Source organism: Candidatus Omnitrophota bacterium (genome assembly GCA_030688425.1).
Classification (GTDB): Bacteria; Omnitrophota; Gorgyraeia; order Zapsychrales; family JANLHA01; genus JAUYIB01.
Genome location: JAUYIB010000018.1, coordinates 56644 through 112892, shown reverse-complemented (window position 1 = coordinate 112892; position 56249 = coordinate 56644). Strand labels below are relative to the sequence as shown.

General features: G+C 57.0%; 60 protein-coding genes, 2 tRNA genes, 2 pseudogenes and 1 riboswitch (2 of these 65 only partly in view). All 64 genes and pseudogenes read right to left on the bottom strand.

Translation table 11 applies throughout. The features are described 5' to 3' along the window. Nucleotides 1-1229, bottom strand: the 5' portion of a protein-coding gene (gene secY / locus Q8Q08_07425; protein ID MDP2653844.1) for a preprotein translocase subunit SecY. 118 nt of this gene lie to the left of the window's left edge; the window shows 1229 of its 1347 coding nt (coding positions 1-1229); its start codon is at nucleotides 1227-1229; its stop codon lies off the left edge, out of view. A gap of 43 nt (nucleotides 1230-1272) precedes the next feature. Continuing rightward, nucleotides 1273-1758 carry a 50S ribosomal protein L15 gene (gene rplO, locus Q8Q08_07420; GenBank protein ID MDP2653843.1) on the bottom strand — a complete coding sequence of 162 codons (486 nt, stop codon included), beginning with the start codon at nucleotides 1756-1758 and terminating at the stop codon, nucleotides 1273-1275. Beyond that, nucleotides 1730-2221, bottom strand: a pseudogene (gene rpsE / locus Q8Q08_07415) (30S ribosomal protein S5). The gene rplO and the pseudogene rpsE overlap by 29 nt, the downstream one beginning before the upstream one ends. A gap of 314 nt (nucleotides 2222-2535) precedes the next feature. Next, nucleotides 2536-2907 carry a 50S ribosomal protein L18 gene (gene rplR / locus Q8Q08_07410; protein MDP2653842.1) on the bottom strand — a complete coding sequence of 124 codons (372 nt, stop codon included), beginning with the start codon at nucleotides 2905-2907 and terminating at the stop codon, nucleotides 2536-2538. 31 nt (nucleotides 2908-2938) lie between these two features. Then, nucleotides 2939-3478, bottom strand: coding sequence for a 50S ribosomal protein L6 (gene rplF, locus Q8Q08_07405; GenBank protein ID MDP2653841.1), 540 nt, complete (start codon nucleotides 3476-3478; stop codon nucleotides 2939-2941). 44 nt (nucleotides 3479-3522) lie between these two features. Further along, nucleotides 3523-3915: a 30S ribosomal protein S8 gene (gene rpsH / locus Q8Q08_07400; protein ID MDP2653840.1), complete on the bottom strand. Its 393-nt coding sequence runs from the start codon at nucleotides 3913-3915 to the stop codon at nucleotides 3523-3525. A gap of 133 nt (nucleotides 3916-4048) precedes the next feature. After that, nucleotides 4049-4234 carry a type Z 30S ribosomal protein S14 gene (locus tag Q8Q08_07395; GenBank protein MDP2653839.1) on the bottom strand — a complete coding sequence of 62 codons (186 nt, stop codon included), beginning with the start codon at nucleotides 4232-4234 and terminating at the stop codon, nucleotides 4049-4051. A 33-nt stretch (nucleotides 4235-4267) separates the two neighbouring features. Next, nucleotides 4268-4813, bottom strand: a complete 546-nt coding sequence (gene rplE / locus Q8Q08_07390) for a 50S ribosomal protein L5 (protein MDP2653838.1) — start codon at nucleotides 4811-4813, stop codon at nucleotides 4268-4270. Nucleotides 4814-4853: 40 nt separating this feature from the next. Then, entirely contained in the window at nucleotides 4854-5162 is a 309-nt protein-coding gene (gene rplX / locus Q8Q08_07385) for a 50S ribosomal protein L24 (protein ID MDP2653837.1), read from the bottom strand. A 4-nt stretch (nucleotides 5163-5166) separates the two neighbouring features. Next, nucleotides 5167-5535: a 50S ribosomal protein L14 gene (gene rplN / locus Q8Q08_07380; protein MDP2653836.1), complete on the bottom strand. Its 369-nt coding sequence runs from the start codon at nucleotides 5533-5535 to the stop codon at nucleotides 5167-5169. Between the two features lie 45 nt (nucleotides 5536-5580). Then, nucleotides 5581-5844, bottom strand: coding sequence for a 30S ribosomal protein S17 (gene rpsQ / locus Q8Q08_07375; protein ID MDP2653835.1), 264 nt, complete (start codon nucleotides 5842-5844; stop codon nucleotides 5581-5583). After that, entirely contained in the window at nucleotides 5841-6038 is a 198-nt protein-coding gene (gene rpmC / locus Q8Q08_07370; protein MDP2653834.1) for a 50S ribosomal protein L29, read from the bottom strand. Before rpmC ends, rpsQ begins: the two co-directional genes overlap by 4 nt. Before the next feature lie 124 nt (nucleotides 6039-6162). Continuing rightward, nucleotides 6163-6579 carry a 50S ribosomal protein L16 gene (gene rplP, locus Q8Q08_07365; GenBank protein MDP2653833.1) on the bottom strand — a complete coding sequence of 139 codons (417 nt, stop codon included), beginning with the start codon at nucleotides 6577-6579 and terminating at the stop codon, nucleotides 6163-6165. Between the two features lie 48 nt (nucleotides 6580-6627). Then, entirely contained in the window at nucleotides 6628-7287 is a 660-nt protein-coding gene (rpsC, locus tag Q8Q08_07360) for a 30S ribosomal protein S3 (protein ID MDP2653832.1), read from the bottom strand. Nucleotides 7288-7297: 10 nt separating this feature from the next. Next, nucleotides 7298-7633 (bottom strand): 50S ribosomal protein L22, encoded by a 336-nt coding sequence (rplV, locus tag Q8Q08_07355; protein ID MDP2653831.1) that lies wholly within the window; start codon nucleotides 7631-7633, stop codon nucleotides 7298-7300. Between the two features lie 26 nt (nucleotides 7634-7659). After that, nucleotides 7660-7947 carry a 30S ribosomal protein S19 gene (rpsS, locus tag Q8Q08_07350; GenBank protein ID MDP2653830.1) on the bottom strand — a complete coding sequence of 96 codons (288 nt, stop codon included), beginning with the start codon at nucleotides 7945-7947 and terminating at the stop codon, nucleotides 7660-7662. 2 nt (nucleotides 7948-7949) lie between these two features. Further along, nucleotides 7950-8786 carry a 50S ribosomal protein L2 gene (gene rplB, locus Q8Q08_07345; GenBank protein MDP2653829.1) on the bottom strand — a complete coding sequence of 279 codons (837 nt, stop codon included), beginning with the start codon at nucleotides 8784-8786 and terminating at the stop codon, nucleotides 7950-7952. Between the two features lie 122 nt (nucleotides 8787-8908). Further along, the gene (rplW, locus tag Q8Q08_07340; protein ID MDP2653828.1) at nucleotides 8909-9187 is read right to left on the bottom strand and encodes a 50S ribosomal protein L23; all 279 of its coding nucleotides are present in this window, start codon (nucleotides 9185-9187) and stop codon (nucleotides 8909-8911) included. Between the two features lie 6 nt (nucleotides 9188-9193). Continuing rightward, nucleotides 9194-9820: a 50S ribosomal protein L4 gene (rplD, locus tag Q8Q08_07335; protein MDP2653827.1), complete on the bottom strand. Its 627-nt coding sequence runs from the start codon at nucleotides 9818-9820 to the stop codon at nucleotides 9194-9196. A 139-nt stretch (nucleotides 9821-9959) separates the two neighbouring features. After that, nucleotides 9960-10556: pseudogene (rplC, locus tag Q8Q08_07330) on the bottom strand (50S ribosomal protein L3). Nucleotides 10557-10565: 9 nt separating this feature from the next. Then, entirely contained in the window at nucleotides 10566-10868 is a 303-nt protein-coding gene (rpsJ, locus tag Q8Q08_07325) for a 30S ribosomal protein S10 (GenBank protein MDP2653826.1), read from the bottom strand. A 66-nt stretch (nucleotides 10869-10934) separates the two neighbouring features. Beyond that, a complete protein-coding gene (gene tuf, locus Q8Q08_07320) occupies nucleotides 10935-12128 on the bottom strand; it encodes an elongation factor Tu (GenBank protein ID MDP2653825.1) in 1194 nt (397 codons plus the stop codon). Nucleotides 12129-12187: 59 nt separating this feature from the next. After that, complete coding sequence (gene fusA, locus Q8Q08_07315; GenBank protein MDP2653824.1) at nucleotides 12188-14281, bottom strand: elongation factor G; 2094 nt, start codon at nucleotides 14279-14281, stop codon at nucleotides 12188-12190. A 5-nt stretch (nucleotides 14282-14286) separates the two neighbouring features. Continuing rightward, nucleotides 14287-14757 (bottom strand): 30S ribosomal protein S7, encoded by a 471-nt coding sequence (gene rpsG, locus Q8Q08_07310; GenBank protein MDP2653823.1) that lies wholly within the window; start codon nucleotides 14755-14757, stop codon nucleotides 14287-14289. 110 nt (nucleotides 14758-14867) lie between these two features. Next, on the bottom strand, nucleotides 14868-15239 hold the full coding sequence (gene rpsL / locus Q8Q08_07305; protein ID MDP2653822.1) for a 30S ribosomal protein S12: 372 nt from the start codon (nucleotides 15237-15239) through the stop codon (nucleotides 14868-14870). Continuing rightward, nucleotides 15181-19311 carry a DNA-directed RNA polymerase subunit beta' gene (gene rpoC / locus Q8Q08_07300; GenBank protein ID MDP2653821.1) on the bottom strand — a complete coding sequence of 1377 codons (4131 nt, stop codon included), beginning with the start codon at nucleotides 19309-19311 and terminating at the stop codon, nucleotides 15181-15183. Before rpoC ends, rpsL begins: the two co-directional genes overlap by 59 nt. A 58-nt stretch (nucleotides 19312-19369) precedes the next feature. After that, the gene (gene rpoB / locus Q8Q08_07295; protein ID MDP2653820.1) at nucleotides 19370-22861 is read right to left on the bottom strand and encodes a DNA-directed RNA polymerase subunit beta; all 3492 of its coding nucleotides are present in this window, start codon (nucleotides 22859-22861) and stop codon (nucleotides 19370-19372) included. 217 nt (nucleotides 22862-23078) lie between these two features. Continuing rightward, a complete protein-coding gene (gene rplL / locus Q8Q08_07290; protein MDP2653819.1) occupies nucleotides 23079-23513 on the bottom strand; it encodes a 50S ribosomal protein L7/L12 in 435 nt (144 codons plus the stop codon). After that, nucleotides 23506-24045, bottom strand: coding sequence for a 50S ribosomal protein L10 (gene rplJ / locus Q8Q08_07285; GenBank protein MDP2653818.1), 540 nt, complete (start codon nucleotides 24043-24045; stop codon nucleotides 23506-23508). Before rplJ ends, rplL begins: the two co-directional genes overlap by 8 nt. Before the next feature lie 15 nt (nucleotides 24046-24060). After that, nucleotides 24061-24741, bottom strand: coding sequence for a 50S ribosomal protein L1 (rplA, locus tag Q8Q08_07280; protein ID MDP2653817.1), 681 nt, complete (start codon nucleotides 24739-24741; stop codon nucleotides 24061-24063). 39 nt (nucleotides 24742-24780) lie between these two features. After that, a complete protein-coding gene (gene rplK, locus Q8Q08_07275; GenBank protein ID MDP2653816.1) occupies nucleotides 24781-25206 on the bottom strand; it encodes a 50S ribosomal protein L11 in 426 nt (141 codons plus the stop codon). Nucleotides 25207-25373: 167 nt separating this feature from the next. Then, nucleotides 25374-25910, bottom strand: a complete 537-nt coding sequence (nusG, locus tag Q8Q08_07270; GenBank protein ID MDP2653815.1) for a transcription termination/antitermination protein NusG — start codon at nucleotides 25908-25910, stop codon at nucleotides 25374-25376. A 1-nt stretch (nucleotide 25911) separates the two neighbouring features. Then, on the bottom strand, nucleotides 25912-26169 hold the full coding sequence (gene secE, locus Q8Q08_07265; protein MDP2653814.1) for a preprotein translocase subunit SecE: 258 nt from the start codon (nucleotides 26167-26169) through the stop codon (nucleotides 25912-25914). 20 nt (nucleotides 26170-26189) lie between these two features. Continuing rightward, nucleotides 26190-26263: transfer RNA gene (locus Q8Q08_07260), tRNA-Trp, on the bottom strand. Nucleotides 26264-26334: 71 nt separating this feature from the next. Beyond that, nucleotides 26335-26487, bottom strand: coding sequence for a 50S ribosomal protein L33 (rpmG, locus tag Q8Q08_07255; GenBank protein MDP2653813.1), 153 nt, complete (start codon nucleotides 26485-26487; stop codon nucleotides 26335-26337). A gap of 121 nt (nucleotides 26488-26608) precedes the next feature. After that, nucleotides 26609-26681, bottom strand: a tRNA-Thr gene (locus Q8Q08_07250). A 155-nt stretch (nucleotides 26682-26836) separates the two neighbouring features. Further along, nucleotides 26837-28012: a tyrosine--tRNA ligase gene (gene tyrS / locus Q8Q08_07245; GenBank protein ID MDP2653812.1), complete on the bottom strand. Its 1176-nt coding sequence runs from the start codon at nucleotides 28010-28012 to the stop codon at nucleotides 26837-26839. A gap of 132 nt (nucleotides 28013-28144) precedes the next feature. Next, nucleotides 28145-29695 (bottom strand): 30S ribosomal protein S1, encoded by a 1551-nt coding sequence (locus tag Q8Q08_07240; GenBank protein ID MDP2653811.1) that lies wholly within the window; start codon nucleotides 29693-29695, stop codon nucleotides 28145-28147. 277 nt (nucleotides 29696-29972) lie between these two features. Next, nucleotides 29973-30566 carry a lysophospholipid acyltransferase family protein gene (locus Q8Q08_07235; GenBank protein MDP2653810.1) on the bottom strand — a complete coding sequence of 198 codons (594 nt, stop codon included), beginning with the start codon at nucleotides 30564-30566 and terminating at the stop codon, nucleotides 29973-29975. Between the two features lie 10 nt (nucleotides 30567-30576). After that, complete coding sequence (locus tag Q8Q08_07230) at nucleotides 30577-32004, bottom strand: phosphoglucomutase/phosphomannomutase family protein (protein ID MDP2653809.1); 1428 nt, start codon at nucleotides 32002-32004, stop codon at nucleotides 30577-30579. A gap of 128 nt (nucleotides 32005-32132) precedes the next feature. Beyond that, nucleotides 32133-32717: a nicotinate-nucleotide adenylyltransferase gene (nadD, locus tag Q8Q08_07225; protein ID MDP2653808.1), complete on the bottom strand. Its 585-nt coding sequence runs from the start codon at nucleotides 32715-32717 to the stop codon at nucleotides 32133-32135. Next, nucleotides 32714-33973 (bottom strand): glutamate-5-semialdehyde dehydrogenase, encoded by a 1260-nt coding sequence (locus tag Q8Q08_07220; protein MDP2653807.1) that lies wholly within the window; start codon nucleotides 33971-33973, stop codon nucleotides 32714-32716. Before Q8Q08_07220 ends, nadD begins: the two co-directional genes overlap by 4 nt. Before the next feature lie 8 nt (nucleotides 33974-33981). Then, entirely contained in the window at nucleotides 33982-35070 is a 1089-nt protein-coding gene (gene proB / locus Q8Q08_07215; protein MDP2653806.1) for a glutamate 5-kinase, read from the bottom strand. A gap of 56 nt (nucleotides 35071-35126) precedes the next feature. After that, entirely contained in the window at nucleotides 35127-36113 is a 987-nt protein-coding gene (gene obgE, locus Q8Q08_07210) for a GTPase ObgE (protein MDP2653805.1), read from the bottom strand. Between the two features lie 151 nt (nucleotides 36114-36264). Next, the gene (gene rplU / locus Q8Q08_07205; protein ID MDP2653804.1) at nucleotides 36265-36579 is read right to left on the bottom strand and encodes a 50S ribosomal protein L21; all 315 of its coding nucleotides are present in this window, start codon (nucleotides 36577-36579) and stop codon (nucleotides 36265-36267) included. Between the two features lie 269 nt (nucleotides 36580-36848). Continuing rightward, nucleotides 36849-38267: an Rne/Rng family ribonuclease gene (locus tag Q8Q08_07200; protein MDP2653803.1), complete on the bottom strand. Its 1419-nt coding sequence runs from the start codon at nucleotides 38265-38267 to the stop codon at nucleotides 36849-36851. A gap of 84 nt (nucleotides 38268-38351) precedes the next feature. Then, the gene (gene pilQ / locus Q8Q08_07195; GenBank protein MDP2653802.1) at nucleotides 38352-39725 is read right to left on the bottom strand and encodes a type IV pilus secretin PilQ; all 1374 of its coding nucleotides are present in this window, start codon (nucleotides 39723-39725) and stop codon (nucleotides 38352-38354) included. Between the two features lies 1 nt (nucleotide 39726). Then, complete coding sequence (locus Q8Q08_07190; protein MDP2653801.1) at nucleotides 39727-40083, bottom strand: hypothetical protein; 357 nt, start codon at nucleotides 40081-40083, stop codon at nucleotides 39727-39729. A 4-nt stretch (nucleotides 40084-40087) separates the two neighbouring features. Next, a complete protein-coding gene (gene pilO, locus Q8Q08_07185) occupies nucleotides 40088-40690 on the bottom strand; it encodes a type 4a pilus biogenesis protein PilO (protein ID MDP2653800.1) in 603 nt (200 codons plus the stop codon). 107 nt (nucleotides 40691-40797) lie between these two features. Continuing rightward, on the bottom strand, nucleotides 40798-41385 hold the full coding sequence (locus Q8Q08_07180; GenBank protein MDP2653799.1) for a PilN domain-containing protein: 588 nt from the start codon (nucleotides 41383-41385) through the stop codon (nucleotides 40798-40800). A gap of 18 nt (nucleotides 41386-41403) precedes the next feature. Continuing rightward, complete coding sequence (pilM, locus tag Q8Q08_07175; protein MDP2653798.1) at nucleotides 41404-42396, bottom strand: type IV pilus assembly protein PilM; 993 nt, start codon at nucleotides 42394-42396, stop codon at nucleotides 41404-41406. Between the two features lie 203 nt (nucleotides 42397-42599). Beyond that, a complete protein-coding gene (locus tag Q8Q08_07170) occupies nucleotides 42600-42884 on the bottom strand; it encodes a hypothetical protein (GenBank protein ID MDP2653797.1) in 285 nt (94 codons plus the stop codon). A gap of 69 nt (nucleotides 42885-42953) precedes the next feature. Then, nucleotides 42954-44678, bottom strand: coding sequence for a DUF4900 domain-containing protein (locus Q8Q08_07165; protein ID MDP2653796.1), 1725 nt, complete (start codon nucleotides 44676-44678; stop codon nucleotides 42954-42956). Between the two features lie 16 nt (nucleotides 44679-44694). Beyond that, entirely contained in the window at nucleotides 44695-45321 is a 627-nt protein-coding gene (locus Q8Q08_07160) for a prepilin-type N-terminal cleavage/methylation domain-containing protein (protein ID MDP2653795.1), read from the bottom strand. A gap of 7 nt (nucleotides 45322-45328) precedes the next feature. After that, complete coding sequence (locus Q8Q08_07155; protein ID MDP2653794.1) at nucleotides 45329-45802, bottom strand: prepilin-type N-terminal cleavage/methylation domain-containing protein; 474 nt, start codon at nucleotides 45800-45802, stop codon at nucleotides 45329-45331. A 302-nt stretch (nucleotides 45803-46104) separates the two neighbouring features. After that, nucleotides 46105-46194: riboswitch (cyclic di-GMP riboswitch) on the bottom strand. Between the two features lie 311 nt (nucleotides 46195-46505). Beyond that, nucleotides 46506-47984 (bottom strand): pilus assembly PilX N-terminal domain-containing protein, encoded by a 1479-nt coding sequence (locus tag Q8Q08_07150; GenBank protein MDP2653793.1) that lies wholly within the window; start codon nucleotides 47982-47984, stop codon nucleotides 46506-46508. A gap of 23 nt (nucleotides 47985-48007) precedes the next feature. Then, entirely contained in the window at nucleotides 48008-48556 is a 549-nt protein-coding gene (locus tag Q8Q08_07145; GenBank protein MDP2653792.1) for a prepilin-type N-terminal cleavage/methylation domain-containing protein, read from the bottom strand. Nucleotides 48557-48563: 7 nt separating this feature from the next. After that, nucleotides 48564-49040, bottom strand: coding sequence for a prepilin-type N-terminal cleavage/methylation domain-containing protein (locus Q8Q08_07140; protein MDP2653791.1), 477 nt, complete (start codon nucleotides 49038-49040; stop codon nucleotides 48564-48566). Nucleotides 49041-49054: 14 nt separating this feature from the next. Continuing rightward, complete coding sequence (locus tag Q8Q08_07135; GenBank protein MDP2653790.1) at nucleotides 49055-49744, bottom strand: hypothetical protein; 690 nt, start codon at nucleotides 49742-49744, stop codon at nucleotides 49055-49057. 112 nt (nucleotides 49745-49856) lie between these two features. Further along, nucleotides 49857-50258, bottom strand: a complete 402-nt coding sequence (locus tag Q8Q08_07130; protein MDP2653789.1) for a prepilin-type N-terminal cleavage/methylation domain-containing protein — start codon at nucleotides 50256-50258, stop codon at nucleotides 49857-49859. Between the two features lie 572 nt (nucleotides 50259-50830). After that, nucleotides 50831-52591, bottom strand: coding sequence for a hypothetical protein (locus tag Q8Q08_07125; protein ID MDP2653788.1), 1761 nt, complete (start codon nucleotides 52589-52591; stop codon nucleotides 50831-50833). Nucleotides 52592-52602: 11 nt separating this feature from the next. Next, on the bottom strand, nucleotides 52603-53808 hold the full coding sequence (locus Q8Q08_07120) for a type II secretion system F family protein (GenBank protein ID MDP2653787.1): 1206 nt from the start codon (nucleotides 53806-53808) through the stop codon (nucleotides 52603-52605). Between the two features lie 61 nt (nucleotides 53809-53869). Continuing rightward, entirely contained in the window at nucleotides 53870-54304 is a 435-nt protein-coding gene (locus tag Q8Q08_07115) for a hypothetical protein (protein MDP2653786.1), read from the bottom strand. Nucleotides 54305-54656: 352 nt separating this feature from the next. Beyond that, a protein-coding gene (locus tag Q8Q08_07110; protein MDP2653785.1) for a GspE/PulE family protein crosses the window boundary here: on the bottom strand, nucleotides 54657-56249 show its 3' portion. The gene runs 117 nt beyond the window's last position; only the last 1593 of its 1710 coding nucleotides appear in the window; the start codon falls outside the window, past its right edge — the gene reads right to left on this strand; its stop codon occupies nucleotides 54657-54659.

Below are 56249 nucleotides of genomic sequence, written 5' to 3'. Positions count from 1 at the left end.
GTCCCTCCGAAAAAGGAGGCCACCAGATACGGGACCTTGAACGACGCCATGATCGCGTCCGGCATGACCGCGATCGCGCAGATGAACAGCGCGCCGGCCAGCGTGATCCGGGTCAAAACGAAATCGAGATAGTCCGCGGTCTGCGCGCCGGGCCGCACGCCGGGGATGAACCCGCCGTGCTTCTTCATGTTCTCCGCGACATCAACGGGATTGAAAACGATCGCCGTATAGAAATAACAAAAAAAGACGATTAAAAATCCGTACAACAGGTAATACGACCATCCGCCGCGCGTCAGGACCGAGCCCAGCCACTGGAAAAAGGGATGCAGGATGAAACTCGCCAGCGTGGCCGGGAACAGGATGATCGACTGGGCGAAAATGATCGCGATAACGCCCGACGTGTCAACCTTCAGGGGGATATAGGTGCTCTGCCCGCCGTAAACCTTTCGGCCGACGATCCTCCGGGCATACTGCACGGGAATCTTGCGCTGGGCCTGGGTGATCAACGTGACCAGGATGATCACGCCGATCAAGAACGCAATCATGATGATCAGATGAAAAAGCTGAAGCTGAGCGGCCCCGGCCGTCTTGGCCGACATGAGCATCATCAGCATCTGCATGGCCTGCGGCCCGGAGGCGATGATCCCGGCGGTGATGATCAGGGAAATCCCGTTCCCGATCCCGCGCTCCTGGATCTGTTCACCCAGCCACATCAGCAAAAGCGTGCCGGCGGTCAGAGACAGGACGGTCACAAAACGAAATCCCCAGCCCGGGTCATTGACGACCTGCATGCCCTCAAAGGCCTGCTTCTCCAGCCAGAGCGCGATGAAAAAGGACTGCACCAGCGCCAGTCCCAGAGTCCCGTAACGGGTGTACTGGTTGATCTTCTGGTATCCGGCCTGGCCTTCCTTGGCCAGCTTCTCCAGGGACGGGATAATGGCCGTCAGAAGCTGAAGGATGATCGAACTTGAGATGTACGGCATGATCCCCAAGGCAAAAACGGTCATCTTTTCGACCGCCCCGCCGGAGAACATGTTCATCATGCCAAAGATCGTTCCTGTGTCGGTCGAGTTGAGCTTCTGAAACGCCGAGGCCAGCACCGAACCGTTCACGCCCGGCGTTGGGATAAAACACCCTACCCGGTAAACGGCGATGATCCCCAGCGTGAACAGGATTTTATTTTTCAGTTCCGGGATTCTAAAACAATTGGAAAAGGCTGACAATATCATGGAACGAATATCCCGTCCGCCCCCTCAAAGGGGCGCGAGAGGCCTACGATGGAGAGGCCGTCTCTTCCTGCTTCTTAAGGATCTCGGCCGTGACCGTTTCCAGTTTGCCGCCGGCCTTTTGGATTTTTTCCGCCGCCGTTTTCGAAAAACTGTAGGCGTGCACCGTCAACGCGTTCTTCAAATCCCCGTCGCCCAGGATCTTAAAAGGCTTGAAAATATTTTTGATGAGCCCCTTCGCCTTCAGGGTCCTGGCGTCGACGACGGATCCAGCCTTGAATTTCGTAAGCTCTTCCAGATTGACTTCCTGATAAACGAGCGGACGCTTGCTGCGAAAGCCCACTTTCGGCAGGCGCCGGATGAGCGGCATCTGGCCGCCTTCCAGCTGGCCAAGGATCCCGCGGCCCTTGCGCGCGTTCTGCCCTTTGTGTCCCTTGCAGCTCGTCTTGCCGTGGCCGGACCCGCGGCCGCGGCCCACGATCTTCCGTCTTTTGGTCGCCCCTTTAGGAGCCAGTAACTGATGGAGTTGCATTGTCTTCCTTACCCGTCGTTGGAATGTTGGAGACCGCTTTCAGGCGGTTCAATCCGTCGAACGTCGCTTTGACAACGTTGATCGGGTTGTTCGATTTATGGCATTTGGTCAAAATGTTTCTGATCCCGGCCCCGTCACAGACGGCGCGCACCGGACCTGCGGCGATGACGCCGGTACCTTCGGCGGCGGGCTTCAAAAGAACGGACGCGGCCCCGCACGTCCCGATGATCTCATGCGGGATCGTCGTGCCCTTGAGTGAAATGCGGACCAGGCGCTTCTTGGCCGCCGTGAGCGATTTCTTGATCGCCAAGGCCACTTCGCCGGCCTTTTCCAATCCATATCCCACGCGCCCCTTGCCGTCCCCGACGACCACCAGGGCGCTGAAATTCAAACGCTTGTTCCCCTTGGTGACTTTCGTGACGCGCTTGATCGTGATCACCTTTTCGACAAACTCCGACGGCGCGGCATCCCGCCTCGGCGCTGACGGTCTGCGGCGGGACTGGGAACGGGGTTCCCTTTCCCGGGTTGGTTCACGGGTTTCCGTGGGTTCGGCCGGAGCAACAACGGCATCCGGTTCAACGTCCGCAACTTCCGGGACCTTGACACCATCGATTTCCTGTGCCTTCGGCTTGATTTTCGCCGCTTTCTTGAGATTGTCTTCGCTCATTCCGTCTCCCTGTTCTATTCGAAAATTCTAATCCTTGACCCCGCGTGATCTGCTCGTCGAAAACCACACCTGCGGGGCTAATTCCTGCCTACCGGCAGGCGCGCAGATCATTAGAAAACAAGACCGCCTTCGCGGGCGCCGTCAGCCAGGGCCTTGATCCGGCCGTGATAGAGATACCCGCCCCGGTCAAAAGCGACCTCTTTGATGCCTTTTTTCTGCGCCAAAGCGGCGACGGCCCCGCCGAGGACCTTCGCGGCCTCGACATTGCCGCCGGCCTTGATCTTGCCGCGGACATCCTTGTTGAGCGTGGACATGCCGAAAAGGACCTTCTGGCTCACGTCGTCCACGACCTGCACATAAATGTTGCCCAGACTGCGGTGCACGCACAGCCGCGGACGCTGCGGGGTCCCCACGAGCTTCCTTCGAATGCGGTAATGGCGCGCCTTCCGCTTGATTTCACGTATTTTTGATTGGCTTTTCATAGCAACGGCCCCTGATTCAATTCCTTCAAGATTACTTGGTAACCGATTTCCCCTGCTTGCGTCTCACGTATTCTCCGGAATAGCGGATCCCCTTGCCCTTATACGGCTCCGGCGGCTTGATGCGCCGGATCTTGGCGGCCACTTCTCCGACGACGGCCTTGTCAAGCCCTTCGATCGTGATCGACGTCGGTTGCGGCACGGAGACTTTCACGTCCTTCGGGACTTCGAATTCCACAGGATGGCTGAATCCCAGGTTCAGGATCAGTTTCGTCCCCTGGATCTGGGCGCGGAACCCGACCCCCTGAATCTCCAGATCTCTCTTGTGTCCCTTGGAAACCCCTTCGATCATGCCCAGGAGAAGGGCGCGGAACGTGCCCTGGTTCGCCCTGGCCTGCTTGATGTCGCCGGTACGCGTGACCAAAAGCTGGGCGTCCTTCTGCTCGACTTGAATATAAGGGAGCATCTTCAGGGACATCTTGCCCTTGGACCCCTCCAGACGCAACATATCCTTTTCAATGGCGATCTTGACGTCCTTGGGCAATGCGACTGGAATTTTACCGATTCTCGACATCTGAGTATCCTTCTTAATGAAAGTTGGCAACCCGAATCAGGTTCTTACCATACGTGGCAGACAATTTCGCCGCCGACCTTGAGCTTGCGTGCCTCACGGTCGGTGATCACGCCTTTCGACGTTGAAATCACGGCCGTCCCCAGCCCGCTCAAGACGCGGGGAATTTCGTCGCCCGCGACATACACCCTCAACCCCGGACGGGAAATCCTCTTCAGCCCGATGATCGCGGGCCGCTTGCTTTCGTACTTGAGATACACCTTGTAAGATCCCTGGGTGTTGTTCTTTAAAAGCCGGAAATCCTCGATGTACCCGTCATTTTTCATGATCTCGAGGATCCTCCCGGTCATCTTTGACGCCGGGATCTCCACCGTTTCTTTCTTGGCATGGACGGCGTTACGGACATTCGTTAAAAAATTGGCGATCGTGTCAACGGACATTGGCTTTTCCTTTACCTTTTTTCTTTGATCACTCGCTGCGCTCGGGATTTTTATAGAATAGCGGTCCCGCGTATTCAACCCTTACCGCCGGTACTCACATCCTTTACGGCGGAGGCTACCGGAGTTAAGGCAATTACCAGCTGGCCTTTTTGATCCCGGGGATTTCGCCTTTCCAGGCCAGTTCGCGGAAACAGATACGACAAATGCCGAACCGGCGCAAAAACCCTTTCGGCCTCCCGCACAATGTGCAGCGGTTATGCTGGCGGGCGGAAAATTTCGGTTTTTTCAGAGATTTGTTGATCAGACCTTTTCTTGCCATAACCTCAAACTCTTTCTTTCCTTGACAGGAACATTACGACTTGGTAAACGGCATCCCCAGCAGGCGGAGCACTTCGCACGTGCGGTCCTTGGGGCCCTTATCAAAAACGATGGAAATGTCCATGCCCTGCGTCCTCCCGAGCCGGCCGGTGTCGATCTCCGGAAAGATCGACTGGTCCGAGATGCCGAGGGTGTAATTCCCCTGCTTGTCGAACGACTTGCGGGACACCCCGTTAAAGTCGCGGATACGCGGCAGGGAAATATTGACCAGCTTATCCAAAAATTCATACATCCGGGTGCGGCGGAGGGTCACGCAGCAGCCCACCGGGGCGTTTTCCCTGAGCTTGAAATTGGAAATCGCCACTCTGGCGCGGCGAACGACCGGCTTCTGCCCGGTGATCATCGTCAATTCCTGGACGGCGCTTTCCATGATCTTGATGTCCTGGAGGGCTTCCCCGACCCCCATGTTCACAACGATCTTTTCAAGGCGGGGGAGCGCCATGGCGTTCTTGATCCCGAATTTCTGCTGGAGCTGCGGGACGACTTCTTCCTGATATTTTTTCATCAAACGGGGAACCATTGTCTATTCCTTTTCCTGCGCCGCGTTTCTGAAAACCCGCTCAGACGGCCTCGCCGCTTTTTTTGCTGATCCTGACCTTGGAGCCGTCCTTCAGGACCGAAACGCTGAAACGGGTCGGTTTGTTCGTTTTCTTGTCCACCAGCATCACGTTGGAAATGTGGATCGGGCGCTCGACTTCCAAGAACCCGCCCTGCTGATCCTGCTGGGTCCGGCGCTTGGCCTTCTTGATCATATTCACGGCCTCGATCACCACCCGGTCCTCTGCGGAAATGACACGGATGACCTTGCCGATTTTTCCTTTATCCTTGCCGGTGATGACCATCACCCGGTCGTTTTTCTTGATGCGCAGCATGTCAAATGACCTCGGGGGCTAACGAAATGATTTTCATGAATTCCAAATTGCGCAATTCCCTAGCCACGGGGCCGAAGACGCGCGTCCCCTTCGGGTTCCCGCCGTCATCGATGATCACGATGGCGTTGGTGTCAAAACGGACATAGCTTCCGTCGGCCCGGCGGATGGGCATGCGCGTGCGCACGATCACGCCCTTGGCCTTTTCGCCCTTCTTGAGCGCGGCGTCGGGGGCCGATTCCTTGATGTTGACCTTGATGATGTCCCCGATCTGGGCCCAATGGCGGCCCTTCCCCTTGAGGACGCCGATCATAGAGGCCTTGCGGGCCCCGGTGTTGTCGGCCACGTCAAATACGGATTTCATTTGCAGCATAAGTCCTTCCTCCCCCCGGACACTGGCCTCCGGGGCGGGCGGCCGTTAGGCCCCGCGCTTCTTGATCACTTCGCAGATGATCCAGCGCTTGTCTTTCGATAACGGACGGGTCTCCATAATCCGGACAAAATCACCTGTCTTGGTGGCGTTCTGCTCGTCATGCGCCTTGTATTTGGCCGCGCGCCGGATCGTCTTTTCGTATTTAGAATGCTTGGAAGCCCAGCGGATCTGAACCACACGCGTCTTGTTCATCTTGTCGCTGACGACTTCCCCTGCGAGGAATTTGCGTCTGTTGGTCCGGGTGGTCATGTCTTCTGAGTCTTTCTCTGGTTAAGCAGGGTTAAAATCCTGGCGATATCCCGCCGGAGAAGCTTGTATTGGGCCGGTTTCTCCACGCGTCCCATTTTTTTCTGGTAATCAAGCTCGAAAATGCTCTTCTTGAACGCTCTTTCCTTCTGCAACAATTCTTCGGAGCTGAGGGCTTCCAGTTCTTTCATTTTCATGGCATCAACCTCGTAATCTCATTATCCCTGTTCCGCAATCATTCGCTCGCAAGCTCGCTCATGCTTCACAGGGTTAATTCGCACAGCAACTTGCGTTCACTTCGTTCCGCAAGTTGCGTACTCATTAATGCATCGTCGCACGGGTGACGAACTTTGTCCGGATCGGCAGCTTAAAGGCGACCAGACGGAACAGCCGCTTGGCGAACTCTTCAGGAACGCCGCCCAATTCGCAAATGATGACGCCTCGGTGGATCGGAGCGACCCAGTGATCCAGATCGCCTTTCCCTTTTCCCTGCCGGGTTTCCGGCGGTTTTTTCGTGACCGGCTTGTACGGAAACACCTTGATCCAAAATTTTCCTGCGCCGGCGGATTTTCTGGCGACGACGACACGGCAGGCCTCGAGGTGGTTGGAACGGATCAAACCGTTCTCCAGGGCCTTCAGCCCGTATTCCCCGAAAAGCAACCGGTTCCCGCGGGTGGCGAGACCCCGGACCTTTCCCTTCTGGGCCTTGCGGTATTTGACTCTCCTGGGTATCAACATGACGGCTTCACTCCGTTATCGGCTTTCACAAATTTGCGGAAACCGGAATTATTTTGCGGGCGCCAGCGTTCGTTTCTTCTCGCGGATGATATCACCCTTGTAAACCCAGCACTTCACGCCGATGATCCCGTAGGTGGTCCGGGCTTCGGCAAAACCATAATCCACGTCCGCTCTCAAAGTCATCAAAGGAATCGATCCCTCCCGGTGGGTTTCCCGACGGGCCATTTCCGCCCCGCCCAAACGTCCCGAGACGCTGATCTTGATCCCTTTGGCCCCGCTCTGCATGGCCTGCTCCACGGCGCGCTTGATGGCGCGGCGGAAAATGACGCGCTTCTCGAGCTGAAAAGCCACGTTCTGGGCCACCAGCTGGGCCTCGATGGCCGGATTCTTGATCTCGATCACATCGACATCGATTTCTTTCTTGGAAATGGCTCTCAGCTCTTCCTTGATCCGGGTCAAATCCGCCCCGCGCCGGCCGATGATGACACCGGGACGGGCGGACGCGATCTTGATCTTGGTCTGCTCGGCCAGGCGCTCGATGTTGATGTACGAGACGGCGGCCTGGGAGAACTTCGCCTTGATGAACTTGCGGATATTGAAATCCTCAACGATGTTGTGCTTGTAATCTTTTTTGTCCGCATACCAAAGGCTGCGCCAGTTGCGGTTGACGCCGATTCTCTGAATAAATGGATGAACTTTTTGTCCCACGTTTGACCCCTTATCTCGTAATGAGATCCAATTCAATCTTAAGATGCGTTGTCCTCTTTAAAATCGGCGTGGCCCGCCCGAACGCCGCGGGACGGAACCGCTTCCACATCGGACCGCCGTTGGCGACAATCTTGGAAATGAAAAGCTGGTCCTCGCTCAACCCTTTTTGCTTGGCATTGCTGACCGCGGAATTGAGGACCTTGGCGATCATCCCCGTGCACCCCTTGTTGACCTGGGTCAAAATGACCTTGGAGGAAGAAATGTCCTTCCCGCGGATCAGGTCGATGACCTGGCGCATTTTCATCGGGGAAACTCTCATATAACGTCCATGGGCTTGAGCAATCATGGGTAACCTCTAAAAATCCTTTTTCCTTAGGTCTTGTCCGGGGACTTCTTGGCCTTCACGCCGCCGTGCTTGCGGAACGTGCGGGTCGGGGCAAAATCGCCGAGCTTATAACCGACCATGTTCTCGGTGATGTAAACCGGCACATGCTTACGGCCGTCGTAAATCGCGATCGTCATGCCGACAAATTCCGGAACAACGGTCGAACGGCGCGACCAGGTTTTGACAGGCTGTCTCTGCCCCGAGGACGCCATCCTCTGCACGCGCTTCATCAACGCTTCTTCGACAAAAGGGCCTTTTTTGACTGATCTTGTCATATTTACTTCGTCCTTCTTCTAACGATCCACTTGTTGGAATATTTTTTGGGCGTCCGGGTCCGGAGACCTTTGGACTTCTGCCCCCACGGGCTCACCGGATGAGGGTTTCCCTGCGGGGCCTTGCCCTCGCCGCCGCCGTGCGGGTGATCAACCGGGTTCATCGCGACGCCGCGGACATGCCCTCTACGGCCCAGCCAGCGGTTCCGGCCGGCCTTGCCGACAGAGATCGAATCGTGCTCGACGTTGCCCATCTGACCGATGGTCGCGCGGCAGTCCAAACGGAACTTCCGGACCTCGCTCGACGGCATGCGGACATGGGCGTAATCGCCTTCCTTGGCTAAAATCTGGGCTGAAACTCCGGCGGAACGGGCGAACTGCCCGCCGTTGCCGGGAAGGATCTCGATATTATGGATGGCCGTCCCCAGCGGGATGCGGCGGATCGGCATGCAGTTACCGGCCACAATTTCGGCTTCCCCCGTGATCGTGCTGACCACTTTTTCGCCGACCTTCAGCTCCAGAGGAGCCAGGATATACGATTTCGTCCCGTCCGGATAACGCACCAGGGCGATCCGGGCCGAGCGGTTGGGATCATATTCAATGGCGACCACTTCGGCTTCCTGATCCAGCCGGTCACGCTTAAAGTCCACCAGGCGGTACATCCTTTTATGCCCTCCGCCGCGGAATCTCATGGTGATCCGGCCGTAACAGTTGCGGCCGCCGCTTTTCTTGAGCGGCTTCAAAAGGGCCTTTTCCGGCTTGCCTTTGGTGATCTCCCGGAAATCCGAGATCACCGTGTGCCGGAGACCATTCGTCGTTGGTTTGAATTTTTTAAGTCCCATATTTCTCTCTCATCTTTCAACCCGGCTGCCCTCGGCGCTTCACAGGGCAATCGGCCGGGGTTAATTCGGCCAGCAAACTTATGTCGTCCCGCTTCGCGGGACTTCCATAAGCTTGGGCCTCATTAACTCACTTCGATTTTCTGCCCTTCCCTCAAGGTCACGACCGCCTTTTTCCAGTCCGTCGTGTATCCGAATTCCTGGCGGACCCTTTTGCGCTTCCCCGGCACCACGGTCGTGTTGACCGCCTGGACCTTGACCTTATAAATCTCCTCGACAGCCCTTTTGATCTGTATTTTGTTGGCCTTGCCGGCGACCTTAAACAGGTACTTGCGGTCGGGCTCGAGCGAAGTCCCTTTTTCGGTGCGTAGCAGAGTTTTGATCACATCGTAGGCGACAGCCATGGCCGTTTATCCTTCAATACGCTTTAACAGTTTATGGAACGCCGTCTTGGTCACCAGCAACCTCTTGTTCCGCAAAATATGATACGCGTTTACGTCCTCGGAACGCATCAGCTGGAACCGGTCGATATTACGGCTGGCCAGTCTCACGCTGTCATCGCAGCCGTCGAGGATCGCCAGGATCTTCCCCTTGAGCTTCAGGGCGTCCAGAATTTTCGCAAAGTCCTTGGTCTTGGAAATTTTTTCTTTCAACTCAATCAGGCAGAACAGGTCGTTGGACTTGAACTTGGCGTTCAGACTCTCCCGCAGCGCGGTCTTGCGGGCGCGCTTGGGGATATCGTAACCGAAATCCCGGGGATGCGGACCGAACACGGTCCCGCCGCCGTGCCACAGAGGAGAACGGATGGACCCGGCGCGGGCGCGGCCCGTGCCCTTCTGGCGGAACGGCTTCTTGCCGCCGCCGGAGACATAGGCGCGCTCTTTGGTGTTCAAAGTCCCCTGGCGCTGCGAGGCCTGGTACATGACAACGGCCTGGTGAAGGACCTTTGTATTCAACGGGGCCTCAAAAATTTCCTTCGGGAGATCCAGGGCCTCGGTTTTCTTTCCCTGCTTGTCCAGAATGGGAAGTGACGACATGTTACTTACCTCCCTTGGCCGCCGGAGCCGCCTTGCCGCCCTTGGCCGCAGCCTTGCTCTGCTTCATCGGATTGCGCTTCACTTCGGCGACAGCCTTCTTCTCGTCAAGCGACTTGTAGGCCTTTTTCTTGGAACGGTTGATCACGACGTAATTCTTCTTAACGCCGGGGACAGCGCCCTTGATCAAAAGCAAATTTTGATCAATCATGACCTCTATGACCCGGAGCCCCTGGACCGTAACACGCTCGGCGCCCATATGACCAGGCATGTGCTGGCCCACCAGGGTACGTGACGGCTCGGCGCTCTGGCCGATCGAACCGACCCGGCGGTGATGCATGGACCCGTGCTTGCCAGGACCGCCGGACCAGTGCCAGCGCCTCATACCGCCCTGGAAACCCTTGCCCTGCGAAATCCCGGTGACATCCACGTAATCCCCCGGCTTAAAAATATCGGCCGTGATCATCTGGCCGACTTTATAATCCTTGTTATCGCTCGAATCCACTTCTTTGATGACGCGCACAGCCGAAACGCCGGCCTTTTTAAACAAACCCTGCTCAGGCTTGCGCACCAGCGACTCGCGCTTCGCGTCAAAACCTAGCCGCACCTTGACCGGAGCCTCTTTGAGCTGCAGGATGCAGCAAGGGCCGGCCTCGACGACCGTGACGGGGATGATGTTCCCGTCCTTGTCGAAGACCTGCGTCATTCCAATTTTTCGTCCGATCAAACCGCGTATCATGGGATATCCTTACTGCTTGATTTCGACGTCAACACCGGCGGGCAGGTTCAGTTTGCGCAAGGCCTCCACCGTCTTGGCGGACGGCTCAATGAGATCGATGAGGCGCTTGTGGATCGCCAAGTGGAACTGCTCCCGCGACTTCTTGTCCACGTTCGGAGAGCGAAGCACCGTGTACAATTCCTTCTTGGTCGGAAGCGGGACAGGGCCGGCCACTTTAGCGCCGGTCCGGATCGCCGTGTCCACAATTTCCTGCGCCGACTGGTCAATCAGCCGGTGATCATAAGCCTTTAACTTGATTCTGATTTTTTGCATACAAAAAACTCTCTTCTGATGAGCCGGTAGGCTCACCGCATACCGGGCAATTCCGATCCGGTTGCCTTATTTGATGATTTCGTGGATGACGCCTGCCCCGACGGTACGGCCGCCTTCGCGGATCGCGAAACGCAGCTCTTTGTCCATAGCGACCGGGGTGATCAACTCGATGACCAGCTCCACGTTGTCGCCGGGCATGCACATCTCAACACCGGCCGGCAACTCTGCCGTTCCGGTCACGTCCGTCGTGCGGAAGTAGAACTGGGGTTTATATCCCTTGAAGAACGGGGTATGGCGCCCGCCTTCCTCTTTGGTCAAAATGTAAACCTGCGCCTTGAATTTGGTATGAGGCGTGATCGAACCCGGGGCGGCCAAAACCATCCCGCGCTCGATGGTGTTCTTGTCCATCCCTCGCAGCAGAAGCCCGACGTTATCCCCGGCAAAGCCCTCATCGAGCTCCTTGCGGAACATTTCCACACCGGTGATAACCGTCTTCTGGACCGCCGGACGAAGCCCGACGACCTCAACTTCTTCGCCAACGTGGCACTTCCCGCGCTCGATCCTTCCCGTGGCGACGGTTCCGCGGCCGGAGATGGAAAAGATGTCTTCCACGGCCATGGAGAACGGCTTGTCCAGGTCGCGCTTGGGTTCCGGGATATAATCGTCAACCGCCTTCATCAGATCGAGGATCGGCTGGATATGGGCCGCGTCCTTCGGGTTGCTCAACGCATCAAGGGCGCTCCCTTTGATGATCGGGGTCTTGTCGCCGTCAAACTTGTATTTGGTCAGCAGGTCGCGAACTTCGAGCTCGACGAGGTCGAGCAGTTCCTTGTCCTGGACCTGGTCCACTTTGTTCATGAAAACGACGATCTGGGGCACGTTCACCTGGCGGGCCAGGAGGATGTGCTCGCGGGTCTGGGGCATAGGACCGTCGGCGGCGGACACGACCAGGATCGCGCCGTCCATCTGGGCCGCGCCGGTGATCATGTTCTTGATGTAGTCCGCGTGGCCGGGACAGTCGATGTGGGCGTAATGCCTCTTGTCCGTCTCGTATTCAAGATGGGAGATATTGATCGTAACGCCGCGCTCTTTCTCTTCCGGAGCGTTATCGATCGAGTCATAGGACCGTGCCTGAGCCAAACCCCTGCTGCTCAACACGGTGGTGATCGCGGCGCTCAGGGTCGTTTTCCCGTGATCGACGTGACCGATGGTCCCGATGTTGAGGTGCGGTTTGTTACGGATGAATTTTTCCTTAGCCATGACTGTCCTCCCGTTTTCTGGATTTCGTGAGATCCGATTTCGGTTGAATGGGTATAAAGTTATTTCTTGCCGGCAGCCTCTTGTCGGGCTCCCTTGATTTTCTCTCCCAAGTGGTGCGGAACCTCTGCGTAAAAAGCCGGCTCCATCGAGAACGACGCGCGTCCCTGGGTCAACGACCTCAGCGCGTTTGCGTAGTTGAACATCTCTGCCAACGGAACCTCGCAGCGGGCTGTTTTCAGTTTGCCTCTGGTGCCGAGCTCAACGATCTTGGCGCGGCGGGTGTTCAAATCTCCGATGACGGACCCCATATAATCCTCGGGGACCGTGCACTCCAAACCCATGATCGGCTCGATAAAAACAGACCCTCCCCGGCGCAGGCCTTCCTGGAGCGCATACTTCGCGGCCAACTGGAACGCCAGCTCGCTGGAATCGACTTCGTGATAAGACCCGTCGACCAGCGTCACGGTAAAATCGGAGACCGGATAACCGGCCAGGATCCCGGTCTGGGCGGCGGTGCGGATGCCTTCTTCAATCGGCTTAAAATATTCGCGAGGAACCGAGCCGCCCTTGATCTTGTTGATAAAGACAATGCCCTTACCCTTCTCGCCTGGCTCAACATCGATGATGACATGCCCGTACTGGCCGCGGCCGCCGGTCTGGGTGATGAATTTCCCTTCAATTCCGGAAACCTTCTTGGTGATGGCCTCACGGTAAGCGACCTGCGGACGGCCAATGTTGCATTCCAGGTTGTGCTCGCGCTTCATGCGGTCAATGATGATTTCCAAATGGAGTTCTCCCATGCCGGAAATGATGGTCTGCCCGGTTTCATGGTCGTATTTCACGCGGAGGGACGGATCCTCGTCCAAAAATTTACGGAGAGTAAAGCCGAGCTTGTCCTGGTCGGCCTTGGTTTTCGGCTCGATGGCCATGGACACGACCGGCTCCGGGACGTTCATCCTCTCAATGACGATGTGGTTCTCATCGTCGCAAACGGTGTCGCCGGATTTGCTGTCCTTGAGCCCCACCAGGGCGACAATGTCCCCGACCTCGACAAAATCAACGATTTCCTGCCGGTTGGCATGCATGACAACGATCTTCGAAACGCGCTCGCGGCACTTGCGGGTCGAATTGTAAATGGTATCGCCCTGCTTGAGCCGTCCGGAATAGATCCGGGTATAAAAAAGCTTTCCCACATACGCATCAGAAGCGATCTTAAAAACGAGACCCGCCAAGGGGGCCTCTTTGGTGACGGCTCGTTCAACTTTTTCTTCATTGTCGGGATTTACGCCTTGGAGCGGCGGGAGATCGAGGGGGGACGGGAGATAATCGCAAACAGCATCGAGGACAAGCTGCACACCCTTGTTCCTCAGGGCGGTGCCGACCAGGACCGGAAGGAATTTGCTCCTGACGACCTGGCGGCGGATGGCGGCCTTGAGCTCCTCGACCGCGACTTCTTTCTCCTCAACAAACTTTTCCATGATCGCGTCATCGACTTCGGCCAGTTTTTCAATCAGGATATGGCGATATTTCTTAGTGGCTTCCTGGAGAGCGGCGGGGATGGGATTTCTCTCCATCTCCTGCCCCTCGGTGTCCTTGTAAGTGACATAATCATTATGGACCACGTCCACGATGCCCTGAAATCTGTCTTCAGTCCCATCGGGGAAACAGATGCCGGCGGCGTGTGCGCCCAACCGCTCATGGATCTCGCTGAGAACGCGGTCAAAATCCGCGCCCAAACGGTCGATCTTGTTGACGAAAGCGATGCGCGGGACATGGTATCTGTCGGCCTGACGCCAAACCGTCTCGGTCTGGGGCTGAACACCGCTGCAGCCGCACAGGACGATAACGGCGCCATCCAGGACCTTCAGCGAACGCTCGACCTCAACGGTAAAATCCACGTGGCCCGGGGTGTCGATGATATTGATCTGTTTGTCCCTCCAGAAACAGCGCGTGCTCGCCGAAGTGATCGTGATCCCGCGCTCCTGCTCCTGCGGCATCCAATCCATGGCGGTGTTGCCGTCATCAATGTTGCCCAGCTTGTGAATGACGCCGGCGTAATACAGGATCCGCTCGGTCGTCGTCGTCTTTCCGGCGTCGATATGAGCGATGATTCCGATGTTGCGCAGATCTTTTAAGGGGACTTGGACAGCCATTTAATTTACCACCGTAAGTGGGCAAAGGCCTTGTTGGCCTCGGCCATTTTGTGAGTTTCGTCGCGCTTCTTGATCGCCGCGCCTTCGGCCTTGTAAGCGGCCACAAGCTCGTCGGCGAGCTTAACGGTCATGGGTTTGCCCTTCTTCTTGCGGGCGAAATCACGGATCCAGCGCATGGCCAGGGAATTCCCGCGGTTCACGTTCACCTCGATCGGGATCTGGTACGTGGCCCCGCCGACGCGGCGCGGCTTCAGCTCCAGCCGCGGGCGGATGTTGTCGATGGCCCGGTTGAACGCCTTGATCACCTGGTCCTCCTGGGACTTTTGCTTGAGGATGTCCAGGGCGTCGTAAACGATTTTCTCGGCCGTCGTCTTTTTGCCCTTGGTCATCAGGACATTGATAAAACGGGCAAGCAACTGGCTCCCGTACTTGGGATCCGGTGGGGTCTCGCGTTTTTCAGCTTTTCGTCTTCGCATATTCTCCTGCCAGGATAGCGTCTTATTTCTAATATTTTTTTATAGCGATACCAAAAAATTTCCCTTGGAAGAATTCCCTGCTTCGGGTATCCTCCCCTGCGAGGGAAAGATTACTTTCCTCTTTTTGCTCCGTATTTTGAGCGGGATTTCTTGCGTTTATCCACGCCGGAGGTGTCCAGGGTGCCACGGACAATGTGGTAGCGGACACCTGGCAAATCTTTGACACGCCCTCCACGGACCAAGACGATCGAGTGCTCCTGGAGGTTGTGCCCTTCACCAGGGATGTAAGACGTGACTTCCACGCGGTTCGACAAACGGACGCGCGCGATTTTCCGGAGCGCCGAATTCGGTTTTTTCGGCGTCATCGTCCGCACCTGAAGACAGACCCCTCTTTTCTGCGGGCAGCTGTCCAGCGCAGGCGCTTTACTCTTCTTGATTTTGTGGCTTCGGCTCGTTCTGATGAGCTGTTGTATCGTCGGCATATTTCACCATACCCACTTCGTCGTAGCAACTCAGGCCCGTCCCCGCCGGGATCAAATGGCCCACAATGACATTTTCTTTTAACCCACGTAAGTGGTCAATCTTACCAGATGAAGATGCCTCTGTCAAGACTCTTGTTGTCTCTTGGAAGCTCGCAGCGGAGATGAAACTCTCCGTCGTGAGGGACACCTTCGTGATGCCCAGCAGCTGGGGCGTGGCCTGCGCAGGCTTTCCCTTTTTCTTCATGACCAGTTCGTTCGCTTTTTTGAACGCGACGCGGTCGACCTGTTCGCCGATCAGAAACGGCGTGTCCCCGGAATCTTCGATCTTCACTTTCTTGAGCATCTGCGAGATGATGAGCTCAATGTGCTTATCATTGATCCGCACGCCCTGCAGGCGGTAAACTTCCTGGACCTCGTTCAAAAGATACTCCTGGAGGACCTTGTCCCCGCAGACGCGCAGGATGTCCTGCGGGACGACCGGCCCGTCGGTCAACTGCTGGCCGGCAAAAACGCGGTCGCCTTTGTAAACGTTCGGGTGCTTGCCGTGGGGGATCGTGTATTCCTTGGCCATCCCCGTGGGGCTCTTGACGACGATCGTGCGGAGCCCACGGCGGTCCTCGCCGAATTCCACAAAGCCGTCGATCTCGCTGATCACGGCCGGGTCCTTCGGGCGGCGGGCCTCGAAAAGCTCGGCCACGCGCGGCAAACCGCCGGTGATGTCCCTCGTCTTTCCGATGCCTCTCGGAATTTTGGCGATCAGATCGCCGCCATTCACGGGCTGCTTGTCGTGAACGAGGATGTGGGCGCCGACTGGGATGGAATAGATCCCCACGACCTCCTTGCGCTCGTCCGTGATAATGATCTGCGGATGGAATTCCAGCTTGTGCTCGACGACGACCCTCTCGGTGATCCCCGTAATCGGGTTCTGCTCTTCCTGGACGGTCACGTCCTGAAGCAAATCTTCCGAGTTGACCATCCCCTTGACTTCCGTGATGATCGGGATGGTATAAGGGTCCCAGGTCGCGAAGATGACCTCTTTTTCGATCGAATCTCCGTCCGGGAACTTGATCGTCGCGCCCTGCGGCAGCTGATAACGCTCGAACTCGCGGCCGAACTCATTGTTGACGCTCACCGCGCCGTTGCGGTTGAGGACGATGTATTCCTTGTTTCTCTCGACGACGCGCAACTGGTGATATTTGAGGATCCCTTTGTTCTTGGAACGGTAATACGATTGCTCGACGGCACGGCTGGCGGTCCCGCCGATGTGGAAGGTTCTCATGGTCAGCTGCGTGCCGGGCTCGCCGATACTTTGAGCGGCGATAATCCCGACCGCTTCGCCGATCTCGACCAAGCGCTGGGTGGCCAGGTTCCGGCCGTAACATTTCCGGCAGACCCCGCGGTCCGTTTCGCAGGTCAAAACGCTGCGGATGCGGACCTTTTCAATGCCGAGCTGCTCGATGACGGCGGCCTTCTCTTCCGTGATTTCCTGGCCGGCATCCACGACAACCTGGTCGGTGATGACGTCCACGATATTGTCCAGGGCCACGCGGCCGATGATGCGCTCCTTGAGGCTGACAACGAGCTCGTCGCCTTCGATGATCGCGGCGACGGTGATCCCGTTGAGGGTCCCGCAGTCCGGCTCGTTAACGACGATCTCCTGGGCCACGTCCACGAGACGGCGCGTGAGGTAACCGGCGTCGGCTGTTTTCAAGGCGGTGTCGGCCAGACCCTTGCGGGCGCCGTGCGTGGAGATGAAATATTCCAAAACGGTCAACCCCTCGCGGAAGCTGGCCGTGATCGGGTTCTCGATGATCTCGCCGGACGGCTTGGCCATGAGGCCGCGCATGCCGGAGAGCTGGCGGATCTGCAGGCGGGAACCTCTCGCCCCGGAATCCGCCATGATGAAGACCGGGTTGAAGGGGTCCATCTTGGAAAAGACCAGGTCCGAGACCTTTTCCGTCGTATGCGTCCAGAGGTCGATGATCTTGTTATAACGCTCGCGGCCCGTGATGATCCCTTTGCGGTACTGGTCCTCGACCTTGGCGACATCCTGCTTGGCCTCTTTGATATGCCGCTCTTTTTCCTCGGGGCTGGTCAGATCCGCGATGCTGATGGAGATCCCCGCGGCTGTCGCCGAGAAAAAGCCGCATTCCTTCATTTTGTCCAGAAGGTCCACGGTGGTATGCTGGCCGAACCTTTTGTGGCAGTCCGCAATGACGGCGCCGATCTTCTTTTTGTCCAGGGTATCGTTGACATACCCGTATTCCTTGGATAAAAGCTGATTGAAGATCACGCGTCCGACGGTGGTTTCGATAAGCCGCGGTTTTTTCGAATCCTTGACATCCTTCGCCTTGCCATCATCTTCCAGGAGAGACTTCCCCTGGGAAATAATGAACGAGGTCTTTTCGTCGCCCCAGACCGGGCGGCTGATCCGCAGCTTGATGCCGGTATGGAGCTCGACCTGCTTGTCGTTGTAGGCGATGATGACTTCCTGCTCGTCGGCGTAAATGCGGCCGTCGTCTTTCTGCTGGGGTTTGTCCTTGGTCAAATAATAAAGGCCCAAAACCATGTCCTGTGTCGGGGACATGATGGGACGTCCATCCGCCGGCGAAAACAGGTTGTTGATCGACAACAGCTCCAGGCGGCACTCGATCTGGGCCTCCAGGGACAGCGGAATATGAACGGCCATCTGGTCTCCGTCGAAGTCGGCGTTAAAGGCGGTGCAGACCAGCGGATGGAGCTTGATGGCCTTGCCCTCGACGAGGACCGGCTGAAATGCCTGGATGCTCAGGCGGTGCAGGGTCGGCGCGCGATTGAGCATGATCGGATGGTCCTTGATGACCTCATCCAGGATGTCCCAGACCTCGATCTTGGCGCGCTCCACCATGCGCTTGGCGCCCTTGATCGTGTGCACGTAACCCTTCTCGCGCAGTTTACGGATGATGAACGGTTCAAAGAGTTCAAGCGCCATCTTTTTGGGCAGCCCGCACTCATGGAGTTTCAGCGAAGGACCGACCACGATGACGGAACGGCCGGAATAATCCACGCGTTTGCCCAGCAGGTTCATACGGAAGCGCCCCTGCTTGCCCTTGAGCATGTCGGACAGCGACTTCAACGGACGGTTGCCCGAACCGAGGACCGGGCGGCCGTGGCGGCCGTTGTCCAAGAGGGCGTCCACCGCTTCCTGAAGCATGCGCTTTTCATTGCGGATGATGATTTCCGGCGCCTTAAGGTCGATCAGCTTCTTCAAACGGTTATTGCGATTGATGACGCGGCGGTACAGATCGTTCAGATCGGAGGTGGCGAAACGGCCGCCCTCGAGAGGAACGAGCGGACGCAGGTCCGGAGGGATGACCGGCAGGACATCCAGGACCATCCACTCGGGCCTGTTGCCGGACCCCTTAAAATCATCGACGATCTTGAGGGTCTTGGCGATCTTCTTGGCGTTGGTGCCCGCCGGATTGGATTTGTCCAGGTCCTTGCGCAGTTTTTTGCAAAGTTCGGCGAGATCGATCTCCTTCAACAGCTCCTTGACGGCCTCGGCGCCGATCCTGGCCTTGAACGCGCCGCCGTATTTTACAACGGCTTCCTGGTACTGGTCCTCGCTCAGAAACTGCTTCTTCTTGAGCGCAGTTTCCCCCGGGTCCAGGACCACGTATTCTTCATAATAAATGAGTTTCTCCAGGTCGCGGAGAGTGATCTGGATCAGGGCCGACAAACGGCTGGGCACGGCCTTATAAAACCAGATGTGCGTGACCGGGCAGGCCAGTTCGATATGTCCCATGCGCTCGCGGCGGACCGACGAGCGGGTGACGAGAACGCCGCAGCGGTCGCAGACGATCCCCTTGAATTTGATCCCGCGGTACTTACCGCAGCTGCATTCCCAGTCCTTGACCGGGCCGAAAATCCGTTCGCAGAACAGGCCGTCCTTTTCCGGCTTCAGTGTCCGGTAATTGAGCGTCTCGGCCTTCTTGACCACCCCGCTCGACCACGATTTGATGATCTCGGGTGAGGCGATCTTGATCGTGATCCTGTCATGCGTGAGAACTTCTTTTTCGGTTTTTTCCGTCATCGGTTTCTCCTTGACCCCGCCGCGTCAGGGATTGAGATATCTTTGAGGAGGTCTATCGTCAGGCCTTGAAAAAATCGGCCACTTTGTTTTTCTTTGCGTCTTTGTCTTTCGGTTCCTTGGCAGCGTCTGCGCCGCCGGCCCTCTCCAGCCGGATGTCCAGGCACAGGCCCTGGAGCTCTTTCACCAGAACGTTGAACGATTCCGGCACGCCCGTCGTGAGCTTCTGCTCGCCCTTGACGATCGCTTCGTAAATGCGGCTGCGGCCCGTGACGTCGTCGCTCTTGACGGTCAGCATTTCCTGCAGGGTGAAGGCCGCCCCGTAAGCCTCGAGGGCCCAGACTTCCATTTCCCCGAATCGCTGGCCGCCGAAATGCGCCTTTCCGCCCAGGGGCTGCTGGGTGACGAGAGAATACGGCCCGATGGAACGGGCATGGATCTTCTCGTCCACCAGGTGATTGAGCTTGAGCATGTAAAGGAAACCCACCGTGACCTTCTGGTCAAAGGGTTCGCCCGTGAAACCGTCATAGACAACGGCCTTGCCGTCTTCGGGGAGTCCGGCCTCCGTGAGGTAATGGCGGATTTCCCTTTCGGTGGCGCCGTTAAAGACCGGCGTCTCGACGTAAAATCCGAGGACCTGCGCGGCCCAGCCCAGATGCGTTTCCAGAAGCTGCCCGACGTTCATGCGGGACGGAACGCCCAAGGGATTCAGGACGACATCCACCGGCCTGCCGTCGGCAAGGTAAGGCATGTCCTCTTCGGCGACGATCCGGGACACGATACCCTTGTTCCCGTGACGGCCGGCCATCTTGTCGCCTTCCTGAAGCTTGCGCTTGGTGGCGACGTAAACCACGACCCGCTTGAGCACACCTGCCGGGAGCTCATCGCCGCGCTTCAGGCGCTCGATCTCCTGGCCCTCTTCCTCGACGAGTTCCGCGACCTTGTCGTTGAAAAACTCGACGGTCTCGCGCACCTCGTTGTCGTCGGTGTACTCGCTGAAGTCGATCTTGGCGAGCTTCTTTTTATCCACGCCGAGGATCTTGGTGAGCCTTTTCTCGCGTTCGATCTCGATGAACTCGATCTCCTGGCGGTAATATTCCTTGATTTTCTCAACGGCCTCGTTCTCCTTGGCCTTGTCGATCTTGGACTTGCGGCCGCGTTCGGACCTCTGGAAGATTTCGGTGTTGACGATCACGCCCTCGATCCCCGGGGGGAGCGTGAGCGACGTGTCGCGGATGTCGGCGGCCTTCTCGCCGAAGATGGCGCGCAGCAGGCGCTCCTCGGGAGACAGTTCCTTCTCGCTCTTCGGGGTGACCTTGCCGACCAGGATGTCCCCGGCCTTGACCTCGGCCCCGACACGGATGATCCCTTCCTCGGTGAGGTCCTTGAGGGCGTCCTCGCCGACATTGGGGATGTCGCGGGTGATCTCTTCATTGCCGAGCCGCGTTTCGCGGGCCTCGACCTCGAATTTCTCGATATGGATGGAGGTGAACTTGTCCTCCCGCACAACGCGCTGGTTGATCAGGATCGCGTCCTCGAAGTTATACCCGCGCCAGGGCATGAAGGCCACCAGCACGTTGGCGCCGAGGGCGAGACGACCGTCCTTGGTGCCGATGCCGTCGGCGATGACCTGTCCTTCCTGCACCTCGTCGCCGAGCTTCACGAGCGGCGTCTGCATGATGCAGGTGTTGGCGTTGGAGCGGAGAAAATTCTTCAGCGGATAGGACACATTGCCGACCACGATCCCCTGGGCGTCGACCTTGTTCACCTTGCCGGAATGCTTGGCGATCACGACAACGCCGGAATCGCGGGCCACCTTGTCTTCCATCCCGGTCCCGACAAGCGGGACCTCGGTGAGCATGAGGGGAACGGCCTGACGCTGCATGTTGGATCCCATGAGGGCGCGGTTGGCATCGTCATGTTCCAGGAACGGAATCAGCGAAGCGGCCACCGAAACGAGCTGTTTCGGCGACACGTCCTTGTAATCGATCTGCTCAGGCTTGACTTTGGGGAAATCGGTCTTGTGGCGGCAGATGATATCCTTTTCCATCAGGTTGCCGTCCTTGTCCAGCACGGCGTTGGCCTGGGCGATATATTTGTTCTGGTCCACGTCCGCCGTCAAGTATTCGACCTTGCGGGTCACGCGGCCTTCGTCGACCTTGTAATACGGGGTCTCGATGAAGCCCAATTCATTGACGCGGGCGCATGTCGTCAAAGACGAAATCAAACCAATGTTCGGGCCTTCCGGCGTTTCAATGGGGCATACGCGGCCGTAATGCGTCGGATGAACGTCGCGGACCTCAAAACCGGCGCGCTCGCGGGACAGACCGCCCGGGCCGAGGGCGCTCAAGCGGCGCTTGTGGGTCATCTCGGACAACGGATTGACCTGGTCCATAAACTGCGACAACTGGCTGCGGGCGAAGAAATCCTGGATCTGGTTTGAAAAAAGGCGGGAATTGATGAGGTGATGGGCCGTCAGGTTATCAAAGGAACTCATGACAACGAGCCGCTCCTTGATGGAACGCTCGAGACGGGCCAGCCCGATGCGGACCTGGTTCTGGATGAGCTCGCCGACGCCCTTGATGCGGCGGTTGCCCAAGTGGTCGATGTCATCGGTCTCTCCGCGGCCTTCACGCAGCCCCACGAGATATTGCATGACCGCGACGACCGTCTGGATGTCCAGGACACGGTTGTCCAGGGGGACCTGGAGCGTGAGCTTGCGGTTGATAATATGCCGGCCGACCTTGCTCAGGTCGTAACGTTTCGGGTCGAAAAACAGTTTGAAAAACAAGGATTCAGCGACTTCCACCGTTGCCGGCTCGGTCGGGCGCATCTTGCGGTAAAAATCGAGAAGGGCTTCTTCTTTATTGGTGGTGTGGTCTTTCTCGAGGGTGTTCTTAAGTTTCGGAAAATGATCGCCCAGCATCTTCTGCATTTCTTCCGGTGAGGACAACCCCATAATGCGCAGGATCTGCGATGCAGGGAAATTCCTGCGGCGGTCGATATAGGCGAACATGATGTCATTGAGATCGTACTTGATCTCAAACCAGGCACCGCGGGACGGGATGAGCCGGCCGTGATAGATGCTCTTACCGGTCGGGTGCAGTTCTTCCTCAAAGGAAACGCCCGGCGGACGCTGGATCTGGGAAACCACGACGCGCTCGTCGCCGTTGATGATGAACGTCCCGGTGTCCGTCATCAAAGGGAAATCGCCGAAATAGACTTCCTGTTCCTTAATGTCGACTGGCGTGATCAGGCGCAGCTTGACCTTGAGCGGAGCGGCATATGTCATGCTCCGGCGCTGGCACTCGGGGCTGGAATATTTTTCCTTCCCCAGATAATAACTGACGTACTCGAGCTTGATCTGCCCGTCGTAGCTCTCAAGGGGGAAGACCTCGCGGAAAACCTCCTCCAGCCCCTGGTCTTTTCTTTTGTCCGGGGCGCTGTCTCTCTGGAGGAAATCTTCATACGACTTGGTCTGGATGTCAAGGAGCTGCGGCAGTTCAAAATTGTCTCTGATCTTACCGAAATTCTTGATGGTCAGTCTTTTCATAAGGGTTCTGGATCGCCTCGTCTGTGAGATTAATCTCGATTTATCCGACGCCCCGTCCCTGCGATAATAACAGCCGCCAGGGCCGACGGCTCTTCATCAAGAGCCCACAGCTCTGGCGCTGGCAGGGTCCTAATTACGGTGATGGATGAGGGACTGGAAACGGGAAGAAATCTGCGATGTCTTCCTGATATCCCGCAAAAAGCCCGTGCTGTCAAACTTATTTAAGTTCAACTTTGGCACCGGCGGCTTCAAGTTTCTTCTTGAGCTCTTCCGCCTCTTCCTTGGAGACACCCTCTTTGACCGTCTTGGGAGCGCCTTCAACGAGATCCTTGGCTTCTTTGAGGCCGAGGTTGGTCGCCGCACGAACTTCCTTGATAACGCCGATCTTGTTGGCGCCGGCCTCTTTCAGCACGACGTCAAACGTTGTTTTCTGCTCGGCAGCCGGAGCGGCCGCGCCGCCGGCGGCGGGCATGGCCATCATCATCCCGGCAGGCATCGGAGACGCCGCCTGGATCCCCAGTCTGTCCTCGAGCCCCTTCACGAGGTCGGCGACTTCGAGGACCGTCAGGCCCTCGATGGCCTTGGCAAGTTCTTCAAGTTTCGGAGAAAGCTTAACGCTTTCTTTCTTTTCGATCGTAGCATTTTCAGACATTTCCATTACCCCCCTTTTTTTCGCTTAACTGTTTCAAGATAGATAACAAGTCACGCGTCTTGGCATTCATGTCAGATGCGAGCTGAGTGACCGGAGAAAGCATGACTTGCAGCAATGTGGACAGCAGGACCTCCCTGGACGGGAGGTCGGACAAGCGTTTGACTTCATCAAAGCCGAGCTGGGCTCCGTCGACAAGGCCTCCGTGGAGCTTGACGTTCTCGTAGGCCTTGAGTAATTTCATCAGGGCCTTGGAGACCTCCACCGAGTCCGCGTTGCTCCAGACAAAGGCGGTCTGACGGGCGATCCCTTCGGCCATCTGTTCCTGGTGCAATTCCTTCAGGGTCAAAGCCGCGATGCGGTTCCGGGTCACGGAGACCTGGGCGCCGATCTTCTTGAAATCTTTGCGGATGCTGTTCATCTGCGGGGCCGAAATCCCGGAGAAGCTCACGACGAAGGAGGCCTTGTTCTTCTGAACGCCGTCCTTGATCTGGTTCGCGATGCTTTTTCTGAACAATTTACCAATTTTTTCCATAGCGTCTTTCCCCCGTTATAAGGCGATCCTGATCCCGGGCCCCATCGTTGTGGACAGAGAGAGGCTTTTGATCAGATTGCCTTTGAGACCGGCCGGTTTGACATGATTGATGGCTTCCAGCAGGTGACGGGCGTTTTCCAAAATCTGCTCTTTGCCGAAGGACCTCTTGCCGATCCCGACGTGAACCCCGGCCTGTTTGTCGGCCTTGAATTCCACGCGGCCCGCCTTCACTTCCTTGATGACCTTCTCGACGTCCTGGGTGACGGTGCCGGCTTTGGGGCTGGGCATGAGACCTCTCGGGCCGAGGATCTTCCCCAGCTTGCTCAAATCCCTCATCATGTCCGGCGTAGCGACGATGCAGTCAAAATCCATGAAACCCTTGGACACCTTTTCGATGAGGTCTTCCGCACCCACATGATCGGCTCCGGCCCGCTCGGCCTTCTGGACGTAGTCCCCCTTGCAGAAAACCGCCACGCGGACCTTTTTGCCGGTCCCGTGAGGAAGCACCACCGTCCCGCGGACCGTCTGCTCGGAATCCTTGGTGTCGATGCCCAAATGGAAATGCATCTCCACGCTTTCGTCGAACTTGGTCTTGGGGAACTGAGAAACCTTCGCGACGGCGTCTTCGAGGGAAAGGGCCTTGATTTCAGGTAAAATTTTTGTGAACTCTTTTTTTCTTTTGGTCACGCGCGCCATAGTTTCCAACCGTTTGCTGAGACTGCGGTTTAAAAAAGTTTATCCGACGACCTCGATCCCCATGCTCCGGGCCGTTCCTTCGATGGTTTTAACCGCTTTCTGCATGTCCGCCGTGTTCAAGTCTTCCATCTTGATCTTGGCGATCTCTTCGATCTTCTGGCGGGTGAGGGAACCGATCTTTTCCTTGCCGGCCTGGCCCGAGGCCTTGGCCAGGTTGGCCGCTTTCTTGATCAGAACGGAACTGGGCGGCGTCTTGACAATAAAATCGAAGGTCTTGTCCTTGTAAACCGTAATGACCGCCGGGAGAATCAGCCCTTCCCGGCCTTTGGTCTGTTCATTGAAGGCCTTGCAGAAGCCCATGATATTCACGCCGTGCTGGCCGAGCGCAGGACCGACGGGCGGGGCCGGGTTGGCCTGGCCGGCTGGGACGTAGAGCTTCAATTTTGCGATGACTTCTTTTGCCATGACTTCTATACTCCCTCTTGAGCCCCGACTGCCCGCATCACTGTGCTGGGCAACCCGCAGGTCTCGTTAACCCCAGCAGTCCTCAGCGCTCCGCAGGACTCACCGCCGGGGCTCATTTGCTCATCAAACTTCCGTTCGCCCTTCGGGCTCCGCAAGTTTGGAGCTTATTAGATTTTTTCTACCTGCCAGTATTCCATCTCGACCAGGGTTGAACGGCCGAAAATGGAAACGCTCACCTTGAGCTTGCCGCGGTCCGGATAAACCTCCATCACGGACCCGTTAAAATTCGCGAACGGCCCTTCGGAGATCCTCACCGCCTCTCCGATCTCGAAGATGATCTTCGGGCTCGGCTTGGTCTCCGTGTCTTCGGTCCTCCGGATGATCGAGTTGACTTCGTCCTCCGAAATGGGCGTTGGCCTGCGGCCGGGACCGATGAAACCGGTGATGCCGGGCGTGGTCTTGACCAGATACCAGCTCTCCTTGGTCATGTCCATCTTGACCAGGATGTATCCCGGGAAAAATTTGCGAGAGGTGATGCGTTTTTTGCCGCCGCGGATTTCCGAAACCTGCTCCGTGGGGACAACGATCTCATCGACGTAATTCTTGAGATCGCTGGAGGCCATCCGGCTTTCCAGCCCCGCCTTGGCCTTTTCTTCCGCACCCGTCTGGGTGTGGATAACGTACCACTTGCGAACAGTTGTCATATTATCTGATGATTACTCCGATAAACCTGGAAAGGATCAAATCCGTTAACGCGATAAATACCCCCAGGAGGGCCGAACTCACCAGCACCACCCAGGCCGATTCGAACAGCTCCTTTTTGTTCGTCCACGAAACCTTTTTAAGCTCTGCCGCGACCTCTGAAATGAATTTCTGGATCTGCTGGCGAAAGCGGAACACGACAACCACACCGGCGGCTATCGCGACCATTCCAAAGATCTGACCCCACGACCCAAATGACATTGACTGATCCTCTAACTTTGCAGGCCTGGCAGGAGTCGAACCTGCAACGCACGGTTTTGGAGACCGTCGCTCTACCAATTGGAGCTACAGGCCTATATCGGCTTTTGCTCGAATGTTAGGACGGGAACCCTCCGACCCGGGAACGATGAATCGCCGGACGCAACTTTATTTCTTCACTTCCCGGTGCATCGTGTGCTTGCGCGAAAACGGGCAGTACTTCTTGAATTCCAGGCGGTCCGGATGCTGTTTCTTGTCCTTGGTCGACGAGTAGTTGACACGACCGCAGTCCGTGCATTGCAATTGAATATTTTCTCTCATGGGGCGTTCCGTTCTGCTGGCCAACCGCCGCCTGGCATCTGCGGCCCTTTCGGTTTGACCCGAGGCCCAAGCACCGTCGGAGGGCACGAGCAAACCGCGCGCGAAGCGCACGAATCATAAAAGCCCCCGACCGGGATTGAACCGGTGGCCTCGTCCTTACCAAGGACGTGCTCTACCGGCTGAGCTACAGGGGCAGAAGCACTTCAGCGTTGATTGTTTTGGGATTTCTCCGTCGACGCCACAACTTTGACATTGTCCGAAGTCCTGGAGCTGGCGTAAGATAAAGCTTTAGTATAATATCTAATTCTATTTTGTCAAGATTAAATTTCGTATTTTTCTATAAATATTTTTAGGAAGGGGCGAGGATTCTCAAAAACCGGCGCTTCCCGACCTTGACGACCCCGGGCTTCGCGGACCAGCCCTCGGAGCCGACCTTCTGCCCCTCATGGCTGACGCCTCCCTGCTTGATCAAGCGCCGCACCTCATTCTTGGAACCCGCCATCTTCGTCGCCAAAAGGATGTCCGCCAGCGCTTCCGTGCGTCCCGCTGTCAAGCGGTACTCCACCATGTCCTCGGGGAGCTGTTTCTGGCTGAAAACTTTTTCAAATCCTTCGCGGGCCTCCTGCGCCTGCTCGGCAGCGTACAACATCGACACGATGGTCATGGCCAGATTGAGCTTGGCTTCCTTGGGATGAAGGGCCCGGACAGCGGATAGATCTTCGTCCGTTAAAATCTCGTAATAACGCAACATGAGTTCGTCGCTGATCGACATCACTTTGCCGAAGATCTCCTGCGGGGGCTCATTGACCCCGATATAATTCCCCAAGGACTTGCTCATCTTCTTGACGCCGTCCGTCCCTTCCAGCAGAGGCGTGGTGATCACGACCTGCGGTTCCTGGTGGAAGGATTCCTGGAGCTGGCGTCCCATCAGAAGATTGAACTTCTGGTCCGAGCCGCCCAACTCGATGTCGGCTTTCAAATGAACGGAGTCGTATCCCTGCAGGAGCGGATAGATGAATTCCAGAAGACTGATCTCCTTGCCGTCCTCAAAACGTTTCTTGAAGTCGGCCCGGGCCAGCATCTGGGCCACGCTCGACAACGCCGTCAGTTCCAGCAGCTGCGGACTTGAAAGCTTTCCAAGCCATTCGCTGTTGAAAACCACCTTTGTCTTGCGCCCATCCAGGACTTTAAAGACCTGCTGTTTATAGGTTTTGGCGTTTTTTGCCACAGTTGCGGCGTCCATCTTGACGCGCAACTGATCGCGGCCGGTCGGATCGCCGATCTGGGCGGTAAAATCACCAATGAGAAAGAACACGTCGTGGCCCAAGTCCTGAAACTGTCTCAACTTTCTCAGGAGCACCACATGGCCCAAATGGATGTCCGGGGCCGTCGGGTCAAACCCCGCCTTCACACACAGGGGCTTGCGGGTCTTGCGGCTGTCCGCAAGTTTTTTCTTCAAACTTTCCAGCCCGATGATCTCGGTTGTGCCACGAGAAATAAGATCGATCGTTGCGGTCAAATCCATGTCATCCCCTCCATCGGGAGAAGCGCCACCGGACAGCTTGTTCTCCAAGAAGGCTTATTCCGGGATCATGGCATTCGGCGGAATAGGACGATGCACGGCGGGACATGCGCATTGTCCCGCCGCATATGAGGATTAATGCAGGCGAGTGCTCACCCCGATCTTCATCTGCTCGACGTCGACCTTGATGACCCTCACCCTCAGCTTGTCAGTGGGTTTGAGCGCCGCGGCCTTCTCTTTGTCGATCTCCGAGGAATAGACCAGGGCTTCCACCTCGTCATCCAGCCGGACGAAAACACCGAAATTGGAATTGAGAACCACCTCGGCGTCCACCTCCAGCCCGACGGAATATTTCTCGGCGATATTGGACCACGGATTGTCCTGCAGCTGTTTGAGCCCCAGGGTGATCTTGCGGCTGTCCGGATCGACGGCCAGGATCATGACCTCGATCTCCTGGCCCTTGGACAGGACCTCCTGGGGATGATTGACTTTCTTTGTCCAGGACATGTCCGAAACGTGGATCATGCCTTCGAGCCCGGACTCCAGCTCCACAAAAGCGCCGTAGTCGGTGAACCCGCGGACAACACCGTTTACTTTGGAATTGATGGGGAATTTTTTCTGCGCTTCCAGCCAGGGGTTGGCTTCCAACTGCTTCATGCTCAAGGAAATACGCTTCGAATCTTTGTCCACGTTGATGATCTGGACCTCGATCTCGTCGTTGACCTTGAACATCTCCTGGGGATTGACCAGCTTTTTCTGCCAGGAGATCTCGGAGGAATGCAACAGGCCTTCGATCCCCTTGTCGATCTCCACAAACACGCCGTAAGGCATGATGTTGACGACACGGCCCTTGACCCGGGAACCGGCGGGGAATTTATTGTAGATGTCGTCCCACGGATTGGGGCTGATCTGTTTCAACCCCAGGGAAACCTTGGAATTGTCTTTGTCGAAGTCCAGGATAATGACCTTCATTTTGTCGCCGATGGAAACGATCTCGGAAGGATGATTGATGCGAGACCAGCTCATGTCGGTGATGTGCAAAAGCCCGTCCACGCCGCCCAAGTCGATGAAAGCACCGAAATCGGTAATGCCTTTGACCGTGCCCTGGCGGACCTGACCCTTCTGAAGTTCGCCCCAGAGTTTTTCGCGGACCTCTTCCCGCTCCTTCTGGACCACGTCCCGCCGGGAGAGGATGAGATTGCGTCTCTGCTTGTTGATCTTGGCGACCTGAAATTTGTATTTGCCGGACAGGATGTCCGACATGGCCAGGCCTTTGAAAGCGGAGAGGGACATCGGGAGGAAACCTTCCACCCCTTCGATATCCACCATATACCCGCCCTTGACCTGCTTGGTGACGCGGCCGTTGACGATCGTGCCTTCCTCTATATTGGACATGACCTTTGACCAGCCCTTGACGCGCTCGGCCTTGGTCTTGGACAACAGCAGGCGTCCGTCCTCGTCCTCGATGGATTCCACCAGGACGTCGATCTTCTGTCCGATCTGCATTTCCTGGGGATCGCGGAATTCTTCGATCGGGACAAAGCCCTCGGACTTAAATCCGATATCCACAATCGCCTCTTTCTGGGTCACGGCCACGACCGTCCCCTGGACGATATCTCCTTCCTTCGCGATATCCTTAAAGGTGCTGTCGTACAATTCCATCAATGACTGCTTGTGCTCACTCATGGTGAAAAACCTCTCTTTATTTTAGATTCTCCGAAGGGGCTTCCTCATGTTTTCTCAACAACAGGGAAACTCGCCCCCGGCTGCCCGTCTCCGACGGGACAAAACACCAGGGTCGAATCGCCTTTTCTGCATAAGACATAAAGAAGGCGCTTCGAAGTTTTTCCATTATCCCAAATTTCGATACTTTGTCAATCAAAATCTTGAGTAGCCCGCGGCAGTCGCAAACCCAAAGGGGAGAATGCCTTTTTATTCTGCAGAAATGACGGGGAGACAACGCTTATACGGCGGAAGGGGCGAGGGCTTCGACCTCACGCATGATCTGCCGGGCCACGGCTTCATAATCCTTCTGGGGCGGGAACGTGACAGGTCGGCCAATGAAGACCTCCACCGGATGGCGGCGGGGGAAACGGACGTTCGGGGGCAGGACCTTGTCGGTCCCCCGGATAAAAACCGGGACGACCGGGACGCCGCTTTTGGCCACAAGGAAACCCACGCCTTCATGCACCGAACTTTCTCCAGCGCCCCGCTTTCGGGTTCCCTCGGGAAAAACCACCATGGAACTTCCGGATTTCACGCGCCGGAGGGCTTCACGCAAGGCCCCGATGTCGGCGCTTTCCCGGTTGATGGGAAAACCGCCCTGCCCGCGGATCAACGCGCCAAGGATCTTGTTTTTGAACAACGTGTCCTTGGCCCAGTAGGACATCTTTGTCAAAAGGCAAAACCCGAGCAGGGGCGGATCAATATTGCTGATGTGATTGCTGGCCACGATGAACGTGCCGCGCTTGACGGTGCTTCTGTCCCCGTGGATCGTCAAAGGAAAAAACAGCTTGCTCAGGCACCAGACCAGCACATACGCTAAACAATATTGCATAGACGTGGGATCAGCCCGCTTTCAGAAGGGCCTCGCCATATTTAATGAGGGCCTTGGCCCGGGCCAGGCTTTTCGATTCCGAATACGCGCGCACCAGCGGCTCTGTCCCGGACGGGCGCAGCATGAGCCAGCTCTCGTCCTCGCAAATGAGCTTGACACCGTCGAAATCTTTGACCTGGACAACCTTTTTACCCAAAAGTTCCTTTGTCTGTTTCAACTGCTCGAGATTGAACGTCTGCCCCCCGCGCAGTTTCAGGTCAAAACGCTGGTAATAGTAACGGCCGAATTCCCTCTCCATTTCGTCCACGATCTTCTTGATGTTCTTCTTCTGATAAACCATCATCTCCAGGAGAAGAAGTCCGGCCAGGGTCCCGTCGCGTTCGGGGATGTAATCCTGCAGGCCCATGCCGCCGGCCTCTTCCCCGCCGGCCACGATGTTCTGGCTTACCATCAAGTCCGAGATATACTTGAAACCCACCGGGGTTTCATAAAGCTTCAGCCCCAGCTTTTTGGCGATGTTGTCGATCATGGTCGTGCCGCAGATCGTCTTGACCACCCCGCCCTGGCGGCCGCGGTTACGGACCAGGTGCAGGACCAGAAGCCCGAGGATTTTTTGCGGGTGGATGAACTCCCCTCCGGGGGCCACGGCCGCGATGCGGTCGGCGTCGCCATCGAGGACAAGACCGAGGTCAAACTTCTCGTTTTTGACGCGCTTGAGGATTTCGCTCAGGAATTCCACGACCGGCTCGGGCTTTTTGCCTTCAAAGTACGGATTGATGTCTTCGCGCATCAGCGTCAGGCGGACTTTTGTGCCCTTGAGGATCTCCGCCATCAGGCTGTCGCCGCTGCCGTGCATGACGTCGGTCAAGACCTTAAATTTCGTGTTCTTAATCTTTTTCAGGTCCAGGTAATTCTTCAGGAATCTGAGATAATCGGTTTTATAATTGTGCCGGATGATCTGGCCGGCCGCTTTTGCCTGCTCGTAATCCGCGACCCGAACTTCGGCCTGATGAAGAAGCGCCTCCACGCGGTCCGTGATGTCCTTGGAGGCCCCGCCGCCTTTATCGGTCTTGATCTTCACCCCGTTGAACTGGTAAGGATTATGGCTGGCGGTGATCATGATCCCCGCCACACAGCGGCTGCGGGTGACACCGTAGCTCAGCGCCGGTGTCGGGATCGGCGCGTCCGACAAAAGGACCTCGATCCCGTTGGCGGCAAACACACGGCTGATCAATTTGGCGAAATCGCCGGACATGAAACGCGTATCGTACCCGACCGCCAACCGCTTGCGGCCGTCCATGGGCTGAAGATCACGGTTGATCCATTCGCTGATGGCCTGGCCGATGACCTGCACGTTTTTGAAGGTGAAGTTATCCGCGATGACCCCCCTCCACCCATCGGTCCCGAATTTGATCTCTGTGTTCTGCTGAGCTGTCATGAGGTCTCCTTAATGAGCGCATGGGTTATGGAGCCCTGGCTTGCCGGGAGGCATAACTCATCTGCGCGAATTAACCCTGTTTTGCGTAAACGGGCTTGCGAGCGAACGCTTGCAAAGCAGGATCTCGGTTATTTTTTTGCGTAAATATTCTTCCGCTCGATATACCGGACCACCGGGTCCGGTACCAGGTATCGGATCGATTTCCCTTCAGCCACGCGCTGGCGCAGTTTGCTCGACGAAATGTCCAGGCCCGGCATGACGATTGAAACCGCCTTGATCTTGCTGCGCTTCGTCTCGTAACCGGGCCGGTTGACGACAATGAACGTCACGATCCTGGCGATCTCGTCGATGCAATGCCAGGCCGACAGCGCCGCAAAACTGTCGCCGCCGATGATGAAATGCAATTTCGCCTTGCCCTTGTACAGATCCCGGAAATGCCGGACCGTGTCGATCGTGTAGGAACGGCCGGCCCTCCGGACCTCGACATCCGAAACGTCAAAACGCGGATTTTCAGCCACGGCCAGCCGGATCATGGCCAGCCGGTCCCTGGCCGAAGCCAGGTGCGGGATCTTTTTGTGGGGCGGCTCATGGCACGGGACAAAAATCACCCTGTCCAGGCCGGCCTTATCCAACGCCGTCTGGGCGATGACCATATGCCCGATATGGACCGGATTGAAGGTGCCGCCCAAAAGGCCGATGCGCGTTGTTTTCATTCTCGGACCTGTCCGCTGCCGTACACGGCGAACTTGTAGGTCGTCAATTCTTCCAGGGCCATGGGGCCGCGGGCGTGGAGCTTGTCCGTGCTGATGCCGATCTCCGCGCCCATGCCGAACTGATACCCGTCGGTGAAACGGGTGGAGGCGTTGACATACAGGCACGCCGAATCCACGGATTTTAAAAATCGCCCGGCCTCTTTTTCATCCTGGGTCACGATGGCGTCCGAATGGCGGGTGCCGTACGTGTTGATGTGGTCCACCGCCTCCAGAAGGCCGCCGACCACTTTCACCGACAAGATGAGGTCCAGATATTCTTCATACCAGTCCTGTGCGGTGGCCGGCTTGACGCCTTTCCTGACGATCTTGCGGGTCGCCGGGCAGCCGCGGATCTCCACCCCGGCCTTCTGAAACGACTCGATCATGACAGGCAAAAACCTCGCCGCGATGTCCTTGTGGACCAGCATGGTTTCCATGGCGTTGCACGTCCCCGGGCGCTGGACTTTGGCATTATAACAAATCCGCTGCGCCATATCCAAATCCGCCTTGTCGCTGACATAGGTGTGGCACACGCCCTTGTAATGTTTCACAACAGGGATCCTGGAGTTTTCCGCCACAAACCGGATGAGCCCTTCGCCGCCGCGCGGGACAATGAGGTCCACATACTGGTCCAGACGCAGGAGGATGTTCACCGCCGGGCGGTCCGTGGAGGAGATGAGCTGGATAGCGTCCTTCGGGATGCCGGTCTCCTTAAGGGCGTCCTGCAAGACCGTGAAGATCGCCTTGTTGGAATGGACCGCCTCCCTGCCGCCCTTGAGGATCACGGCGTTGCCGGATTTCAGGCACAACCCGACGCAGTCGCTGGTGACGTTGGGGCGCGATTCGTAAATGATCCCGATCACGCCGATGGGCGTGCGCACCTTTTTGATCACAAGCCCGTTGGGCCTCGGGATGGTCTGCAGGATCTCCCCGACGGGGTCCCGAAGCTGGGCCACGCTGGCCAGCCCATCGGCCATTTCCTGAACGCGTTTGCCGTTCAGCGTCAACCGGTCAACCAGCGCCGGCGGATACCGGCGGCCTTTGGCTTCCTTCAGATCTCTTGCATTAGCTTTGAAAATGTCGTCCCGGCGCTCCTGCAGGGCCTGGGCCATGCGGCGCAGGGCGGCGTTCTTCTCATCCGTGGAGATGAGGGATAGTATCTGGGCCGCTTTTTGGGCGGCCTGGGCCATTTTAACGATTTGTTGTTCAAGCGTCATGGCGTTCCTTACCTGGCACAGAGCACGAGGTTGTCCACGTGGATGACTTCTTTCTTGTCTTTTTTATCGCTGACCTTGTGAAGATCGCTCACGGAGTAATTGCTGATGCCGCGGCCGATCTCCCGGCCGTCCTTGTCGGACACGACAACGACGTCGTCCGCTTTAAAATTCCCTTCCCAGGAAACGACCCCCGGCAGCAAAAGGCTGCGTCCGCCCTTGAGCAGCGCGGCCTTGGCGCCGTCGTCAACCGTCAAACTCCCCTTGGGCTTGGCGCCGAAAGAAATCCAGTGCTGGCGGGCCAGGCTCTTGTCCTCTTTTCCCACAAAATGCGTGCCGATCCGTTCCCCGGACACGACGCGGGTGAGGACATCCGGCATTTCGCCGTGGGCAATGACACAGGGGATGTTCGCCTGGGTCGCGATCTTGATGGCGTCCAGCTTGGCGGTCATCCCGCCGCGGGACATCTGTTTCTTGCTCGTGCCGGACGCGTACCCTTCGATCTCGCCGGTGATCTCCCTGATCTCCTCGAAAATTTCCTTCTTGCCGTCCTTGTAGGCGTAAAGCCCTTCGACATCGGACAGGATGATCAGCATGTCCGCGCGGACAAGGGCCGCCACCAGAGCGGAAAGCTTATCGTTGTCCCCGAATTTGATCTCATCGGTGGAGATCGTGTCGTTCTCGTTGATGATGGGAACCACGCCTTGTTCCAAAATGGCCTGAAGGGTGTGGCGCGCGTTGTTATATCTGGTCCGGTCGTCAAAATCTTCCCAGGTGAGAAGGACCTGGGCGCACTTGATCCCGCTCTTTCCGAACAGGTCTGTGTACGTGCGCATCAAAACGTTCTGGCCGATGGCGGCCAGGGCCTGCAGGCCCGCCAAATCCGACGGCCGGGCGGCCTGCCCCATCTCGCCCATCCCGAGGACAATGGCCCCGGAACTGACCATCACGACCTCGATGCCTTTTTGGGCCAAAGTTTCGATCTCGTCCACCAGGGCGCAGAGCTGCGCCGCCTTGGGCTGCATCTTGTAGGTGGCGATGACGCTCGACCCGATCTTGACGACGATCCTCTTGACTGGTTTCGGAAATTTCCTAAACATAAATGAATGCCTGAATTTATCCCGCCGCCTTGCGTCCGCAGGCGGGATTTATGGTTTTAAACGCTGTCAGCCTTCTTGCTCTTCTCTATTATAACAGCCAGCGCGTCCACAAGCTCCGCCAGCCCGTTCTTGTTAACCGCCGATATGGCCAGCACCTTGCCCCGGTATTTTTTCTTAAAACGTTTCAGGTTTTCCCTGGCGGAGTCCAGGTCCATTTTGTTCGCGACCACCACCTTCTCCTTACGGAAAAAGACGTCGCTGTAAAGTTCAAGTTCCTGATTGATCTGTTCGAAATCTTCGATGGGATCGCGGCCTTCGCTGCCGGCCATATCGATGAGGTGCAGAAGAATCTTGGTCCGTTCGGCGTGTTTGAGGAATTTGATCCCCAATCCGCGGCCCTCGTGGGCGCCTTCGATCAACCCGGGAAGATCCGCGACGGTAAACCGGACGCTATCGGTCTCGACGACGCCCAGGATCGGCTGGCGGGTCGTAAACGGATAATTGGCGATCTTGGATTGGACCTTGGAAATATTGGAAATGAGCGTCGATTTACCAGCGTTGGGAAATCCGATGATCCCGACATCCGCGATAAGCTTGAGCTCGAGGTGGATCGTTTTAACTTCGCCTTTACCAGGGGCCGAGACAGGACGCTTGCTCATGTTGCCGCGTCCGCCTTTGCCGCCCTTGGCCACGATTACGCGTTCTCCGGTCACGGCCAGATCGCGGATTATTAAACCCGTCTCATCGTCCCGAATGATCGTCCCCACCGGAACGCGCAGCAGGCATTCCCTTCCGGCCTTGCCCTTACTGCCCTTGCTGCTCCCGTGTCCGCCGCGCTCGGCCTTGTGATGCTGCCGGAAACGGAAATCCATCAGCGTGTGGATGCGGGAATCGGCCACGAGCACAATGTCCCCGCCCTTGCCGCCGTCTCCGCCGTCGCGTCTGGGGTGACGGGTGAAATTGTCCTTATAAAAACTTTCGCAGCCCTTGCCGCCGTCTCCGGCCTGGATCTGGATTCTTGCCTCGTCCACAAACATCGCCATGGCTTAGTAGTGCTCGTCCTTGAGAGGTTCGCAAATGATGCGCCAATCACATTAACCCTGCTCCGCACCGTTCGCTCGCGGGTTCGCTCTCCTCCGCAGGGCTAATTCGCACGGATGATTTGCGTCACCTATGGCTCCGCAAATCATGTGCTCATGAGGCGGCAATCTTCGTGATGGTGAGGGCTGTCAGCTTTTGGCGATGGCCCTTCTTCTTGGCGTAACCCTTGCGGCGGCGGAACTTGAAAGCAATTTTTTTCTCATCAAGGGTGTCGCCGAGAACGGTCGCCGTGACCTTGACGTCCTTGAGATACGGCTGGCCGACGCGGACATCTTCCCCGTTCTCAAAAAACAGCACCTTGTCGATCATCAGGGTCTTGCCCTTTTCCTCGCCGAGGCGGTTGGCCTCGATGGTATCGCCTTCTTGGATCCGGTATTGGTTGGACCCGACCTGAATAACAGCAAACATATCCATCCTCCTCAATGAGCGCTTGAGTTACGGAGCCCCGCGAAGCGGGGCGACGTCAACTCAACCTGCGCGAATTGATCCTGGTTCGGCTGCGTCCTAACAGCTGAACCAGGATGCTTGATGACAACCTGAAATACCCCTCGTGGGCAGCCGGGGTCAATGGCTCCGTTACCCCTTCGAATCGAATACTCCATTTAAGCGGAAAACGCGAAAATGTCAATCAAAAAAACATACTGCCGGGGATATCCCGCGAACGCGTTTTCTCAAATTTAAGAGGAGCGGTGTTCCTGGGAAGGAGCCTGCGGCTTATGCTCCTGGGCCACCGGAAGGTGACTGACGCCCAGCCGCACCCGGCCGCGGCCGTCGCAGTACGGGCAGGGGACAAAGGAAATGGCATCCAGTGTGTTCCCGGTCCTGGCCCGGGTCATTTCCACAAGGCCCAGCGCCGAGATCCGGTTGACCTCGGTCTTGGCCCTGTCCTTGGACAACGCATTTTGCAGAGCTTCCAGAACCTTGCGCTTGTGTCCTTCCCGCGACATATCGATAAAATCAATGACAATGATCCCGCCCACGTCCCGCAGGCGCAGCTGGCGGGCGATCTCCGGAGCCGCTTCCATGTTCACCATAAACGCCGCGTCTTCCGGCGATGCCTTGGTCTTGAACTTCCCGCTGTTGACGTCCACAACGGTGAGCCCTTCGGTGGGCTCGATCACAAGATAGGCCCCGGACTTGAGCATGATCTTGGTGTCATAAATGGTCTCCAGCTCACTGGAAATATTCTTGGAGTCAAAAAGCGAGGCATTTCCCTTGTAATGGATGATCTTCTCCACAAGGTGGCTGCCGATCAAATTTTCAACCGATTTGCGCACACGCAGGAAATCGTCCTGGGAGTCGATGACAAGCTTGTCCACCTTCTCGGTCAAATAATCCCGAACCACCCGCCAGACCAGGTCGTATTCCTTATAAATGAGCGCCGGCGCCTGCTTCTGCTCGGAAAGCGCCTGGATCTGCTGCCAGATTTTATAGAGAAATTTGGCGTCGCGCAGGAGCTCTTTCTTGCCCTGGTCCTGGGACACCGTGCGGACGATGAAGCCCCCGGTCTTGGTGAAATTGAGCTCCCGGAGGACTTCTTTCAGCCGGTGGCGTTCTTCCGAGCTCTCGATCTTGCGCGAAACGCCGTGGTGCTGGTCATACGGCATAAAGACCACAAAACGGCCGGCCAGGGAGATGTGGGTGGTCAGACGCGCCCCCTTGTTACTGAAGGGGTCTTTCACCACCTGGACAAGGATCTCCTGCCCCACGGTCAGCGGCAAGGGCTTATTCTCTTCCCGGCGATGGTGGTGCCGCTGATGTTGCTGCTGCGGCTCGCCTTCCTTCTTCTCGCCTTCTTTCCTGTCCGGACGGTTGAAAAAGCGTTTGAGAAAGTGCTTCGGCTTGTTGGCAAGGTCGTCCGCGACGAGCGGGTTGACGGCGTCGGTCAGATAAAGAAAACCGTTGCGCTCCTGGCCGATGTTCACGAACGCGCCGTTGATGGACGGCAGGATGGATTCCACCCGTCCCTTGTAAACATTCCCTAAGATCGACTGGCGGTGCTCTGTCTCAATGAGAAAATTGTCGAGCTTGCCGTCTTCGAGGATGGCCACACGCTTCTCGCCGTCCCCGACATGAAAAAGGATTTCTCGCGACACAATGCTTCCTCTCTGAATAATGAATTATCCATAGGAAAGGTCAAAAACTTTCCTTGTTTAAAAAACCCGTGAGCTCCGGCCGGTTTACGACTGCGGCTGTTCGGCCGCAGGGGCCGCTGGCTGTTCAGCCGCCTTGGTGGCCCCGGACGCGTCCGGCGTGATGATGTGCGGCGTCAAGAAAATCAAAAGATCCGTTTTCACGACCGTCTTGCTGGTCTTCTGGAAGATCAGCCCGAAGAGCGGGATGTCACCCAGAAACGGCGTCTTTTTCTTGACATCCGTCACCTGGTCTTTGATCAAGCCGGCGATGACGAGGGTCTCGCCGTCCTTGATCATGACCTTGGTCTTCGCCGACTCGGAACTGAGCCGCGGCAGAGACGTGTTCTCGACCGTCACAAAATCCAGGATATCGGTGACCTTCGGCTCGATGTCCAGGGTCACGAATCCGGCGTTGTTCACGTGGGGAGTGACGCTGAAGATGATACCGATGTCCTTGTATTCCCACCCGTTGACCTGCAGACGGGCCTGTTCTTCGTTGTAGACATAGGTCGGAATCGGGTACTGGCTGCCGACCGTGATCTGCGCCGGCTGGTTGTCCAGCGTGACGATCCGCGGGTTGGAAAGGATGTTGGTGTCCGTCCGCGTCCTCAACAACTCCAGCACCGCCTGCAACTGGGAGAAATTGATCGTACCGAAACTGAACTCCGTGTCTTCCGCAGCCGGGATATTGTCCGGCAGATACTTGTTCGAGGAATGCGTGGTGAAAGGCCAAAGCGTCGGCCGCTTGGACCCGGAAACGGTCGCTTCCGTGACCCAGTCGATGCCCAGGTTCTCCGTGTTGTTGAGAGTGGTCTCGACGATCTTGGCCTCGATGAGGACCTGGGGGGTCGTCGAGTCCAGCCGCCCGATGACCTCCGTCATCAGGTCGATGTTGTCGGAAGTGTCTCTCACAATCAGGGAGTTGGTTCTCTCGTCGTAATTCACGCTCCCGCGGTTGCTGACCATCTTCTCGACCGATCCGATGATCTCGGACGCCTTGGCGTAGTTGAGCGGAAAGGTCTTGGTCATCAGGACCTCCTGCTCGGTCAGGATCTGGGCGTTCTCGCGCCGCTTCTTCAGGTTTTCGATCGTGGTAACCGTGATGATGTTTCCCTTCTGGTCATATCCGTAACCGTACGTCTGGAGGATCACGTCCAGGGCCTGCTTCCACGGGACGTCCTTGAGCTGGATGGTGACAAGACCCGTCACCTCGGGGCCGGCCACGATGTTCACGCCGCTCTTGTAGGACAAAATCCGCAAAACGTTCTGGATGTCGGCATCGCGGAAATCCAGGCTCACGAAGCCCTCCTGCGAGACCGTAATGTCCTCCTTGGGCTGCGGCGTCGCCGCCGGTTGCGCATGGACAGAGGTCAAACTGAACGCCAGCAAAGCCACGATAATCCCAAATATCCTCATCATGTTATTCCCCCCTTTTGAGTTTTAGGACGAATTTTTCCTGACCTTTTTCCAAAACGACGGTGTCTTCTCGGATTTGCCGAACCATGAAAACGCCAATGCGGTCGTTGGGCTTGAGGATAACGCCGTTGATGATGGCGATGTTATTGTTCGGTCCTTCTCCGGCGATGATGCCTTCCAGGACCATGTCCGTGATCTCCAGGTCTCCTTCCAGGTTGATGATCGCGCCGCCGGCGCTGACCAGCCGCAGGAACGGATCCTGCTTGCCCTTGTCATCGTACACAAAGGGCTGGTCCTCGGCGGCGCCGGGCACCGCCCCGGCGGCCCAGACGAAAACGAAAAGGATCACGGTCAAACGCATACGCTCAATTCGCTTTCTCGAAGATTATAGCACTAATCACCAAATTAATGGAGTGTTGAATTACATCTTGGCTGTTGCCGACAATGGACAGGCTGGCCACGCGGAAAAACTCCTCCTCCCGCTCCAGCTGGTTGATAAAACGGCCGAGGCTGTGGTAGCTGCTGCGGGCGTCGATCCGGATCGGGATCGCCAGATACTGGCCATCATTATTTTTCAGGACAACGTCCTGGCTGGCCTGCTCCGGCGTGATCTGGTCGAGAAGAACGCCGCTTTTCTGGGCGATCCGGGAGAGGCTCTCCATGATCAGGGGGACCTCTTCCTTGGTCTTGATTTTAAAATTGAGCTGCTGTCGCTCCTCGCTCAACTTTTTCAATTCGCTTTTGTAACGATCCGTTTGGGTGATGTTCGTGCGGGCGGTCTTCAAATCCTGGGACAGGGTCGCCACCTTGGGATTCAGCGTCCGGATGTTAGCCAGCTGGAACTGCATGATCAGGAAATAATCCAGCACCAGGATGAGGAGCAGGCCCCCGATCGGAACGTAGTAAGGGTTCTTCTCGTTCAGCTTGGCGATGATTTTCGTAATCTCTTCGGGATAATTCGTTGCCATAAACTTAACTCCGATAGGCCCATGTCATACAACCACCCCGCGTCGTACCGTCCCTGTGCGAACCCATTGGCACTCCTGGGGTGAAACATCAGAAATGACCCGCCGGGTCATTTCATCTCCGCGGTGACCGTGAAGTCGGCCACCGACGTGGCGTTGATCTTCCGGCTTTTGATCAGGCCGAGCTCGATGCTGCTGACGCTTTTCATGAATTCCGCGCTGTTCTTCAAATTGGACATGAACGCGTGGACGTTGGTCATTTCGGTATTGGTCTTGGACACCGCGCTGCCCTGGAACGTCAACATCCCCTCCTCAAACGTCAACCGGGTCAACCACACGCCCCGCGGCAAAAGATCGCTGATCAGGTTCATCGTCTTGGACCAGAGGATTTTCTTGCTCACGGAAATTTCCGTGACGGCCTTGACCTTGGTCTGCAGGAGCCGCATCTCCTGGATGATCTTGTCAACATTGGTCTTTTCGCCCGCGATCTGCTCCCACTGTTTTTCATAATGTTTCAACTGAAAGAATTTGACGGCGATCGAAACCTGCAAGAGGATGTGGACCGCCAGCAGGAGAAAAACAACCCCGCCGGCGAGGGCAAGCATGGTTTCGCGCGGCAGAGCCAAAGTGCTGTCCACCATGGAAACGGACTTGCGCTTTTTTCTCAAATTTATCGGGACCAGATTGATGTCAATCATATCGGCTCCAAGCCGGGATCACTGATACAGGGCCAATCCCAGGGCGATGGTCAGCTTGCTCGCCTGCGCGTTGATCTCTTCCCGGTTCAGCCCCGGCGCCAGCTCCAGGTCTTCGAAGGGCGTCCAGGGTTTGACTTTCACCTCGAGATTGTTGGCCAGGAGGTCCTCGATGCCGGGCATCATGGACCCCCCGCCGGTCAAAAGCAGAAGCGGGATGGAGACATTCTTTTCCGTGATAAAATAATCGAACGACAGCCGGACCTCAGAGACAAGGTGGGACAGGGCGGAATCGGCTGCGTTCAAGACCTCTTCCTGGCGCTCACTCGGCCGGCTCTTGAGCTTTTCCGCTTCTTCAAGCGAGACCCCGAGAGTATGGCTGATGTTGCGCGTCACCTCCCGGCCGCCCACAAAAATGTCCCGCGTGAACCACGGGACTTTATCAACAAAGATCGTCAGGTTGCTGACCTGATCGCCCATATCCAGGATCGCGACCGCCGTTGACTTTTTGTCCAGCTCGGCCTGAGAAAGGCCGCGGATCGTCAGCACGTCCAGGATATTGGCCATGGCAATGGCGTTGAGGGTGATAAAATCCGGCTGTAAGCCCAGGGATGTTAGAAGGCTCAAACGTTCCTCGACAAGCTCTTTTTTGGACGCCGCGACCAGGACTGGCATCTTGCTCTCCTTGCTGCGGGGATCCAGGATGTAACAATCGGTATAAATCTGGTTGAGAGGAAACGGGAAATACTTGTCGGCTTCCAGCGAAAAGGATTTTTTGAGTTCCGCCAAGGTCATCCGGGGCATGGTGATGCAGCGGATCAGCGTCCCTTTGCCGTGAACTGCCGTAAACGGGGCCTTCCCCGGGGCCTTCACCTTGGACAGGATGTTTTTGATCGCGTCCTTGATGTTCCCCTGGCTGACCGGCTCAATGGCCCACCCGGTCAGCTCGTATTTCTCCCCCTTTTTGCGCACCTCAACCAGCTTCACGGCGCTGTCGCCAAGATCAATGCCCACTGAAGGTTTTGCTTCAGGTTGAGGGATGAATTTTTTGACAAAATCCAAATATTTCTGCAAAAGGGCATTCATACGTGCCTGTATTGTATCAAAATTTTCTAAAGAGTGTTATTTTTCTTTAAAATTTCCGGAGGAAATTAGGCAGGAGAAAAAGGAGCGTCCGGAGCCCTGAAAACCGCTAACACCAAGCAGGACTTGGGGTTTTATTGGACCAACAGGACCTTGTCAGGAGGCAGGGCAGGTTGCACGCTCTTGGGAGGAGGCTGGGATTCGGAAACCCCTGCGGCAGGAACGGCCGACGCCGGCTCCTGGGAGGGAGCGGGCGGCTGAGACCTGGGTTGGGGGCGGGGAGCTTCCGTACCTGCGGGAACGGATGCCCGGACCGGAGAACGGTCCTTCTTGGCCAGTTCCTGCTGGATAAGGACGTTGAAAATCAGGAAAAAACCTGTGATGACGCCTAACAGGACAATGATTGTATTTTTATTCATACCCGGATCCTCACCCCCGCGCTTTTCAGGACATCACGGAAATGATCATACCCCGCGAAACCCTTTCCGTCAAAAGTGCCGTTCCTCCCAGGCCATTTTATCGGTGATGTCGTTCGTGAAAGCGATGAAGGTCTTCATGGAGGGGAAATAGGGCGGCGCTTTCCCCATCATGGTTCTCTGGTCATAAAGGAAATTGCGGCCGTAACCGGAAACGGATTGCCCCGTGGACCCGTTGAACAACCCGAAGGCCCCGTAGAACTGCGTGATGGCCCCGCCCAGCAGGGTCGCTGTCCCCCTGGAACCGACACCCTGGTCATCGTAATCGTCCACCTGAAATTCGCCGTTGCGGGCCATCATGATCCCATGAATATTGACATTGTCCGGGGCGGACGTGGCCACCCGGATGTCCCCTCCCCAGGCCACGACACCAAACAGGTTCTTCTTGTCCTCGGCGCTGGGCGGGATATATCCTGGCGCTCCCGGCGTGCCGGAGGCGGGGGTGTAATCGGAATACAGGATGTTGTCCGTGATGACCACATCGTTCTCGGCGGAGACGGTCACCTCCGTATCTTTCTGGACGGTCCCTTTCAAACTGTTCACGTACCCGTTGACATAGATGATGGTGCCCAGCTCATCGACGCCGTTGGGAAGCCCCGCGTAGGTCTGCGTGCCGCCCCCTACGGTTTCCACAGTGGTCTGATTGGTGGGGATGTCCACGGTGATTTTTTGGGTTGTCGCGCCCTGGGTGATGGTGTAAATGGCGTTATCGCCGGCGTCCACCCCCATCTGGACCGTGGAGTCGCCCTGGACATAGATCCCGCCTGTCAGGTTCGATCCGTTGTTGGGGACGTGGATACCGTCCGTGCTGATGTTTTGCCCCCCCTTGGCCTGGTTGGCCAGATCCGCCTTTTGCACCGACGAGGCGAGCACGATCTCATTCACCCCGCGCGTATAGCTCGCGTTGAAAACAGGCACGTCCGTGGTGCCGTTCGCCGCGGCGTCCAGCAGGATCGGACTCCCGTTGTTGTAGAACCGGGCCTGATTATGGTGCTGCGTGCTCACGCCGTCGAACGTCCCGCTCGGGTTCAGGGCAAAGCTGAACCGCTCGTTGGTATGGATCGGCCCGGCAAAATCGGTCTTATCGGTGAACCAGACCGTTGTCCCGTTCGGCAGCGAATGATGGTCCGTGAACAAGGCGTACCGCGCGAAGTTGTCCCGCTGCACGCGCACCGTGAAGTCGCCGGTCAGGATGATTTTTTTCTGGATGCTCTTGACCGTGGCACTGGCCTGGGCCCGGTAATAAAACGGGAATTCCCAAATATCGGTCGCGACCATGACAGGGTTGGATTTTTCCGAAATGTAGACGTCATACTGATAGCTCCCGTTACCCAGATTTGTCGCACCCTGGACATACTTGCCGTCGGTGCCCACCAGGGACAGTTGCGGAGTCGAACCCTTTTTCACGAACTGAATGAGAAAGCCCACCCCGTCGCCGTTGCCGACAAACTGGTTGGCCTTGTTGCCGACCGTCTGGGGGTTGGTGATGTTGACCGTGCTCAGCATGTCGGTGTTGATCAATTCATCAATCTTATGAATGGCCATTTCACTGGCGGCCTCGGCCAGGTAAAAGGCCTGGACGCCGTACCGCTCCCGCTCGGAGGTCAGCTTCTCGTTAACGGCCCTCAGGACGAATACACTGCCGAAAATCAAAAGCACCACGGAAATAAAAATGGTCAAAACCAGGGCCACCCCCCGCTCGTCCTTCCGCATCCCTATCATCAGCCGTCTTTTCATGACTCCCCACCGCCCTTCAATTCCGCAAATAGATGTTCGTCCCCGCCTGGGCCGTCAAGACCCGCCCATTGTCCGCCGTGTGTGTCGTCGTCAATTGCAGGACCATCAGCCGGCCGTTCACCGTGATCTGCAAGTCCGAAATCCTTTCGGCAAAGATATCCTCCCGGATGACGCTGTCGGCGGCGTTGAGCACGCGCCGGACCAACTGGTTATCGCTGTTTAACCGGTATTCCAGCGACTTGTAGTCCACAGTCCCGCAGTCGTCGTCCGCGTCCATGCACGCGGAACCGGCACAGCCCCAGGTCAGCGGCGCCCCCCAGTGGGCCACATTCCCGCCGGCGTCGATCAAAAGGTCTCCGGCATGGCAGACCACAGGGATGGAAAACCTGACCGCATCCGAATTGTTGGACCCGGCGGCGTCCAGGATCTGGAACTGGCCCGTCTGGGTCATGTGCAATTCCCGGAACATCCGGTCCAGGGATTTCCGGAGATTCTCCTGGAGCCGGATACTCACCTCGGTCGTGAACCACGTGTTTTCGCCGGCGGCAAAAATCATGTACCCCCCCGCCATGACCAAGGACAGGATAGCCGCGGACATCAGCATCTCGACAAGGGTGAACCCGGATTTTTTCCACAATCGCATATCGCACCTACCGGTTGTAAAGATAGTCGACGATTTGGACCGGGGAATCCAGCCGCCCGTTGGCATTGGCGTCTTCCCCGGCATTGATCTGCCCGTTCAAATTGTTGTCTTCCCCGTAAACCCGGCCACTCTTCTGTTGCCAGCTGACAGACACCCATATCTCCAGGATCGTCGGATCAGTGTCGATCACATAACTGACGCCCTTGCCATTGAGCCCGGCCACATTGAAGCTCGCGCCGTGATAACCGGCCTTAATCTGGCTGAACGCCGTCGACTTGATCTCCTCCATCTTGCTTCTGGCCGCACGGATGCCGACGGAAGAGTTACGCGAGACCTCATTGAGCTCAAGGCACCGGATATAGCTGACCAGAATGGCGGTGACGGCGATGACCAGGATAAAGGCGGCCACAAGGATCTCGACCAGGGTATAACCCTGACGGGACCTGGGCCGGATCAAACATGGGAGAGATTTCTGTTTCATAGAGATACCCATTATCTTCTTGCTTCCGTGATGTTATCGCAAGCCTTTTGACAAATTTCTTGCTTACCAAAGCGATCCTGCTGCGCCTTCATGCTTTCCCGGCTCCTCAGGGAACTCAACACCCCTCATGATTTGCTGACGCAAATCAAGGCTGCGGGGTTAATTCCTGCCGGCAGGCAGGCGCCCAGCAAACTTATGTTCGTCCCGCCATGGCGGGACTCCATAAGTTTGGGGCTCATTAAAAAGACCTATTCTTCATCCGAAGAATAGGTCAATAGACTATAAGTTCGCGCTGATATCGCGATGGCAACTGGCTGCCCTTTCAAAAAAATCTGAAGTCGGGCCCTATAGCTTTGTGCCCCATCCTTACGAATGGTTTACCCTTGTCATCTCTACTAAAAGTATAAGCTATCCTCTTCCCGATTACAAATCTCAATACACCGGAGCCCACGGCCCCCTCATAGCCCTTGACCCCGCATGCTTTGCTAACGCAAATCGCAGCTGCGGGGTTAATTCCTGCCTGCGGCTCCGTAAGTTTGGGGCTTGTCACATTCCCCCTGCTTCGGCATCGTTCGCTCGCTGGCTCGCTCACCCTCCGCAGGGTTAATGGTTTGGCCCTTCTGGGCCAAACCACCCTGAGCGAAGTCGAATGGGTTCGCCCAACAAACTTACCTCGCCTGCGGCTCCGTAAGTTTGGGGCTCATTAAATCTTCTGCCAGGACACCACGTCCATGGACCAGCCACCGGTCGCGCCGATCAGCCCCGGGGGGAGGTTGTTGGCCGCGTCCGGGACCTGAAAAATCGCCGGGACGTTGGTTCCCATGTCGAAATAATTCGAGACAAACGTCCCCACAACGTCGGTCTGTTTCTTGGCAACGATGGACGTCTCCCCAAAGAACATCCCCATGACATTAATCTGCGCGGTGTCAAACGTGATCGTCCCGGGCGTCATGACCCCGAGGACACTGGTGGGAAACGACGCGTTCCCGGTCGTCAGGAGATCGCTCTCGATATTAACATTGCCCGTTGACAGGATAGACCCCTGTCCGCTGTAATTGATGCCGGCGCCGGAAAACTTCACTCCGCCGCCCTCGACATAAACGATCCCGGAGATGGTCATTGCGCCGCTGCCGTTCACGCTGATGCTGCCGTTGGGCCCGGAGTAGCTGAAATTGGAAGTCGGCGTGATGTTGGCCAGGGCCGCCAGCTGGCCGGCATCATCGATGACAAGCGCATTGGCCTTGAGATACTCCTGGTAGGTCGCATATCCCGGATATGGATCGGAAAGGCTGGGGAATTCGATGGTGTCGCCCAGGTCATACCCGTTCGACCACCCGTTGTCCGAATAGACACTGCTGCTCCCCTGGTTCCCGCCGAATCCGTTGGTCACATAAGAACCGTCAATGGTCTCCTTGGTGTTGTTGCCGGTGACGTTCGGCTCTCCGGCCGAAGACGCCCCGCTCAGGCCCACGATCCCATGCTTGACGCGCAGTTCGGCGTTGAGCGTTTCCACCGTCTCACCGCCGAACACTGTGGTCGGCAGGGCAGGGACTTTCGCTTTCAGGCCCGAATCCAGGATGTTGTAGTTGTTGCCGATCAACTCAGCCGTACCGCCGAGGTCCACCACATAATCCGTGGGCTGAAGCCCGTCTCCCAGGATGTGCACGGAGCCGCGGATATGGACGTTGCCGTTGATCATCTGGCCTGAAGCGCCGGTGCCGGCGAAAATAGCGTTGTTCCAAACCGACAAATTCTTGACCTTGGCGTAAACCAGCAGGGTCTGCTTGGCATCTCCATAAGTCCCGACGGACTGGATCCAGATTTCGTTGGTCTTGCCGGTGATGTTTTTTAACTGCACCGCGTAAGAGCCGCCGTTCAGGGACGTTGAGGCAAACGGCATCGTGTAATAATTGCTCGTGTCCGGACCGATGGTGAAGGTGTCGATCGTGCCGTCGCTCCAGCTGGGGCCGGTGCTGTCGGTCGTAAAATCCCGCCGCAGACCATACAACGCTCTCTCAATCCCGGCTTCTGCGATATAAAAGGCGACCATGGAGCGCCGCTGTCTCTCCGCAAAAAGCCCCTCGTTGAAACTCAGGACCACAAATGCCGCCCCCAGCAGGATCAAGACGGAGATCACCATGTAGGCCAGGATCAGCGTACTGCCTTTCCGATTTCTCAGCATAATCACCACCTCTTCCCGCCCCCCTAATTGCGCAACTGCACCTTGAAATTCAAATTGGCCGTCACCGCCGGAGCCCCAGGCACGTTTTTTTGGGTCTGGAGGGACACCTCCATCATCCTCGGTGTCGCCGACAGGCGGCGGAACTGCAATGTCTGGACATTGTTGGCCAGCACGCGCGTCACGCCGCCCGTGGTCCTCAACAACTGCGAGGAGTTCGTGCCGCCCTTTGAAAACTGGATCGTATTCCCCGACCAGGCAATGGTCCCGCCGGACACGCCCGCCGACGTCCGGAACGTGCACGCGGTAAACCACGTGCCGTTGGCCGTGACATCCGTGACCGACGTCGAGCCAGCCTGGCGCAGATCCGCGATCATCCAGTCCTGGGCCTTGCGCATTTCCTGGTATAACTCCGATTTGACCCTGTTCACCTGCCAGGACGACGACCCCGCGGCCATGAGCCCGTAACAGGCGGCGGCCAGGATCGTGAAAATAAAAACCGCGATCATGACTTCCGTCAGGGTGAACCCCCGCCGGCTGATATGTCTCTTGCGATGAAACATCATGTCTCTCATGGCGTCCTCACGGCATCCGCGCGATCATGGTGGACAGCGTCGCCGAGGATCCGATCTTGCCGTCCCCGTCCGCGTCTTCCCCTGTATCCAGCGTTCCGTTCAAATTCTTATCTTCGCCGATCACCCGGCCGTCTTTCCCTCTCCAGCAGACCACCACATCCACCTGTAAAAGGTCCGCAGTGCTGGAGTCGATATAAATGATCCCCTTGCCGGTGGCCAGAGACAGGTCAAAGGTGTTCCCCGGCGTTCCGCCGGAGGCGTAACTCGTCGTGATCTGGCTGTAATCGGAATTGCGGATTTCCTCCATCTTCGCCTGTGCCTCGCTCATGGCGTAGCTCATATTTCCGGCCAACCCGGCGAGCAGCGAGTTATAGACAAACAGCTGCAAAAGGATCACGATGACCGTGACCACAATCCCGACGGTCACCATCAGTTCGACCAGCGTGAACCCGCCGCCCTTCCGCTTGCGATGCAAATGTCTCATGAATTCACCCCGGGTCAGTTGACGGAGGACAAGACGTTTCCGTCTTTGTCAAAATACGCCTCCAGTGTCATCTGCCCCTCCTGATTATAGGACTTTTTATACCCAACCGGATTGGTGTTCGTGAAACTCCATTCGTATTTCAGGGTCCCGCTCGAAAAATACACCTTTCCCAGGCCCGTCTCGCGGGTCCACGTCCCCGGGAATTCCCTGGCATCCGTGTAATCTTCTTCCATACGCACCGTGCCGTCTTGGTAATACTCGGTGTTCGTCAGCAGCTTCCCGTGAACGTATTCCGCCTGGGCCCGGATCTTTCCATCGGGATAATAGGTCACGCTGGTCCCGTGCCTTTTGCCTTTGCGAAAAAATTCCTCCCCTGTCACCTGCCGGTATCCGTCGATAAATTTGACCTTCCCGTCCGGGATCTGCCCTGTGGTCTCCAGGATGTGCCGGCCGATCATTTTTTGGCGGGCGATCTCCTTGTCCCCGGCGTAAAAAACGCTCTCTTCGTATTCCATCCCGGGGATCACCGTGTTTTTACGGACCACCGGCCCTTGGACAAGGCCGGGACGGCGCGCCGTTTCCGCAGGCGGGCGGTAAACATACACCGGCTGCTGCACGGAAGGGCCGCTCCAGAGGAACATCAGCCAGTTGACGGCCAGCAGTACGCCGATGATCAAAACCCCTATGGTGGCAATTTTTTTCATAGCCAGGTCACTCTTCGGTTCCCCGCCGTCGCCCGGAATAAACGTGTTCCATCATAAAAAAAGGGGGCTAAAATTAGCCCCCTTGTGTTTCATGGCTGCTCCAGCGACCTCATTAATTCGGTGGCGTCAAAACACCACCCGTTGAGATCGTGAAGGTCGTTGTACCGGAAGTCCCGATCGTGATGGGCGTCCCGATAAACGTGTAAGAACCCGCACCAAAGGTACAGGTGTACTCAAACCCGGAAACCGTCGTCCCGCAATACGCCTTGTTGATGTAAGGCGGGGTCGCCCCGGTCAGCGAAGTAACCTCGCCGGGGTAGTTACCGGTATTGGCCGTCGCATAGGTCTCAGACGCCGTCGACAACGAACGGAGCGTGGCTTTGGCCAATGCGTCGTTGGCGGAAATCTTCGCCCGAAGCAGGTTCGGGATGGCGATCGCCGCGAGAAGAGCGATGATCGCGACGACGATCATGATTTCCACCAGGGTAAAACCTTTTCTGTTTCTGCGTAACATGGGTGCCTCCTTGTGTTTGGCGGAAGCGGTTGTTACGCCATCGGCCAGAAGACGCGGATGTAAGGAAGGAAGAATAACAGTTTACTTCGCGTTGTCTTCGGCAAAATTCACGTAACCCATTTGCTTCCACCGGGTTGTTTACCCTTATACGGGTATCCTACCATACCTCCTTTCTTTGTCAAACATATTTATCGGCTTTTGAAAGGTTGTGACCCCGGCTGCCCCAATCGCACGGCGGGGCAGGCCGCCGGGGTTAATTCGCGTAGCGATTTATGTTCGCTTTGCTCCATAAATCGCACGCTCATTAAAAAAAGACCTATTCTTCATTCGAAAAATAGGTCTCTCCATGATCCCTGTTATCTGATGGTAACTGGCTGCCCTTCACTGGAGAGAGGGCCCTGTAGCTTTGTCGGTTCCGCCGCTATGGCGACAAAACCGCCCTGGACCGCGGATGCGTCCCAGGGGCCCCATCCTTTCGAATGGTTTACCTTTGACACCAAATATGACTATAAGAAGTATAGTCTATAAAAACAGCAAAAGTCAAGGCAGGTTGGCCTACGGCCCCGGGACCATCAAGGGCGCGGAGAACGAGGCGGGGCCGAAGAAGCAGGTGTTTTTGTCGCCCTGAGGGCATCATAACTCTTTTGAAGCTTCAAAAAACGAGCCTGCAGGTCCTTGTTCTCAAATTGGAGGACGGAAAGATATTCTTCCATCTCCTGCTTGTCTTGGCCGAGAAATTCCTGCGTCATCTTCTCATCTTCCTGAAATTTAGTCTTGATGGCTGACACGGAACTTTCCAGCACGGCCTGGCGCAGTTTGAGCGTATCGAGCTCGTCCCGGACGCGGTCTTGCTCGGCAGGACTCTTCCCCGCGATATCTTCAGACTCCCGGGCCATTTGTTCCCGGGCCGCCGTCAATGCGGCAAGATCTTCTTCTCCGGCCGCAAGAGAAAATTTTAGCCCGTCCATCTGCTGACCCATCTCCCCGCTCTTTTTCTGGGCCAAGGCCAGCTCCGACTGCACAGAGACCCGCTGGCCGCCCAGCGTTCTGAGGCGGGCTTGATAATCCCGGATGGACTGGAAAACGCCGGTCTTCTCCGCTTGAAGGCGCGCTTGCTGACCGGCAACGGCCTTGCTCTGCCGGGCTTTGGCCTGGCTGCGCAGTTGTTCGATCTCGGCCTTGAGCGCCCTTTCCTGGGCGTCGGATTTGCCGTGCCCGGCCAAGCCTTCGGAAGTCTTCGTTCTCAATTGCTCGTGTTCTTCCTGCAACGCGGCGATCTTCTCCTGCAAAGACCGAACTTTCTCGTCGGCATCGTCCCGGACCGATGAACTCTGCCGGAGGCCTTCCAGTGTTTTCAGGGTCTCGCTTAAAATGCGTTCCTGTTCCGACAACGCCTTTCCCTGCTGGCCTCCCGCCAAAAGCATCTTGCGGGCTTCCTGTTCCTGGGGACCGAATTGGCTCACGATGGCCCTGCGGGCGACAAGGGCGTCCTGGATCGCCCCGCTCAAATCGTCCCGGTCGGCCCGGAGCTGTTCAATGGCCGCTTTTTGGATCGCGATCGACTGCTTTTGCTCCCGGGTCATCTGCGCTCCCTCGGCGGCAAGGCGTTCATTTTCCTGCTTGAGCGCCTTGACGTCCCGCACAAGCTGATTGGCCTGCCTCTTGAGGGTGTTCCGCTGGGACAGGAGATCCTCTTTTGTTTTTTGCGATGGCTCGACCTGACGGGCCACGCCCAGCCGGTTTTTTTCACTCAAGGCCTGGCGCTGCCGGCGGTCTTTAAGAAGCTGGACGAGCTTGTAACGCTCTTCTTTCAGCCGGTCCCGCGAAGCCGAGACCATGCCCTCGCGCTCCGCGGCCAGCTGATCAATGGATTCCCGGTATTCTTCAATGGCGCGGCCGAGCTTCTGTGTCAATGCTTCGCTTTTAGCGATCCGCGCCGCAAGTTCTGATCCCTCGTTTTCCAAAAAGCGGATCTTTTCCTCCAGGTTCCGGACGGTCTTCACCGCCACATTGTCTTCCTGCGCCCCGAGGTCAAGGGAATCCTTCAGGCCGCCCTTCTCCTCCAGGATCCCGAGGTTGCGGTTTTCCAGATCGCGGATCTGCTGTCCCACGGTCATGATCCGCTTGCGCAGGGAACTGTTGCGGGCGGACATTTTGGCGTTCTCTTCGGCAAATTCCTGCAGGCGGGCCTGGACGTCCTGGAGGGTGTAATGCAGCATGTCGTCGCTCGTCATCGAACCGCCGCCCGGAGAAACCGCGCCGGCCCCCGGGACGAGCCCCAGGAAAAGGAACCCCGCGGCCGCACCCCATATCGAAAAGGACATTTTGGACATATCTTCCCGCGTCAGATGATCTGCGTAATGTTGATGATCGGCAGGAACAGCGCGATGACGATGAAGCCGACCACGATCCCCAGAAACCCGATGATGACCGGCTCGATGATGCTGGTCAGGCCGGACACGATCGCGTCGACCTGGTCATCGTAAAATTCCGCGATCTTGTTGAGCATTTTTTCCAGCTTGCCGGATTTTTCCCCGATCGAGATCATGCGCGTCACCATCGGAGGGAACACCCCGCTCTTGGTCAGGGGCCCGGCGATGCTTTCGCCTTCCCGCACGCTGTTTTTCACGTTGTCCACGACGATCTCGATGACCTTGTTCCCGCAGGATCTCCCGACGATGTCCAGGGCCTCGAGGATGGGAACGCCGCTCTGGATCAGGGTGGCCAGGGTGCGGCTGAAACGGCTGATGGCCACCTTGCGGATCAGGTCCCCGAAAATGGGCATTTTGAGCGAGGCCCGGTCCATGACCAGCCGGCCCTGCTCGGTCCGGTAATAACGGCCGAGGAGAAACCCGGCCAGAAAAAAGCCGCCGATCATGTACCCTATGAAATTATTGACCAGGTTGCTCACGTCGATCAGGATCTTGGTCATAAAAGGCAGTTCCTGGTCGAAGGACGAATAGATGGCTGCGAATGTGGGGACGACCTTCCAGAGGAGCAGCATGGTGATGCCGATCGCCATGGTCACGACGACCGCCGGATAGATCATGGCGGACTTGACCTTGCGCTGCAGTTTGATGGACTTTTCCATGTAGGCCGCGATCCTGTCCAGGATCTCGCTCAGGACGCCGCCGGTCTCCCCGACCTTGACCATGTTAATAAACAGCTGGTCAAACACGCTGGTGTGTTTCGCGAACCCTGCGGAAAGGCTGCTGCCCAACTGGATGTCGTCGCGGATGGCGGAGATCACGCCCTTGAAATAGGTGTGGGAGGTCTGCTCCTGAAGGGCGTCCAGGGCCTGGAGGATCGGGATCCCGGCCTCCACCATGGTCGCCAGCTGGCGGGCAAACATGACCAGATCGTCGGCCTTGACCTTCTTGCGGGCGAACGACATTTTTGACAAAGCCGCTTCTTTGACCGGGGCCACCGAAATGACCGTCAGATTTTTCTTGCGCAGCTGGTCGATCGCTGTCTGCTGGTCTTCGGCGGCAATCTTGCCGTTGACGTTCCGGGCACTTGCATCCTTGGCGACATATTTGAAAGTGGCCATCGGGTTTTCTCCTTGATAATTGTGATCAACGGGTCATCTGTCCCCGGAGGACCGCCCCGGCTCAGGCCGGTGCGTACCACCGGGCAATGGCCAGATCGATCTCTTTCTGGGTGGCAATGAAAGGCGCGATGCGGCAGCGCGTCAGCCGTTTGACCTCGTCCACGATCGGTTCATTGAGCGGGTCCGCCATGACCACGCTGACCAGATCCCCGGTTTTTTCCCAGGCGATCAGGTGGCAGCGCTTCGCGGTTTCTTCCGGGATGAGACCCACCACATCGCGGTCCAGTTCGTATTTGTTGATCGCGATATACGAAAGGTTGCACTGCAGGACCAGGGCCACCACCACGTCGATCTCCTTGACAGCCCCCAACCGGACCAGGATCTCGCCGATCAATCCCTTGTCACGTTGCTGGACTTCCAAAGCTGTTGAAAGCTGTTCGGGCTTGATCACGCCACGCTTCAGCAGAATTTCTCCCAACAATTCCCGTTCGGACATATTTCCCCTAAGATGAATAATGGACGAAAGCCGTCCATCCTACCCTCAATGTTAGCCAAACCGGAGGGGCATAACAATCATTTTCTTCAGATTTCATGAGGCCCACATTTGCGGAAGCGACGCAAATGTGTTGGCCGAATGAACCCCGGCGCCTTGCTTCGCAAGGATCATCACCCCGCATGATTTGCTGATGCAAATCAAGGCTGCGGTTCGGTAAACTCATTAGCCCCAGCTGCTTCGCAAGGCGGCTGGGGTTAATGGTTTGGCCCCGCTGGGCCAAACCACCCTGAGCGAAGTCGAATGGGTCCGCGCAGCAACTTGCGTTCACTGCGTTCCGCAAGTTGCGCGCTCATTAATCCTGCGTCGTCACACGCAAAACTTCTTCCAGGGTCGTCTGGCCGGCCACGAATTTCTGCATGATGTCGTCGAACAAAAGGACCATGCCCTTTTTCTCCCGGGCGTATTTCTTGATCTCATCCGAGGACTTGCCCCGGATCAGCATCTCGCGTACCGTGTCATCGATCTCCAGCACTTCCGTCACGCCGACGCGGCCGAAATAACCCGTCTGCCGGCAAAAATCACAGCCCTTGCCCTCGTAAAAAACGGTCCCTTGCGGTATCGGGTAATGGAATTTTTTCAACACGTTCGCCGGGATGTCCACCGGCTGTTTGCAATGGGAACAGATCCGCCGGCACAGCCGCTGGGCACAGGCCAACACAAGGCTGGAGGCGACCAGGAACGGCTCGATGCCCATGTCGACCAGACGCGTCAGGGCGCCGGCCGCGTCGTTGGTGTGCAGGGTCGAGAACACCAGCTGGCCCGTCAGGGACGCCTTGATGGCGATGTCGGCGGTCTCGGCGTCGCGGATCTCGCCGACCATGACGATGTCCGGGCTCTGGCGCAGGATGGACCTTAATCCAGACGCGAACGTCAGCCCGATCTCGGGCCTCACCTGGATCTGCGTCAGGCCCTCGATAAGGTACTCCACTGGGTCCTCGACGGTGATGATGTTCTTGTCGACCGTATTGAGCTCGTTGATGATGGAATAGAGCGTGGTGGATTTCCCGCTTCCCGTCGGACCGGTCACCAGGACCATGCCGAACGGGGCGCGGATCGCCTCCTTGAGCAGGGCGATCGAGCCGGGAGAAAAGCCCAGTCCGTCGAGACCGATCTTCAGGCTTTTCTTGTCCAGGACCCTCAGGACCGTTTTCTGGCCGAACGTCGTCGGCAAAAGAGACACGCGAAAATCCACTTCCTGGTTCGAGAGTTTCATCTTGAAGCGGCCGTCCTGGGGGACGCGCAGGGCCGTGATGTCCAGCCGGGACATGATCTTGATGCGGACGCCCACGGCGTTCTGGTTCTCTTTCGGGATCTTGAGGATGTCCCTCAGGATCCCGTCGATGCGGTAACGCACCCGCACGTGGTCCGCCATGGGCTCGATGTGGATGTCCGAGGCCCTCTGCTTGAGCGCCTCGCGGATGATGAGATTCACCATCCGGATGACGGGGGCCTGCTCGCCCTCGTCCGCGGTCACCTCGCTGGCCTCGCTCTTCTCCTCCTGGGAGATGATCTCGAACTGGTCGAGAGAAATATCTTTGCTGACGTCCTTGACCGTGGTCACCATGCCGGTGCCGTAATAATTGTCGATGGCCTTGAGGATGTCGGAGTCCGTGCTCATGACCACGTCGACCTCATGGCCCGAGAGGCTCTTCAGATCGTCGATGGCGATGACATTCAGGGGATCGGCGATCGCGACGGTGATCGTGTCCTCCAGCTTGGAGATCGGGACGATCCGGTACTGGCGCGCGATCCGCTCCGGGATGACGGTTTTCAGGGCGGGGTCGATCTTGTATTTATTGAGGTTGATGAACGGGATGTGGAGCTCCTTCACGAGCATCACCAGGAACTCCTTCTCGTTGATCAGTCCTTTTTCGATCAGGGCCTT

Coding starts and splice junctions, on each gene's coding strand:
- pilQ (MDP2653802.1), bottom strand. CDS start 39,725: ATGATGAGGATATTTGGGATTATCGTGGCTTTGCTGGCGTTCAGTTTG.
- rplA (MDP2653817.1), bottom strand. CDS start 24,741: ATGGCGCGCGTGACCAAAAGAAAAAAAGAGTTCACAAAAATTTTACCT.
- pilO (MDP2653800.1), bottom strand. CDS start 40,690: ATGGCAACGAATTATCCCGAAGAGATTACGAAAATCATCGCCAAGCTG.
- proB (MDP2653806.1), bottom strand. CDS start 35,070: ATGTTTAGGAAATTTCCGAAACCAGTCAAGAGGATCGTCGTCAAGATC.
- Q8Q08_07240 (MDP2653811.1), bottom strand. CDS start 29,695: ATGAGTGAGCACAAGCAGTCATTGATGGAATTGTACGACAGCACCTTT.
- Q8Q08_07230 (MDP2653809.1), bottom strand. CDS start 32,004: ATGACAGCTCAGCAGAACACAGAGATCAAATTCGGGACCGATGGGTGG.
- tuf (MDP2653825.1), bottom strand. CDS start 12,128: ATGGCTAAGGAAAAATTCATCCGTAACAAACCGCACCTCAACATCGGG.
- Q8Q08_07140 (MDP2653791.1), bottom strand. CDS start 49,040: ATGAGACATTTGCATCGCAAGCGGAAGGGCGGCGGGTTCACGCTGGTC.
- nusG (MDP2653815.1), bottom strand. CDS start 25,910: ATGACAACTGTTCGCAAGTGGTACGTTATCCACACCCAGACGGGTGCG.
- rplB (MDP2653829.1), bottom strand. CDS start 8,786: ATGGGACTTAAAAAATTCAAACCAACGACGAATGGTCTCCGGCACACG.
- Q8Q08_07220 (MDP2653807.1), bottom strand. CDS start 33,973: ATGACGCTTGAACAACAAATCGTTAAAATGGCCCAGGCCGCCCAAAAA.
- rplW (MDP2653828.1), bottom strand. CDS start 9,187: ATGGCTGTCGCCTACGATGTGATCAAAACTCTGCTACGCACCGAAAAA.
- rplV (MDP2653831.1), bottom strand. CDS start 7,633: ATGATTGCTCAAGCCCATGGACGTTATATGAGAGTTTCCCCGATGAAA.
- secE (MDP2653814.1), bottom strand. CDS start 26,169: ATGTCATTTGGGTCGTGGGGTCAGATCTTTGGAATGGTCGCGATAGCC.
- Q8Q08_07150 (MDP2653793.1), bottom strand. CDS start 47,984: ATGCTGAGAAATCGGAAAGGCAGTACGCTGATCCTGGCCTACATGGTG.
- rplE (MDP2653838.1), bottom strand. CDS start 4,813: ATGGTTCCCCGTTTGATGAAAAAATATCAGGAAGAAGTCGTCCCGCAG.
- Q8Q08_07125 (MDP2653788.1), bottom strand. CDS start 52,591: ATGTCCAAAATGTCCTTTTCGATATGGGGTGCGGCCGCGGGGTTCCTT.
- rpsS (MDP2653830.1), bottom strand. CDS start 7,947: ATGACAAGATCAGTCAAAAAAGGCCCTTTTGTCGAAGAAGCGTTGATG.
- rpmG (MDP2653813.1), bottom strand. CDS start 26,487: ATGAGAGAAAATATTCAATTGCAATGCACGGACTGCGGTCGTGTCAAC.
- rplK (MDP2653816.1), bottom strand. CDS start 25,206: ATGGCAAAAGAAGTCATCGCAAAATTGAAGCTCTACGTCCCAGCCGGC.
- rpsJ (MDP2653826.1), bottom strand. CDS start 10,868: ATGCAAAAAATCAGAATCAAGTTAAAGGCTTATGATCACCGGCTGATT.
- rpoB (MDP2653820.1), bottom strand. CDS start 22,861: ATGAAAAGACTGACCATCAAGAATTTCGGTAAGATCAGAGACAATTTT.
- rplU (MDP2653804.1), bottom strand. CDS start 36,579: ATGTTTGCTGTTATTCAGGTCGGGTCCAACCAATACCGGATCCAAGAA.
- Q8Q08_07395 (MDP2653839.1), bottom strand. CDS start 4,234: ATGGCAAGAAAAGGTCTGATCAACAAATCTCTGAAAAAACCGAAATTT.
- Q8Q08_07120 (MDP2653787.1), bottom strand. CDS start 53,808: ATGGCCACTTTCAAATATGTCGCCAAGGATGCAAGTGCCCGGAACGTC.
- fusA (MDP2653824.1), bottom strand. CDS start 14,281: ATGGCTGTCCAAGTCCCCTTAAAAGATCTGCGCAACATCGGAATCATC.
- rplL (MDP2653819.1), bottom strand. CDS start 23,513: ATGTCTGAAAATGCTACGATCGAAAAGAAAGAAAGCGTTAAGCTTTCT.
- Q8Q08_07130 (MDP2653789.1), bottom strand. CDS start 50,258: ATGTTACGCAGAAACAGAAAAGGTTTTACCCTGGTGGAAATCATGATC.
- rpsG (MDP2653823.1), bottom strand. CDS start 14,757: ATGCGAAGACGAAAAGCTGAAAAACGCGAGACCCCACCGGATCCCAAG.
- rplR (MDP2653842.1), bottom strand. CDS start 2,907: ATGAAAAGCCAATCAAAAATACGTGAAATCAAGCGGAAGGCGCGCCAT.
- Q8Q08_07165 (MDP2653796.1), bottom strand. CDS start 44,678: ATGAAAAGACGGCTGATGATAGGGATGCGGAAGGACGAGCGGGGGGTG.
- rplJ (MDP2653818.1), bottom strand. CDS start 24,045: ATGGAAAAAATTGGTAAATTGTTCAGAAAAAGCATCGCGAACCAGATC.
- rplP (MDP2653833.1), bottom strand. CDS start 6,579: ATGTTGATACCCAGGAGAGTCAAATACCGCAAGGCCCAGAAGGGAAAG.
- rpsH (MDP2653840.1), bottom strand. CDS start 3,915: ATGTCCGTTGACACGATCGCCAATTTTTTAACGAATGTCCGTAACGCC.
- Q8Q08_07170 (MDP2653797.1), bottom strand. CDS start 42,884: ATGAATAAAAATACAATCATTGTCCTGTTAGGCGTCATCACAGGTTTT.
- rpsQ (MDP2653835.1), bottom strand. CDS start 5,844: ATGACCACCCGGACCAACAGACGCAAATTCCTCGCAGGGGAAGTCGTC.
- Q8Q08_07145 (MDP2653792.1), bottom strand. CDS start 48,556: ATGAGAGACATGATGTTTCATCGCAAGAGACATATCAGCCGGCGGGGG.
- Q8Q08_07160 (MDP2653795.1), bottom strand. CDS start 45,321: ATGCGATTGTGGAAAAAATCCGGGTTCACCCTTGTCGAGATGCTGATG.
- Q8Q08_07115 (MDP2653786.1), bottom strand. CDS start 54,304: ATGTCCGAACGGGAATTGTTGGGAGAAATTCTGCTGAAGCGTGGCGTG.
- Q8Q08_07235 (MDP2653810.1), bottom strand. CDS start 30,566: ATGCAATATTGTTTAGCGTATGTGCTGGTCTGGTGCCTGAGCAAGCTG.
- rplD (MDP2653827.1), bottom strand. CDS start 9,820: ATGTCGTCACTTCCCATTCTGGACAAGCAGGGAAAGAAAACCGAGGCC.
- rplF (MDP2653841.1), bottom strand. CDS start 3,478: ATGTCGAGAATCGGTAAAATTCCAGTCGCATTGCCCAAGGACGTCAAG.
- Q8Q08_07180 (MDP2653799.1), bottom strand. CDS start 41,385: ATGATTGACATCAATCTGGTCCCGATAAATTTGAGAAAAAAGCGCAAG.
- rplO (MDP2653843.1), bottom strand. CDS start 1,758: ATGCAACTCCATCAGTTACTGGCTCCTAAAGGGGCGACCAAAAGACGG.
- Q8Q08_07190 (MDP2653801.1), bottom strand. CDS start 40,083: ATGCGTTTGACCGTGATCCTTTTCGTTTTCGTCTGGGCCGCCGGGGCG.
- rpmC (MDP2653834.1), bottom strand. CDS start 6,038: ATGAAAATGAAAGAACTGGAAGCCCTCAGCTCCGAAGAATTGTTGCAG.
- rpsL (MDP2653822.1), bottom strand. CDS start 15,239: ATGCCGACGATACAACAGCTCATCAGAACGAGCCGAAGCCACAAAATC.
- Q8Q08_07155 (MDP2653794.1), bottom strand. CDS start 45,802: ATGAAACAGAAATCTCTCCCATGTTTGATCCGGCCCAGGTCCCGTCAG.
- rplN (MDP2653836.1), bottom strand. CDS start 5,535: ATGCTGCAAATGAAATCCGTATTTGACGTGGCCGACAACACCGGGGCC.
- rpoC (MDP2653821.1), bottom strand. CDS start 19,311: ATGACGGAAAAAACCGAAAAAGAAGTTCTCACGCATGACAGGATCACG.
- tyrS (MDP2653812.1), bottom strand. CDS start 28,012: ATGGATTTGACCGCAACGATCGATCTTATTTCTCGTGGCACAACCGAG.
- obgE (MDP2653805.1), bottom strand. CDS start 36,113: ATGGCGATGTTTGTGGACGAGGCAAGAATCCAGATCCAGGCCGGAGAC.
- Q8Q08_07135 (MDP2653790.1), bottom strand. CDS start 49,744: ATGAAAAAAATTGCCACCATAGGGGTTTTGATCATCGGCGTACTGCTG.
- nadD (MDP2653808.1), bottom strand. CDS start 32,717: ATGAAAACAACGCGCATCGGCCTTTTGGGCGGCACCTTCAATCCGGTC.